Source organism: Roseobacter sp. TSBP12 (assembly GCF_009129705.1).
GTDB lineage: Bacteria > Pseudomonadota > Alphaproteobacteria > Rhodobacterales > Rhodobacteraceae > Celeribacter > Celeribacter baekdonensis_A.
Window position 1 is genome coordinate 57,672 of record NZ_PYIB01000001.1, and the last position, 57,298, is coordinate 114,969.

Here is a 57,298-nt window from a genome sequence, read left to right on the forward strand (position 1 = left end):
TTTTGAAGAGCGCATGGAACAGATGTTTCAGTCATGATAACCTACCACCTTTCAATCTTATTATATGTGGAAGGGGCAATGACTGCCCCCTCCCTTAGCTTTATCAACCTACGAAGCGTAGATTAGTTGGTGGTTGAACCCGAAGTACCGACGATGCCCTGAACAGCAGCATTCACACCGGATGTGATTGTACCGGTGTTGACCGCACCAAGTGCAGTTGTCGACGCGGATGCAAGTACACCGTTCACGTTGTTCATCGAGTTGGTGATCGAACCGTTCACGCCGGTCATGTTGGATGCGATGTTCAGCACAAGCGCGCCGTTATCGATAGTACCACCCAGTTGTTGCATCACAGAGGACACGGCCTGTGTCGACGTGGTTTTTGCGTCATCCACGGTGGAGTTCACACCGAGGGTGATGTCGCCGGTGTTGACCGCACCAAGTGCAGTTGTGGACAGAGCACCAAGATCATAAGTCGGCAAGTTGAATTCATATGCAATCGTAGTGCCCGCTGTCGAAGACTGGGTCGCCTCAGCAATAGCGCTGGTCACGCCTTCGATGGTGTTTGTGATCGAACCGTCGATGCCGCCACCTTGCGTTTGGAACGAGGTGTAATTGTCAGCAATATCGTTCTCAGCAGCAGTTACAGCTTCAGCCATAGTTGAATAGGTGACAGTGCCATATTGGTAGCCGATGATGGTTCCTGTCCCAGCAAGTGCAGCGATCGAATCCAGTGCAGCATTCAAAAGGATATCATACTGACCCTCAGAAATGATGTCACCGTTTGCATCCATATATGCAGTTGTCGTTCCACCGCCGAGGTTTTCAGCGATGTTCGCAAAAGTGCCGTTCAGTTCTGTGGATGTCGCTGCATCCAAAGAAGTCAGCACACGCTCCAGAACGGATTGTGCGGACGCTGCGCCCGACATTGCGATCAGTGCGACGGCGGTAGTAGCAAGAAGCTTTTTCATAGTGATGTCCTCGTTTGTGCCTGTTCTTCCCTCGAGAACAGGCCGTCCTTAAATAGGGCATATTCGAGGGCCCCGTTTGAGTTGTGGTGTATGACCACAAACCTTTCTTTGCGGGTCTCGCAAAGAAAACTGGATGTAGAAGGATGCATCATGCTTTCCCTCCACGTTTGATGGTTTAGCCGGGCTGGATGGGGGCGCCGGATCCGTCGCCGTTTCGGGCGCGATCACAGCCTCTTCCTCATCCTTCGGAGCAATTTTTACAGCGAGCGCAATTTCTGCGGCTGAGCCTGCGCGGATCGCCTGTTCGACAAGCGTCGCGGCGGCATCGCCTACGGGACCAGTCAAACCCACACTGGCCCCAGCGCGCAGATCGCGAATGGCAATGGACAGGTAGATTTTGCCCTTCTCAAAGGCTGTTTGCGCGGCCTGAGCATTTTTCGCCGACACGGCAGTATCAAACATCGAGATGGCGCGTGCCGCCTGTGTCGTAACGTTGTTGGCAAGTTTGCGTGCCTCGGCGGACAGCTCAACCGGAGCGGCTGTCGTCATTTCTGCACGCATCTGAGCGACTTCTTGCTCGGAAGGCGGACGAGCCGCCTCTACCTCTGAGGCGATTGCCCGCAAGGATGCGCGCCCAGCAGGATCTTCCCAGACCAAGTCTTCTGCAATTGTCGCAGTCAGCTTTGCATTGCATTCGCCAGCACTTTCTGCTGCGTCACTTGCTTGTAAAAGGAGCTGATATACACCGTAATACAGCATCTGCCGGAACACAGCATTGGTGGCTTCGCGTTCCATTGCCCCGGCCGAAATATCAACGAGGCTCGTGTCAAAGAACCGACCAATCGCAAAGCCAATTTCTTTGCCAACGAGTTGTTTTTGAATTGCGACATTTGCGACAATTTCCCCGGTCAGCGCATTGGTCATGGCCAGGTCCATTCCCACCAACAAACGGTTCTGCCGCGCTTTCGGCCCAACTCCCGAGACGGTCACAGACGCCCCGGCTCCTGGAATAAAATCGAGACTGTTGATACTTCCCGTGATGAAAAGATCCGCCGGCTTCATCGACGTAATATCTCGGATACCCCAGTTGTGCTCAGTCGCAGCAATGGCCGGATCGCGCCGGTTTACGACCTGCACACCTGCATTAAACAGGGCGGTCTGGATCATATCCCCTGCACCCTGCGTGACCATTTTCCCGCTGCCTGCGTCGGCATAGCTTTCTTTGCCGGTCGCATCATTGATGGCACCGACGGCGAAGGTCAGCGATCTCGGTGCGCGGTTGCCAATGCACGCAAGCGCGTCGTCATATGCAGTCTCGACACGGCGGACGGGTGGCCCATCAACCATGAATACATCCTGATCCATTGGCGCCACAGCCTGTCCAAGGCTGGCACATCCTGAAAGGAGAGCCACAACACTTGCGATGACTGGAAACGGTCTCACGTAGCCCCCAAACACAAGATCAATTACATTTTCCCGCTGCAAAAGCAGCGAGCGCATCGGCAAGATCAAGGACCGAAAGAGACGACACATCCGTTGCGGCGTCGCCTTCAGGAGTCTGCAAGGATGACAAGATAGACGCATCAATACAGCCGCTGTTGTCGGCCGTGTTGTCTGCGGTAATGATGTTGCCATCGCCCTCCACCGACACCTCCGTCGTGCCGGTGTTTAGAGATCCAACAGCATAGGTCTGCTGGCCGATTTCGTCACCAATCTGCAAATCGGTCGTGACATCACCATCCGTTGTCACCTCAACGTAGCCAGTGCGGTTATCGTTTGTAATGTAGTAGTTCGTTTGTGCCGCAGCCGTCGGGTTTTCGGCGTCGTTGATCACCTGCGCTTGCTGCAACACGAGGCTACGGTCTGATGCGCTCGGAAACGCATAGCTTCCCGACCAATTCTGTCCAGACGTACTATAGGTTTGGCCCCATGCGAGACATGGAAGCAGAGAAAGGCCGAGAACGAGTTGTTTCATTTTACGCGCCCAAGATTGGGCGTTGTAACGCTACCATCACGGTGGATCGTGATGCTGCCCGCCGTCACAGCTGCGTCGTCTCCGTCCTTTCCAGTGTCATTGGGCGCATCTTCCATACTCACTTCAGATACAGACACGTTTCCGGTACTTGCACTCTGCGCCACTGTCCCACCAGAAACCACTTCGGACGCCTGTGCGGTTCCTGCTTCTGCGCTCTCAGCAACAATCTCTGGAGTGCCAGCCGGTGCTGGAATATTGTTTGGAACACTTTGCGTAGACCGCACGCTGCCATCGGAAAGGCGCACCGCCGGCACGACGTAGAAATTCGTTACTGGGCATTCGTCCGGATATTGTGTCATTTTGCCATTCGACGCGACATAGGTGTCGCTCAAAACATAGTATTCGCCATCGACGACAAAGAAGGAGTCTTCGACTGATTTCCCTGCCTTATCGGCTATGCAGTACGGATCCTGCATGGTCAGGCTCAAGCTCTGTCCACACGCAGAAAGCGTTGGAATCGCCAAAATTATGGCACTAAGTCGGATGTTCATGATATTCTCCACGCGTTTCCGTCAGGCTACGACACCACGCAGGAAGAGACCGGAACACATTCGCGTAAAGGGATGTTCTTAAGATTAAAAATAGCGCGTTAGATTGTCATCTCTGCCCGAATTAAGTTTTTGTTTAACTTTGAGATTATTTCGGAATCTAAAGTTTCACTCTTATGGAAATTCTAATTTTCCATACGTTTTGACACTGTCTGAATAGGCCCGAGTTTATTCGACGATCAGATAGCGCGTGATCAGGCGAAAGAGGTCCTCGCGCAAGATCACCACGTTTTTCTTGGCATCGTCCCCCTTGAGATGGCCCGCCTTACGCCCCGTGTAGCCATGAAGCAAATTGATGACCTGGCTTTCCATCGTGCTCCACATCCGTTCGACGAAGGGCGTGTCGCCCAAGCGATACGCTCTGACATCGACCACCTGAGCCCCCGCTCCCAAAAGCGCCGTTTTCACCGGACCGTTGCGCAGACCTGCGCGATTATCGCTTACGACACAAGCCAAGCCGAAACCAGCCGTTCCCATCGAGGAACGGAGTATCGAAACGCCGTGCGTCGAACGCGATACCGGTGAGGTCCGCGACATGCGCCACTTCGGCGTCACATTCATTACATATGAGCCTTAAATATCTGAAACTTCCGGTCTCGACGACAACCCGTCCTGCAAGCTCTGCTCTAAAAGCTGGAGAATGTGCAGCGGCATTTCATCAACGCTCCACGCTCTGCGCGGATCGGGCCAGAGTTGATCGAAGATGTCTTCTGTCATGACGACATAGGCAATCCTACCATGGTGACGCAAAAACGTCGGCCCTTTGTCCGCCTGTCGCGCCAATCTCAACGCGTCGTATTGCAGTGTCTCAATATCGAAACGACGGCCTTGGAGGTGGGGAAGCTTAGAACGATCCATAGATTTTCCTTTCATCGGCACACGACACTGGTCACGGAGAAGTCCGTGTTGGCGTGCGAGCGAGATGGAAATCTAAGTCATGGGTCTGCGTACCATGTGTGCCGGGATGTGTCAGCTCTGTTTGACGCCGATCTATATGTTGGACATCGCTTCCCATCGCAGCCTGATTGCCGCACGCCGATGTTCTTGCTACGTTCCCATTATGCGAGTCGATTTTCACACTGTCTTCCCCTTGCGCCGTGCGCGGGTTCATGAGGTCTATGGCCCCGGTTCCATGAGCTTTGCCGCCATGGCCGCTGCGGGGGCATGCCTGTGGATCAGGGAAAGCTGGCTGTCGGACACGCTCACCCCGCAGGGGCTATTGCCGATGTTCGACCCGGCCCTTCTGTTGCTGGCCCGCCCCAAGGATCAGACCGATGCGCTGGCCGTGGCCGAAGAAGCGCTCAAAGACGGCGCGCTGCCCTTTGTCGTCCTCGAGATCACCCGTCCGCTGAACCTGCGCGAGGGACGGCGGTTGCAACTCGCGGCCAAGGCGGGCGGCACCACGGGGCTCTGTATCATTCCCGAAGGCATGGGGTCCAATGCGACCGACACCCGTTGGCGAGCCACGCCGGTCTTCGATGCCGCAGAGGAAGACTCGACTCTGATGCGATGGGAAATTAAAAGGAACAAATCAGGAACATTGGGTGCCTGGAATGTTCGATGGGATCAAAAAGCGCGTCGTGTGCATGTGGTTTCCCCGGTTCGCGAGTGACCGGGTTCTGCGCGCACGTCCTGTCGATGGTCCTTTCGCGATCACGCTTAAGTCGAACAACACCGAACGGATTTATTGTCTCAACGAGACCGCCGAACGGCTCGGCCTGACGCGCGGCATGAGCTTCGCCGATGCCCGCGCCTTTTGCCCCGATCTGATCAGTCAGCCCGCGCGCCCCGATCTCGACGCCCGCTTCCTGGCCACGCTGCGCCGCTGGGCGACGCACTATTGTCCGTGGGTCGGACGCGATGGTGTGGATGGGCTGGTGCTGGATGTCACCGGATCGACCCATCTTTGGGGCGGCGAAGCGGAGATGCTGGCGGATATTCAGAGCCGCGCGATGCGCGCCGGACTGACGCTCCGTTTGGGCTGCGCCGAGACCCGAGGTGCGGCTTGGGCCTATGCGCATTATGGCGCGGGAGAGGAAGCCCTCACCGATCTGCCGGTGGCCGCGCTGCGTCTTGACGAAGCGATGGTGACAGCCCTGCAACGTCTTGGCCTGCGCAGCATTGGCGATCTGGCGGAGGCCGCCCGTGCGCCCTTGGCCCGTCGGTTCGGTCCCGATCTTCTGCTGCGTCTCGATCAGGCCATGGGTCACATCCCCGAACCCGTCATGCCCGAAAGCGAACCGCCAAGCTTTGCGACACGCATAAGCCTGCCCGAGCCCGTCGGTCTGACAGAGGACGTGATGGGCCTCACCGCCCGACTTCTGACCCCGCTCTGCGATAAGCTCAACCGCTATGAAATGGGCGCGCGTCGCCTGACCCTCACCCTGCGCCGGGTCGATCAGGGCAGCCAACAAGTCGAGCTGCGCCTTGCCGCCCCGATGCGCGATCCACACCGGATTTTGCCCCTGTTCGAACGTGGCGTGGAGGACGTGGACGCGGGCTTTGGCATTGACCAGATCCGTCTGCAAGCCACACAGGTCGAACCGCTCCCTGTCCAACAGATCGGCAGCGCGCAAACCTCCCCCGATCAGCTCAACGACCTGATCACCCGCATCGGTACCCGCATCGGATTGGACAACGTACAACGCTTCCTCCCCGCCGACAGCCACATCCCGGAGCGCAGCTTTGCCATCGCCCCCGCCGCCTTCAGCACACCCGACAGCGCATGGCCCTACCTGCGCCCGCGTCCCCTGCACCTGTTTCCACCGGAGCCGATTGCAGGATACAGCGCGGAGCCTCCCACACGGTTCCGCTGGCGCCGTATGTCGCTCACAACCGGGCGCGCCATCGGCCCCGAACGCATCGCACCGGAATGGTGGCTGCCGGATGACGCCTGGCGCTCCGGGGTGCGCGATTACTGGCGGATCGAGACCCGCGAAGGCCGTCGACTTTGGCTTTATCACACGCCGCAAAACCCCGGCTGGTTCGTACAAGGGGAATTCGCATGAGTTTCCTTTGTGCCGAAAATACTCATCCCCAGCCCGCCTCTTATGCCGAGCTTTGCATCACCTCGAACTTTACCTTCCTCACAGGCGCCTCGCATCCCGAGGAGCTGATGCTGCGCGCCGCCGAGCTGGGCCTTGAGGCCATCGCAATCACCGACCGCAACACGCTCGCGGGCGTGGTGCGGGCCTATTCCGCGCTCAAGACACTGCGCGAAGAGGTCGCCGAACAGCTTCGCGTGCGCTCGTCCCATCGGGTCGATCCCTGTTCGCGACAAGAGATTGGGTCGCCGCAAGACCTCCCCACTCCGCTTACTCCAAAGCTGCCGAAGCTCATCGTCGGAAGCCGCCTCGTTCTGCGCGATTGCCCAGTGGAATGGCTTGCGCTGCCCACAGACCGCGCCGCCTATCAGCGGCTGTCCCGGCTGTTAACCTTGGGCAAACGACGGGCGGAAAAGGCCGAGTGCCATCTTGATCTGCGCGATCTGGAGGCCGGATGTCAGGGGATGATCCTCATCGCTCTGCCGCCCAAGAATCTGGCCCGCGCTCAAGCAGCCCTCCAAACCCTCCAACGCCGTTACCCCGGTCAGGTCTTTCTCGGCGCCGCGCCGCGGTATGACGGCTCCGATCAGGCGTGGCTCAAAGCCTGTGCCGCGCTGGCGCTCCGCTGTTCGACGCCGATGGTGGCGGTCGGTGAGGTACTCATGCATCACGGGCGGCGGCGCAGGCTCGCGGATGTGCTGACCTGTCTGCGCGAGGGATTGACCATCGACCGGATCGGCACGCGCGCCCTGCCCAATGCCGAACGCCGTCTTAAAGGCGCCGCCGACATGGCGCGGCTCTATCGCAACCATCCGGCGGCGCTCAAACGCACGTTGGAGATCGCCGCGCGCTGTGGGTTTGACCTCTCGGAGCTGAGTTACGAATACCCCGATGAGATGTCGGAGGGCGAAGCGCCGCAGGACCGGCTGGACCGACTGGCGCGCGAGGGGCTGCGCCGTCGCTATTCCGATGGCGCGTCCGAGCGTGTGCATCAGTTGATGGACAAGGAGCTGTCCCTGATCGGCGAGCTCAAGTACGCGCCCTATTTCCTCACCGTGCATGACATCGTGCAGGAGGCGCGGTCCCGCGGCATTCTCTGTCAAGGACGCGGTTCGGCGGCCAATTCCATCCTCTGTTACCTTCTGGGCATCACAGACGTGTCGCCTGACATGATCGGTATGGTGTTCGAGCGCTTCATCTCCCGCCATCGCGGCGAACCGCCCGACATCGACGTGGATTTCGAACACGAGCGCCGCGAGGAGGTGATCCAGTGGATTTATGAGAAATACGGTCGCCACCGCGCCGGGCTTTGTGCCACCGTGATCCATTTCCGCACCCGCGCCGCGATCCGGGAGGTCGGCAAGGTCATGGGCCTGTCTCAGGACCTCACTGCGCGGCTGTCGGGTGACATCTGGGGCATGTCGAACGCCGGGCCGGATATGGACCGGGTTCGGGCGCTGGGGCTCAATCCGACGGATCGACGGCTGGCGCAGACGCTTGAACTCATCGGCGAGATCATCGGTTTCCCGCGCCACCTTTCACAACATGTTGGCGGTTTCATCATCACGCGCGGGCGTCTGGACGAGCTTTGCCCCATCGAGAACGCGGCGATGGAAAACCGCACGGTGATCGAATGGGACAAGGATGACATTGATGCCTTGGGCATTCTCAAGGTCGACATTCTGAGCCTCGGGATGCTCACCTGTCTGCGCAAAAGCTTCGATCTTTTGGACGCGCATGAGAAGACGCGGCTCACCCTCGACACCGTGCCGCAAGAGGATCGCACGACCTATGAGATGCTGCAACGGGCCGATGCGGTGGGGGTGTTTCAGGTCGAAAGCCGGGCGCAAATGAACTTCCTGCCGCGCATGAAGCCCGCCACGTTTTACGATCTGGTGATCGAGGTCGCGATTGTCCGCCCCGGCCCCATTCAAGGTGGCATGGTCAAACCCTATATCCGACGACGGCAGGGGCTTGAGGCCCCCGAACCCTTTGGCCCTGCGCTCGAAGAGGTCACGCGTAAGACACTTGGCGTGCCGCTGTTTCAAGAACAGGCGATGCAGATCGCCGTCGTCGGCGCAGGCTATTCGGCGGAAGAGGCCGATAAACTCCGCCGCTCGCTGGCCTCTTTCCGGCGCATGGGCACCATTGGCGAGCATCGCGACCGGTTTGTGCGCGGCATGAGGGACAACGGGTATTCCGAAGAGGTCGCCATGGCCTGTTTCGGCCAGATCGAGGCTTCGCCGATTACGGTTTCCCAGAAAGTCACGCAGCGGCCTTTGCCATGCTGACCTATGTGTCGTCTTGGCTCAAATGCCACCACCCGGCGGTGTTCGCCTGTGCTTTGCTCAACTCCCAGCCGATGGGATTTTACGCCCCCGCCCAGATTGTGCGCGACGTGCGCGACCACGGCGTCGAGGTACGGCCCGTTTGCGTCAACCATTCGGAGTGGGACAACCTGCTGGAACGCCGCGCCGACGGGGCATTGGCGCTGCGCCTCGGGTTTCGCCAGATCAAAGGCTTTCGCGAAGAGGATGCGGGTTGGATCACAGCGGCGCGCGGCAATGGCTACCAAGACCCGGAAAGCGTCTGGCTTCGCGCCGGTGTCGCGCCCTCCGTGCTTGAGCGGCTGGCCGAGGCGGATGCCTTCATCGGCATGGGGCTGACCCGTCGCGATGCGCTTTGGCAGGTCCGCGCCATTCGCGCCCCGAAACCGCTACCGCTGTTCTCTGATCCGCTCGATGGTGAGGGCATTCGTGAACCCGATGTGATCCTGCCCAACATGCATCTGGGCGAGGAAGTGGTGGAAGATTACGTTGCCCTGCGCCTGACACTCCGCGCCCATCCGATGGAGCTTTTGCGCCCGACGATCCCAAACCTGACGCCACACGACCGCCTGCCAACGGCGCCCCTCATCCGCACCACGGTCTGCGGCCTCGTCATCACCCGGCAACGTCCCGGCACAGCCTCGGGCGTGATCTTTCTGACGCTTGAAGACGAGACCGGCGTCAGCAATATCGTGGTCTGGCCCAAGGTCTACGAGCGTTTCCGCCGCATCGTCATGGGCGGGCGGCTGTTGCGTGTCACCGGGCGATTGGAGCGCGAAGGCATCGTCGTGCATCTCATCGCGGATCACATCGAAGACCTGTCGCACAAGCTCTCAGACCTGGGCCACCCGCTCGACGACGCCATCGGCATCACCCAACCCCAAGCCGACGACGCCCCCCGACCTCCACGTTATCCGCCCCGTGCCCGTCATCCGAGGGAGCAGGCCAAGCGGTTGTTTCCGAGCCGGGATTTCCATTGAGATTGTGGGATAGGGGAAGCGGCCCAAATCTGACATCATCCAGCATTACTCGGTAGGCCAAGGGCCGCGTCACGGATCTCCCTACCCTTCGCCGTAAGTGCTCGCTCTACGCCGCAGTCGCGAGAACCTCTGAAAGGGGCGGATTGTGTTGAAAAACTCTGCCGCGACACCTGAGCGGATATTCTTCCCCATACATTCCTCTTTGCGCCATCGGTGCTCCATCGGTTCTCGTCATCCAAGGATGAGTCCCGGAAAAATGCCCAGAAGCGCGACCAAAGCGAGGATGCATATGAGAAATGGGAGCACGCCCGCAATCACCGTTCCAACATGGCCGCGTCCACGCACGCTTTGCACGATGTAGAGGTTCATCCCGACGGGCGGCGTGATCAGGGCCAATTCGCACATCATGACGAGGAAAATCCCGAACCAAACAGGCGAATAGCCGAGTTGCTCCATGATCGGCCAGACAATCGGAATGGTCGCGATCATCATCGCCAGAGCATCAAGGAAACAGCCGAGTATCAGGTAGAGACAGACGAGGATTAATAGCATGACCAACGGCTGCACATCCAAGGCGGCGACGAACTCCGACACGACGCGGGGCACGCCCAGCACGCCGAGAATGAAGTTCATGTAAAAGGCGGCGACGAGGATCAGAAGCGTCATGGCTGTGGTGGTCACGGTCGACAGCATGGCCTCTTTCAGCATCGCCCAGTTCAGCCGACCATAGAGGGCAACAAGCAACATTGCGGTGACGACGCCGACACCGGCCGCTTCGGTCGGGGTGGCCCAACCACCATAGATCGAGCCCATCACGACGATGAAAATGACCAGCGGCGGGAGAAGGTCGCTTAACCGTTTGCGACGTTCAGGCCATGGGGCCAGTTTCCCGTGCGGGCCGGCAATACGCGGATCAAGGATGCTCCATACAGCTATCACCCCCATAAACAGTGCTGCCAGAATAAGCCCCGGCACAATCCCGGCGATAAACAACGCGCCGATCGAGGTGTTGGTGATCGCGCCATAGATGATCAGGTTGATCGACGGTGGGATCAGGATGCCCAAGGTGGCGCCGGAGGCCACCGTGCCCGCAACCCAGCGCTCGGAATAGTTCTGCTTGCGAAAGGTCGGGAATGCGACCGTGCCGATGGTTGCCGCTGTTGCGACCGACGAGCCTGAGATCGCGGCGAAAACCGTGGAGGCGATGATATTGGTGTGGAGAAGCCCACCCGGCAAAGGGCGCAGCCAATCCGACAAGGCCCGATACATGCGCTCGGTCACCCCGCCGCGGACTAGCACCTCCCCCATGAAGACAAAGAGCGGGATCGCGACCAAAAGAAAGTTGTTGAGCGTGCCCCACATCATCGTGCCAAAGGGGCGGAACATGGCGTCTCCGAAGAACACCCATGCGCCCAAGACGGCGACGCTGAACAATGCGACGGCGATATGCAGGCCGATCAGCAGAAGAACGAGCAAAAGAGCAAAACCGATAACGGCACCTTCGATCCCGATCATGACCGAGCCTCCCCTTGAGGTGTTTCCATGAAGTCTTCAACTTCTTCCGAGACGGTCATCGGCCCATAGAAGAGCGCGACCCTCTCTGGCGCGCGCACCATGAGCCAGATCGCGTGCAGCGTGGTCGCAATGGTGGTGAGCGCAAACACACCGCAGCCCAGAGCCCAAAGCCCTTGTGGCACCCAAAGCGGGGTTTGCAGCGGTGTGTTCGTCACCGCACCAAAGCGAATGGTCTGCGCTAACTCGCCCACGGCATGATAGGCCATGAAACTCGCCATAGCGGCCAGCGTGCCCTGCGCCAGAACATGCGCCGGGTTTTGCAACACGCGGGGCAAACGGCTCAGGGCGATGTCGATGCGCGGATGACCTTTGTGCAAGAGCGTATAGGCCAAACCGCAAGAGCCGGCGAAGGCCAGGACGTAGCCGCCAAGCTCATCCGTGCCCTGCAACGAAACATTGAGCAGGCTGCGCGCCCCAATGTCGAGACAGATGAGGACTGCCAGCAGAGCCACCGATGCTCCGGCCGCAAGGGCAAACAGGCGAGACAGGGTCTCGATACGTTTCAACACAAACGGTGTTTCTGCTGGCAACCGGCTCATTCGATCACGAGCCCCCGTGCCTTGCCGACTGTGTCGTTCCATATCTCGGTGCAGCCGGATAACCCGCCTCACAGCGCGCCGCCCATTCCGGCAGAATTTTAGTGGCGGCAACCTCAGCGACGGTCGCTTTGTCGGTGTCGCTTACCGGCACCAGCGTCATGTCGTAAGAGGTGTAGAGCCCATCGTCCGGGCAGTCCCCGCCCGTGGAACAGCTTTGCGCCACATCGTTGGTCTCGACGGCAAGCGCCCAAAACCCGGTTTCCATCTCCGCCATGCTGGCTTCGAAAGCGGCGTTCTGTTCCTCGGAAAGGCTGTTCAACCACTCAAGATTGACCAGATGCGCCTGAACAGAGCCGGAGACGGAGAGCGGATAGAGATGGCTGGTCACTTCTGGCCATTTGCCGGTGTTGGACGAGGTCGGCGAGGTGACGCCGCAGGAGGCCACACCGCGCTGAAGCGCCGGGTAGACCTCGGGGAAGCTCAGCGTGACAGGCGTTGCGCCCAGATCTTCGAGCAAGGTCGACATGGAAGCGGTGAAAGAGCGTACTTTCAGACCCTGAAGGTCGTCGAGCGTCTCAACCGGCTGGTTGCAGAGGAACACCTGCGGCCCGAAGGGCCAAATCGCCACGGCTTTGACGCCGAATTTCTCACCCAGACGGGCGTTGAACGCCTCGCGATAGGCGTCCACGGCCTGTTTCAGCTCATCCATGTTGGTGGACACGCCGATCAGGTCGATGCCTTCGAGGAAAGGATCGTCTTTCGCGGCGGAGCGACCTGTGTGGTGCCAAGCTGAAACGCGCCGGAGCCGACGAGACGCAGGGAGTCCGCGAGGTTCAGGCCCAGAATCTGAAATTCGTTGCGCTCGACAGTGACGCCCGTAGCGCCAATGGCCTCAATCGCGGCCATTTCAACCGGGTATTGGGCGTTGTGCGACTGGGTCTGGGTCAGCCAGCGCAGGGTTTCGGCCTGCGACGGAAGCGCTGTTGCAAGCAGCAGAAGAGATGCCGCAGAAATGCGGTGGAAGGATGTGAACATCGTTTTACTCTTTGGTTGGGGCGGGAAAATTAAGAAAGCGACATGGATGATCGTCTTTCAGGGAATGAAAACGTCAGGCCCAAAGTGTTCAGGGCGTAACGCAGGCCAGCGGACACTGGCTCGATGATCGGCAAGGGGATCGCATCCGCGACCGCTGTGGCGGCGCGGGCCAAGGGACCGCCTCCCAGCAACAGGGCCTCGGCCCCATCTGTTTCGCATTGCCGCGCGATGGCGATGAGCGCGGCCTTCATGCGGGCCTCGTCTGCCATCACGGCAAAGGCATCACCCTCGGAAATGCGCAGAGAGGCAAGTTGCTCCTGATAGCCATAGAGCGTGACTTTTTCGAGAATTGAGGCCTCAAGGTCTGGCGTTGTGGTGATGATCGAAAACTTCCGCCCATCCTTGGCGGCTTCTGCCATTCCCGCTTCGGCAATCCCCGCGACGGGAATGTCGACACGGTCGCGCAGATCCAAAAGCCCCGGATCGCCAAAGGCCGATACGATCAGCGCGTCCACACCGGCGGAGGCAAGCCCGACACCGACCGTCACCACCTGTTTCGCCGCGGCTTCAAGTGCGGCTTCGTTGGTGATGATGCTCGGGCCAAGCATCATCGTGTGGCCCTGCACCTCGACATTCGGCGGGCAAAGCGCCTGCGCGATGCCGGTCATCAAAGCCGTCGTGGCCGTATTGGTGTTCGGGTTGAGCAAAGCGATACGATAAGGGGGGCGGGTCATGCGATCTCCTCCAGTCTGACGCAGGCGACGCGGCGTTCCCCGCCTTGCGCCCGCAAGTCCGGCACCGCAGCCTGACAGGCCGACGTGGCCAGGGGGCAGCGGGGGGCAAAGGCGCAGCCTGGCGGCATCTGCGCCAGATCGGGTGGCATGCCGGGAATGGCCTTGATCGGGGTGCCGGGTACAGCGCCTTGAACGGTCGAGGACAAAAGCCCCTGCGTGTAGGGATGTTTCGGGTTTTTCAGAACTTCGGCGGCGGTGCCCGTTTCCACGATCCGCCCGGCATACATCACCGCGATCCGGTCAGAGATTTCGGCGGCCACGCCCACGTCATGCGTGACGAAAATCGTTGCCATGCCCATCTCCCTTTGCAGCTCCCTGAGCAGCAGGATCACCTGGATCTGCACCGTTGCATCGAGCGCGGTTGTCGGCTCATCGGCGAGCAAAAGCTTTGGCCCTGCGGCCAGCGTCAGCGCGATCATTGCGCGTTGGCGCATACCGCCGGACATCTCGTGCGGATAATTGCCCAAACGCGAAGCTGGCGAGGGGATGCGCACGAGCTCGAGCATTTCGAGCGCCCGCGCTTGGGCGTCTTTGCGGCTCACCTTGCGGTGCCGACGAACGGTCTCGGAAATCTGGGTGCCGATGGTGAAGACCGGGTCGAGCGCCGTCGCCGGTTCCTGAAACACCATGGAGACATCGCCACCGCGATAAGCCGCAAGATCGTGGCCCTTGAGGCTCAGCACATCTTTGCCATCGAGTTTCAGATCGCCGGCAATTTCCGTCTTGGCCTCCGGGAGAATGCGCAAGAGCGCCCGCATGGTGACGCTTTTGCCGCTGCCGCTTTCCCCGATGATGCCGAGCACTTCACCGCGCTCAAGCGTCAGGTCGATGCCATCGACGGCCGTGATCGGCCCTTTCGGAGTGCGAAACTGCACGGTCAGATCCTTGGCGGACAAAAGGGGCGTGTTCATTGCATCACCTCGGCCTTGGAATGACCCAATTTCGGATCGGCCATGTGGCACCGCACGCGCGTCTCGCCGTGGCGCAGCTCGTAGGGCATGGTGTCGCAGATGCTTTCCGCAAAGGCACAACGCGGGGCAAAGCGGCAGCCGGGCGGCAGATCAATCGGGCTCGGCGGATCGCCGGTGATCGGCGCGGCCATGGTGCGTTGTTCCGGGTCCGGGCTTGGCATCGAGGCCAGAAGGGCGCGCGTGTAGGGATGACGCGGGGTGGCGTAAACCTGGTCGACCGGCCCCTGTTCCACGACCTGCCCGAGATACATCACCAGAACATGGTCGGAAATGTAGCGCACCACGTTGAGATCGTGACTGATAAAGATATAGCTCAGGCCAAACTCGGCTTTCAGCTCGTTCAAGAGGTTCAGAACCTGGGCTTCGACCGATTTGTCGAGCGCTGATACCGCCTCGTCGAAAATCACCACTCTCGGGTTGAGCGCAAGAGCGCGGGCGATGTTGACACGCTGGCGCTGACCGCCAGACAGCTCATGTGGATAGCGCCCGGTAAAGCGCGCGGGATCGAGTCCCACACGGTCCAGCAAGCGCCACGCGGTCTCGCGCGCCTCTCTCAAAGACACACCATGCACCATGGGCGCGAAGGTGATGGATTGCTCGATGGTCAGGCGGGGATTGAGCGAGGCGGAGCTATCTTGAAAGACCATCTGCACCTTGCGGCGGAACTGTTTCAGATCGCGCTTGGCCCTGCTCACCGGCTCGCCGGAAAGGCGGATTTGCCCGCTGTCGGGTTTGACAAGATGCATCAACAACCGCGCGGTGGTCGACTTGCCACAGCCGGACTCGCCAACGATGCCAAGGGTGGAGCCTACGGGCAGATCGAAGCTGAAATCCGATACCGCATGGACATATCGTGCAGGCTTTCCAAGTCCGTTTTTACGCACGGTGAAGGTCTTGTTCAGGCTTGTCGCGCTGAGCGCGGGGACCGTTTGGGGAGGTGTAAGGCCTTGATCGGTCATGACATATCCATGGCGGAGCGAAGCCCGTCCGAAAGCAGGTTGAAAGACAGGGAAACGGCGAAGATGAAAACACCGGGAAGTGCTGCGATCAGAGGCTGGCTGTAGATGGCGGAGCGCAGCGTGTTGAGCATCAGCCCCCATTCGGGTGTCGGCGGTTTCGTCCCAAGGCCGATGAACGACAGCCCCGCCGACATGATGATCGCGACCGACAGGAGGCTCGTGGCATAGACGACGATAGGCGCGAGGATGTTGCCGAGAATATGCACCCGGATGATAGTCAGCCCGCCTGCGCCGCTGGCGCGTGCCGCTTCGACGAAATCGAGGCTGCGGACCTGTGTCGTCGCACTTTCCGTGACCCGCACCATGGGTGGGATCAGCACGACGGTCAGCGCGATCAGCGCATTCAAAAGACCCGATCCCAAGGCGCCCGCGATGGCGACGGCCAGAAGGATTGAGGGGAAGGCAAAGACCACATCCGTGGCGCGCATGATGATGGTGTTTGTCCAGCCGCCGACAAAGCCCGCAACCGTGCCAAGCGTGCCACCGATCAAAAGCGCCAGAAGCACTGGCAGAATGCCCATGATCAGGGACATGCGCCCACCGTAAAGCAATCGCGTCAGCATATCGCGACCCAACTCGTCGGTGCCGAGGATGTAGCCGTCGGTCAAGGGCGGTTTCAGGCGTTGCACCACGCTGCCGATGGCCGGGTCGTAGGAGGTCAGAAGCGGGGCAAATATGGCCGACAGGATGATGACGGCCAGCACGATCATGCAGGCAACCGACACCCGGTCTCGCAACAGTTTGCGCCAGACATTGGACCAATAGCCTTGCGAGCGCATCGGCTGGGTCGGGAGGGTGATCTCGGAAACAGTCATGCGCGTTGAATCCTCGGATCGAACAGGGGTTGAAGGATGTCGACAATCAGATTGAGCGCGACGAAGATCAGGGCAAGGACCAGAATGGTGCCCTGCAACAGCGGGATGTCCCGCGTCAGGATGGCGTTGTTGAGCAAAAGCCCCGTGCCGGGCCAGGCAAAGACGGTCTCGACAAGGATAGACCCAGCCATGAGATAGCCCATCTGCACCCCGATCACGGCTAGTGCTGTGGGGGCGGCGTTCTTGACGACATGGGCAAAGATGTGCGGGCTGGTCATGCCCTTGGCGCGCAGTGCCGTGACGAATTCTTGCCCGAGCTTTTCCGCCACCAGCGCCCGTACAGACCGGGTGATGATGCCCGCGGGCATGGCGGCCATGGTCAGAACCGGCAGGATCATGAAGCTCAAGGCGTCACCAAGGCTTTGTCCCGACCGCCCCGCACCCATGGCCGGAAACCAGCCGAGTTTGACGGAGAAAAACACCACCAACACGATGCCAAGCCAGTAATGCGGCACGGAGACGCCCGAGATTGCAGTGGCCGAGGCGATTTTGTCCATCGGTGAGCCCATAGTGTAGCCCGCCACAAGCCCTAGGGCGAGACCGGCCACCAGCGCCAGAAGACAGGCCAGAACTGCCACGGACAGGGTGTAGCCGATGGCATGGCCGATCTCGCTTGAAACCGACCGGCCAGAGGCGATCGAGGTGCCCAGATCACCCTGTAGAACATTGCTGAGCCACAAAAGATATTGCGTCGGCAAGGGTTTATCGAGGCCGTAGCGTGCCCGGGTCTGGTCGACAATCTCTTGCGAGGCGTCGGCGGGGAGCACGACCGTGAGCGGATCCCCCGGAGCAAGCTGAACCAGAGAGAAACAGATGATGCTGACCGCCAGCGTGACGGGCACGGCATAGAGCAGTCGTTTCAGTATGTATCCCAACATGGGCCAGTCCTCCGGGGCTGTCGCGTTACTCTTCGATGGTCACAGGGGTGAGGTCCTGGAACCAGTTCTGAGCCTGAACAAAGCCTTGGACCTCGGGCGCCATGGCGCGCGGCGCGACATCATGGGCCACGAACAGGAACAGCGCGTCGTTCACATAAAGCTCATGCAGCGCCTGAATGGCCTCAAGCTGTTCTGCCGGGTCGAAGGTGGTGCGGATCTGGTCGATCAGCGCATCGGCTTCCGGGTTGCTGTAATAGCCCCAGTTCGTGCCCTTCGGCGCAACCAAACGGCTGTCGATGTGCCGCATCAGAGAGGTGAACGGATCTTGGCTAAAGTAGGAGCTGTTCGTGGACTGCGCGCCGTCGGTCGAGGCATCTTTCGCCCCGGCCCGCCAGTTCGCCAGAAGCGCGTTCCAGTCGCGCACATCGAATTCCACGTCGATACCGATGGCGGCGAGGTTCTGTTGGATCAGCTCGTTCATCAACATGGGCTGCATCTGGCCGGAGCCCGCAGGCGAGATGATCGCTTTGACCTTGAGCCGGTTGTCCGGGCCGTAGCCTGCCTCCATCATCAGGGCGATGGCCGCCTCGGGATCGTATTTGACCTCGAACTCAGGCGTGCCGAACCAGTCGCTGGTTTCCGGCACCATGCCTTTCGCAGGCACCATCATGCCGCCCAAAAGCACCTTCATCCCTTCGCGGTCGATGGCGAGGTTCGCGGCCTTGCGGATACGTTCATCGGCCCAGGGCGAGCCATCGAGCATGGAGAAATGCCACGGCCAGACATGCGGGTAGACGTTCGAGGAGATAGTAAAACCTGCGGCTTTGAGGCTATCGAGCGCATCCGGCGGCGGAGCTTCGATCCAGTCGACCTGACCCGAGCGCAGCGCGGCGACGCGCGCGGAGGGATCGGGCGCCGGCATCAAAACCAATTCGTCGAGATCGGATTTGCGATCTTCGTTCCAGTAGCCATCATATGGCACCAACACGGCGCGTTCGCGGGGCACATATTCCGACACCTTGAACGGCCCAGTGCCGGCGGGCGATTGCAGGAAAGCATCCCAGCTTCCGGCAGCCTCATAGGCGGCAGGAGAGGACATCACGATCCACGCAATCTGATAGGGGATCAGCGCATCCGGCGCGGTTGTAGTGATCTCGAAGGTCATATCATCCACCGCACGGTAGCTCGCGACGGTCGGGATGCGGCCCCTGCCCTGTGCCGATTGCTTTTCGTCATATTGCGCCGCATCGGGGTTCAGGATTTTGTCAAAGTTCCAGACGACGGCATGGGCGTCGAAGGCAGATCCGTCATGGAAGGTGACACCTTCGCGGAGTGTGAAAGTCCATTTGGTTTGATCTTCGGGATCGACCGACCACTCGGACGCGAGGCCGGGGATCAACGTCACAGGTTTGTCGGCCGAGGACAGGTCATAGGCAACGAGCGCCTCGAACACCTGATAGCCCATAAAGCGCATGCCTTCCGCGCCCTGATCTGTCTGGCCGTTCGGAAGCGGCACATCGGAGGAGGTCATCGCGATGCGCAGCGAGCCTTCGGCCAGTGCTGCGCCGGACAGCCCGATAGAAAGTGCGGCCGCAGCCAGTGAGAGCCTCAGCATGGATTTCAGAGAAGGCAGAGGTCCTGACGCGCGGGGGATAGGATTTTTCATGGTCTTCCTCGTGTTCGGGGTGTGAGTTCTGTCTGATTGAAGCTTTTCATCAACGTATTTTCTGAAAAAATTTGGTCAATAATTTTCTTACGCAAAGATTATGAAAATTATTTTTCAACCCAGCACAGCAGGAAACACCCCGCTTGGCGCATGAAATTTGGGCGAAACGCTTAGAGGATGGGCGCTTTAAAGCTCGTTGAGCGAATCGTGGAGGGCTTCGATGTAGGACAGGCGCTTGCGGGCCGGTGTGCCTGCGCGCTCGATCACACGAGTCGCCAAGAGATGGCACAGCCCAATGACGCTCACATGATTGAACAACTGCCCCGGCGCCGCGATCCGGCAGCGCAGATGCCATGTGACCCCGGAATGCGGGGGCATTTTGTCATCTGTAATATAAAGCAGTTTCGCTCCGGACTTGCGAATGTGTTCGAGGATCAGGTCATTGTCGCGAATGCGCCGGGGCAGCGCGAAAAACAGAACGCAGTCCTCTTCGGTGAAACTCGCGATTTCCTCGGCAAGCGTTTGGCCCGGTTGTGGTAACAAGCGGCTGCTGTCGACGACCTGCAACATTTGCCAATGCAAATAGCTGGCGAAAGCCTGACTGCTCCGAAACCCGAAAAGAGCGACGCGACGCGCGGCCAGAATAGCATCTGCGATCTCATCTATCTCTGTACTGGACATGGTCTTGCCCGTGTCCGTCAAATTTCGCGCTCCTTGAGCGAAATGTAGATCGACCAGGTCAGAAGCTGTATCCTCTTTCGTTCCAGAAAGATAAATCGCAGCCCCGGTGCTCTGCTCGTTCCGCACATGATGGCGCGCATCTTCATAACTCGTGTAACCGAGCCTTTGAACAAAACGGGACACAGTTGCGTTCGACACATTCGCCAGCTTTGCCAACTCTGACGCATTATAGCTCGCCAGTTCCCCGGGAAAATTCAGGAGGAATTCTGCGAGGCGGCGTTCCGTCGGCGGCATTCGAGAAAGATTTTCCCGCACCGCTCCAAGAAAAGATGATTTGCCCGTTTCATTCATATGGAGATTGAAAATCTTTTTCCACTTAGATGCAATCAGATTTCCGGACTTCTCAGATTGGCCTTAAACTGATCTGAAAAATTCCTGCACTTCACCATTCTCGTATCCCCTTGAAGGTTCAGGTGGCACCCCAACTCACTCTCCGATTTCCTGATACAATTTCAAAATCCTTGCGATTGTTAATGCCAACTGTTTAGCTAACAGTTGAACAATTTGAGATAAAATTTATAAAATGCATCCGTGGGGAAAAACCGACCTTCCACTTGAAGCGTTTCATCATCTTGCACACCATAGTGCGGATGTCGCGGCCACTGTCATGGCGCTGCTCGATCTTCCCACATTCAGAACCAAAGCGAATCGCGCAACTGCGCAGGCCTTGACGCAGGAGCAGATCTCCTGCCTCGGCGCGCTCGCCTTTCTGCACGACATCGGAAAACTCGCCCCGGCGTTTCAGATCAAATCGCTCTCCCCTCCTCCGCCACGCAAGGCCCGCGATCACCTCCGCTGTGGCTGGAAATGGTTGATGCAAGACGATGATCCGTCCCGGATCCTTGACGGAAACGCGCCTTGTCCGTCTATCTATACACGTGTCCGGCGTGATTTCTATCAACCACACTGTCCAAAAGAAAAATGGGGGACCAATTGGCCCCCCTGAGGTTCGCTGATCAGGCTCACTATTGATACCGCCCGGTAGATTATTTGCCTGCGGCCTGACCCGCGTCGGGAGCGAACGCATCCGCTCCAGAAAACTGTTATCCACGTCCCTTAATGCAGCACCCGCCCTTCGGAGCTGTTGACAGAAAACGTTGCGCGACACCCACCGTGCCCATCGGACCGATAGTCCTGCACCGAATAGGTGACCCTGAGAGATGGCATGCTGAGCACGGACACTTTATGCGAACGGTCAAAAGCATCCGCCAAAGCGCCCAATACGTTTTGCTCAAACTCCGCTTCGATCGTATTTCCGCGCATACGCACGTGATCTGCCGCGCAGAGATGTCCCGCGATATCGAAAACAAAGCTCATTTCATCTCCAAGTCAAAGCAAGGCATTGATACTTTTGACACTTTCATAAACTCAGCCCGCATTCAGTTTTCGACGTATTTCGAAATTTCGTAAGAAATTTTGAAATCTGACAATATCCATCTGTCTCATGCCCCTCAGCTACAGCCCGACGTGCCGCCGCAGGTGTTGCATTTCATGCAGGTGCCGTTGCGCACCAGGGTGTAGTTGCCGCATTCGCCACAGGGATCGCCCTCGTAGCCCTGCATTTTCGCCTTGGTGCGCGCGTCCATCGACACCGAGCCAGAAGACAGCGCCGTCTCCACCTTGACAGAGGTTTGTTTGACCTCAGACACCAGCGTTTGCAGAGCGACATCGGCGTCAATCGAGCTGTCAAGCGCCACAACCCCGCTTTGCATCCCGCCCTGAAGCACGATCAATTCCTGCGGCATCCGTTTGCGCAGATAGCCGGTCGAAGAGATTTGTTTCAGCACTTCGATGGATTTGGCAGAGGCGGCCTCAGACGGCTTTTGCACATTGGCCACGCCCTCTTCTTCGCCGCGCCCCAGATCGTCAAAGGCATGACCCGCCGGTTTCACATGGGCCAAATCGGTACGGTCCAGATAGGACACGGCCAATTCGCGGAAGATGTAATCCAGGATCGACGTGGCGTTTTTGATCGAGTCATTGCCCTGCACCATGCCCGAGGGCTCGAATTTGGTGAAGGTGAAGGCATCGACAAACTCTTCGAGCGGCACACCGTATTGCAGACCGACCGAGATTGCGATGGCGAAATTGTTCATCATCGCCCGGAAGCCAGCACCCTCTTTGTGCATGTCGATGAAAATCTCACCCAGGGTGCCATCCTCATATTCGCCAGTGCGCAAATAGACCTTGTGCCCGCCGACGACCGATTTCTGGGTGTAGCCTTTGCGACGGCTGGGAAGTTTTTCACGGCCCCGCGCCACTTCTTTGATGATCACCTTTTCAACGATCTTCTCGGCCAGAACGGCGGCTTTTTCCTGCGGCGTGCCAGTGGCGAGGATTTCCTCGGCCTCGTCATCATCGTCGATCAAAGCGCTCGCCAGAGGCTGCGACAGTTTCGAGCCATCGCGGTAAAGCGCATTGGCTTTCACCCCCAAAGACCAGGACAGCTCATAGGAGGCCAGGCAATCCTCGATGGTGGCGTCGTTCGGCATGTTGATGGTTTTGGAAATCGCGCCGGAGATAAACGACTGTGCCGCGGCCATCATGGTGATATGGCTGTTGACCGACAGATAACGCTTGCCCTTTTTGCCACAGGCATTGGCGCAATCGAACACCGAATAGTGCTCTTCTTTGAGGAAAGGCGCGCCTTCGAGCGTCATCGTGCCGCAAACGTGATCATTGGCGGCGTCGATGTCGGCCTTGGTAAAGCCCAGGGAACGCAGCAAATCAAAGGACGGATCGTTGAGCTTGGCCTTCGGAATGCCCAAAGTGCCGGTGCAGAAATCTTCGCCCAGCGTCCATTGGTTGAACACAAAGCGAATGTCGAAAGCGGAGGGCAGCGCGGCTTCGATTTTCTCGATCTGAGCCGCGCCAAAGCCGTGGCCGATCAGCGCGGTGTGGTTGATCCCCGGCGCATTGCCGATGGACCCATGGCCGACCGCATAGGAGATAATCTCTTCGATCTCGTTTGAGGGGTAGCCGAGTTTTTCCAATGCTGCAGGCACCGAGCGATTGATGATTTTGAAATAGCCGCCGCCCGCGAGTTTCTTGAATTTCACCAGCGCGAAATCCGGCTCGATCCCGGTGGTGTCGCAATCCATCACCAAACCGATGGTGCCGGTCGGCGCGATCACGGAAACCTGTGCATTGCGAAAGCCGTTTTTCTCGCCAAGGCTCAGCGCCTCATCCCATGCGGTTTTGGCCAGTTCGACCAAATGCGCATCCGGGCAATGGGCATGATCCAATGCCACCGGTTTGACCTCAAGGGCTTCGTAGCCGGTGGATTTGCCATAGGCGGCGGTGCGGTGGTTGCGAATGACGCGCAGCATGTGGTCGCGGTTGGCCTCATAGCGCGAGAACGCGCCCAATTCGCCGGCGATTTCGGCGGATGTGGCATAGGACACGCCAGTCATGATCGCGGTCAAAGCGCCCGCCAATGCCCGGCCCTCGTCCGAGTCATAACCAAAGCCCATGTTCATCAACAACCCGCCGATGTTGGCATAGCCAAGACCCAGCGTGCGGAAGTCATAGGAGCGCTGCGCGATTTCTTTTGACGGGAACTGCGCCATCATCACCGAAATCTCAAGCGTCAGCGTCCAGATCCGAGTCGCATGCATATAGGCTTCGGCGTCAAAACGACCGTCTTTGAGGAAGGTCAGAAGGTTCATCGAGGCCAAGTTACACGCCGTGTCATCGAGGAACATATATTCGGAACAGGGGTTCGAGCCGCGGATTTGACCGTCTTCCGGGCAGGTGTGCCAGGCGTTGATCGTGTCGTGGAACTGAATGCCCGGATCGGCACAGGCCCATGCGGCGTGACCGACGTCTTGCCACAGATCGCGAGCGTTGACGGTCTTGGCGACCTTGCCATCGGTGCGGCGCAACAGCTCCCATTCGGCGTCGTCTTTGACGGCCTTGAGGAACGCATCGGTGACGCGCACGGAGTTGTTGGAGTTTTGGCCCGACACAGAGGCGTAGGCCTCGGAGTCCCAATCGGTGTCATAGGTCGGGAATTCGATCGAGGCATAACCCTGTTTCGCGTAATCCAACACCCGCTTGACGTAGGTTTCCGGGATGCAGACCTGTTTGGCGGATTTGATCGCCGCTTTCAGGGCTGCGTTTATGGACGGATCGAACGCGTCGTCCTCTTTGCCATCCCATGTGCCAATGGCGTCAAAAATCTGGTTCAACTGACGTTCGTGCATCTTGGAGCCTGCGACGATGGACGCCACTTTTTGCTCTTCGATCACCTTCCAGTTGATGAATTCTTCGATATCCGGGTGATCCATGTCACAGATCACCATTTTCGCGGCACGGCGCGTGGTGCCGCCCGATTTGATCGCACCGGCGGCCCGGTCACCGATTTTGAGGAACCCCATCAAGCCGGAGGATTTGCCACCGCCCGACAGCGCTTCGTTGGCGGCGCGCAGGGACGAGAAATTGGTGCCCGTGCCGGAGCCGTATTTGAACAGCCGCGCCTCGCGGACCCAAAGGTCCATGATGCCGCCATCAGACACCAAATCGTCTTTCACCGATTGGATGAAACAGGCATGGGGCTGCGGGTGCTCATAGGCGGAACTCGAACGGGTCAGCTCCCCGGATTTGTAATCGACATAATAGTGCCCCTGCCCCGGACCGTCGATGCCGTAAGCCCAATGCAGACCGGTGTTGAACCACTGCGGGCTGTTCGGCGCGCCCATTTGCGCCGCCAAGGTAAAGCGCATGTCATCGTAATAGGCGCGGGCGTCGTCCTCAGAGGTGAAATAACCACCCTTCCAGCCCCAATAGGCCCAAGCCCCCGCCAGACGGTCGAACACTTGTTTTGCCGAGGTCTCGCCGCCAAAGCGCGCGTCCTCAGGCAGTTTCGCCAACGCCTCTTCGTCGGGAACGGAGCGCCACAAAAACGACGGAACGCCCTTTTCACGGACTTTTTTCAACGCGGCCGGGACACCGGCCTTGCGGAAATATTTTTGAGCGATGACATCGGATGCCACCTGCGACCACCGCGCCGGGATTTCACAATCATCAAGTTTAAACACCACGGTGCCGTCCGGATTGCGAATCTCGGAGGTGGTGGTGGTGAATTCCAACTCCGCATATGCGTCTTGGCCTACTTTGGTGAATTTACGTTCGATTTTCATCTTATGCCCGCCTCATTTTATCAGGCCTCAACCTGATTCAGCCCGTCAAAGCCCGTTGCTTTTCAGATCCGCGGTGGCTTCGAACACAGATTCAAATCCGCCGCATGTCTCAACTCATCGCCCGCCGCATGCCCATCTACATCTTGTGTTTAAGCCAGTGAGCGACATCGCGACCGCAGAGCAAAATTCTCCTCACTCCGAAGCCGCGCATCGCGTTCGGTCTGTCAGGTGAGTCTCTCATGTCTTCGGTCTGGTCTTGGTGGTCGATCAAACGAAATAATCCGCAATTCCCTACCTAAAACGCCGGTTTCAGATCGGTTCCCCGGCGGTCACTCGTTGGATCTCTTCCCCGCGACTCTTGTCCCTCACCGCCTGACAACAACTAAATGTAGTGTTCCGTCAACCAGCTCACACAATGTGCAGCGTGTTTGCCCCTCAGGTCAATGTCATTTTAAGGCTTCGTAAACCAAAAAATCGGTTGACGAAAATTGCCCACAGGCGGGCGCGATTCGAATATTCCGGCGTTAATAAATTTTCCTTTGTTTCCCATAGGTTTCGCCAAATACGTTAACCAATTGCGCGAGCAATTGTGGATAAGTGACCGGTGCAAAAAAAATAGTCAGGCGCACTCAGCCTGAGCAATTTCCCCAAACGGTCGGCACACAACATATTGTGCTCACCCGACCTCTTCGCAGGCGCAGAAAGAGGTCATTCATGAGAATTTCAAGGGAAATATACAGCTTTAACGGGTCACTTCCCATCTCAAATCATCGTTAGGTTGAAACTTCGCCGCCAGACAGCATTCGAATCAAATTTCTCGGCACATCATGCAAAGGTGGAGAGATCGACCACAACCGTTGCAGAGGCGCGGCGCATGAACAAAGGGCGCCTAAAGCATCATGCTTTCCAGTCTCAGATTAAAGGCGTGACGCTTTAACGAAAAAGGAGCGCAGATGCGCCCCAAACTCTCACCAAAACCGTTCATGCCGCAATAGCGCCGCAATGAGCGATGTCTCTCTGAGAAAAATGGTCGGGGCGAGAAGATTCGAACTTCCGACCCCCTGTACCCAAAACAGGTGCGCTACCAGGCTGCGCCACGCCCCGACCGTGCTGCGGTTCCTACCCTGCTCTGCGCCCGATGAAAAGACGTTTTCTGCGCAAAGTGAAACCTTTATTCATTCCGCACTCAGTCACAGGGATCTGCGGCCTCTGGCCCAAAGGCCGGATGACGCAAAACATCCCCCACCGAGATCCCCATCGCGCCAGCCAGCCCGCCATTGATCTCAAGCACAGCAAAGACCGCGTTTCCACCTGAGATCGGTGTGCGATCCAACGGCACGGCGCGCTCATGCACCTTTGTGATCACGCCCCGACGATCAACAAAGATCATATCCAGAGGGATCAGCGTATTGGCCATCCAAAACGCCACGGGACCCGATGTGTCATACACAAAGAGCATGCCGTGAGACTGCGCCATCTCAGGCCGGTTCATCAAGCCCAGCGCACGCTCGCCAGCATCATCGGCCAGCTCGACGCTAAAGCGCGCCGAAACCGAGGGACCGGATAAAACCACCTCATCCATACGACAGGCCTGAGAGGAAGAAGCAGGTGTCGCCTGCGCCTGTGCCGCACCCGAAAGCGCCATCACACAAAGGCACACCGCAACCTTAGATAAGGTCGCACATTGATTAGGAATCACTGTCCAATGTCTCTGCATGCGCCTCTTCCACTGCATGATCCCAGGCCGTCACATGCGCCGCCATGCGGCCCCGCCGCCCCTCGATCACCCGAAGGCCAATGGCCTCACCGGGCATCAGATCGGCAAGACCGGAGCGGCGCAGCACCTCGATATGCACGAACACATCTTCGGGGCGACCAAACACATTGGCAAAGCCAAAGCCCTTGCCCTTATCGAACCACTTCACCCGCGCCGGTTCCAACGGCAGATCAAGTCCGCCCCCGTCCACCTGTTCGAGATCTTCAAGCATCGGGCCATCGGACTGAACCGGGGGTTCAATCCCCAAAACCTCAATCGCCTGAACCCCACGATCGGTTTCTTGCACCGACAAGCGGATCAAGGCGGCATCTGCAACTGAACTTTGGCCGAAATTGCGCAATACATTTGCGTGCAACAAAATATCAGGGCCACCTTCGTCGGAGACCACAAAACCAAAACCACGCGTTGGATCGAACCATTTGACATGGCCCGATACAACCTTTTCCAAGCCTGTATCGTTCATATTTCCACACTCAAAAGGGGCGGCGCCTACGCACCAACCCGCAATTAGCGGGGCTTTCGCCCCTCATCCCTGCGGCAGACCCTGCGTCAAAGAAGACAAAGGTTCAAGACCTGCTTGACCTGTCTTTTTGATCAATTGCATGATTGCCGTTAGGTCAACCCGCCGTCTTATCAGGGATTTAGACGCTCAATCGTCCAAGCCTCCGTCACAGTCGCACGGGTCCATTTAAATCGGTCGTGAAGGCGAAACTCGCCATCGGCCCAAAACTCGATTTCAAGCGGGGTGATCCGGTAACCGCCCCAAAATGGGGGACGTTTCGGATTTGGCCCGTGTTTCAGCCCCGCTTTGGCCACCGCTTCCATCAGCGCCGTTTTGGACGCCAGAGGCCGCGACTGTTTTGACGCCCAAGCCCCGATCCGCGACCCCAAGGCCCGCGATGAATAATAGGCGTCAGAGGCGGCGTCACTTTCGCGTGTCACCAGGCCGCGCACACGAACTTGTCGACGCAAACTTTTCCAATGCATGACAAAAGCGGCCTTGCCAGAACTCTCGATTTCCTGGCCCTTGGCGCTTTCATAATTGGTGAAAAACACGAACGCATCATCCGCGATATCTTTGAGCAACACCATGCGCGCATTCGGCAACCCATCGGAATCGACCGTGGCCAAGGCGATGGCATTGGGGTCATTGACCTCTGTTGCCTCAGCCGATTTGAGCCATTGGCGGGCAATCTCGAACGGATCGTCCCCTGCAAAAATACCTTTACGCGACACCATGGCTCACCTCCTGTTTGCCTCGTGGATAGCCCTTTGTGAGCGGCACAACAAGGCGCACCAAAACATACCCTGAATCATCTTGGGCAGATTTTGACGCCGCGTCACGAATTTACTCCCCCCAGACTTGCTAGGTTTGCGCAAAAGCCCTAAAGCACTTTCCAACATGAATTCTATACAGGTGAGGGCCAAATATGACCAAACTGATGGATGGAAAGCGGGGCCTGATCATGGGGCTTGCCAATGACAAGTCGATCGCCTGGGGCATCGCACAAGCCTTGGCGGACCATGGCGCCGAGCTGTGCTTTTCCTATCAAGGCGAACAGTTGAAAAAGCGAGTCGACCCGCTGGCTGAACGGTTGGGCTCGGATTTCGTCGTCGAATGCGATGTTTCGGACGAAGCCTCGGTTGATGCGTTGTTTGCCGCCATCGAGGCGAAATGGGGCAAGATGGATTTCATCGTCCACGCCATTGGCTTTTCCGACAAAGCCGAATTGCGCGGCCGCTACGTCGACACCACCCGCGCCAATTTCAACCTGACCATGGACATTTCCGTCTATTCCTTCACCGCCGTGGCCCAACGCGCCGCGAAACTGATGGTGGATGGCGGGTCGATGTTGACCATGACCTATTACGGCGCCGAGCGCGTGATGCCGCATTACAATGTCATGGGTGTGGCCAAGGCCGCGCTTGAGGCCTCCGTGCGCTATCTGGCCGAAGATTTGGGCAAAGACGGCATCCGGGTCAATTCGATCTCCGCCGGGCCGATCAAAACGCTGGCCGCCTCGGGCATTGGCGATTTCCGCTACATTATGAAGTGGAACGAATACAATTCGCCGCTGCGCCGCAATGTGACCATTGATGATGTCGGCGGCTCCGCGCTTTACCTCTTGTCGGACCTGTCTTCGGGCGTCACCGGCGAAACCCACCACGTTGATGCCGGCTATCATGTGGTTGGGATGAAGGCGGTGGACGCGCCGGACATCACCAAAGGCTAAACCGCCGACATAAAGACAAATGGTAAAACGAGGGCTTCGGCCTCCGTTTCGCATTGCACCCGGGTATATGACGACAGGATTCCCCGATCTTTTTCGCAGTTTTTTAAGAAACCCCGCTGTAAGAGATTGTGGTGGCGCGATTTTCGCGGCAAAAAAGGCGCCAACTTGAACACGACCCCATCAACACCGTCCTCATCAAAGGATTTTGAAATGTCCGATCGCTTGCCGCATGAAAAAGGGTTTCACATCAGCTGGGACCAGATCCATCGCGACAGCCGGGCGCTGGCGTGGCGGTTGGATGGCAAGGGGCCGGACGATGGTGCATGGCGTGCCGTTGTGGCAATCACCCGTGGCGGCATGGCTCCGGCGATGATCATCGCACGCGAATTGGACATTCGCACGGTCGACACGATCTCGGTCAAATCCTACGATCACCAAGACCAATCCGAAGCAGTGGTGTTGAAAGCCCCCGACAAGGATATCATGGGCGATGGCACCGGGATTTTGATCATCGACGATCTGGTGGACAGTGGCAAAACCCTAAAGCTGGTGCGCGAACTCTATCCGAACGCACAGTTCGCCACCGTTTACGCCAAACCCGCAGGGCGGCCACAGGTTGACACGTTCATCACCGAAGTGTCGCAAGACACCTGGATTTTCTTCCCATGGGATATGGCCCTGCAATATGTTCAGCCTTACCGCGGCCGAGACTAAGGCTTAGCCCAAACTCACGCGGGCCAAACTCACGCCGCGTAGGGTTGAGGGGAAAGCTGGCGCACCACGCGCTCCAGCTTTTCGATCTCATGCACAGCGAATGCCACGCTGTTGTCAAAGTCCATGCTGCGCAAGACCCCATCAATCGCGCCGCAGGCGGACCGGATCATATACCCCGCCAACCGCAGTTCGACCTCGTAGGACCGCTCGCGGATGTGATCCGTCATCGCCTCCGCCTGCACCGCTTCGCCTTCTTGGGCGGTCAAAAGCGCCGCCTTTAAATCCGCAATCAGCGCCTGATTTTTCATCTGCTCCATAGGGCAAACCTCACCTTTTCGACATTGACCTCATTCGGCCCTTGGCGTTGCCGCCTTATTCACATGCTTTTTCACATGGGGCTCTCTGCCTCCATTGAAACAATCAAAAGGGCGATTTGATTAATGGCGGATGAATCCCCCCTATTCTTTGCATCACGCCTTGGTGAAAGCCTTTTTTTTCAGCGCCTTGTCGCATTTGGGGTCATAAAGATAACACGCCATGCCCGCGCCCCGATCACGCTCACTCAGCTGTGAGCGTTTCTGCAATTGCAGTGCGTTTGGAACCTGCCTAGCTTTGACCTGCTCACAGCCCTCGCTCAGGAGACCCCGCGATGCCTCTACCCCTGCCCCTCGCCGCCCCAATGTCCCGCACCTTTCGTTCGCCGATCATTGCAGCCAAAGAGTGGGTCGAGGGCGTCAGCTTTCCCGCAGATCGCCCGCTGATCAACGTCTCGCAAGCCGCCCCCATCGCCGCCCCCCCGTTGGCGCTGCGCAAGGAGATCGCGAGGATGGCGGTTGAGGATATTGAGGCGCATATTTACGGGCCCGTGTTGGGCCTGCCGGCGCTGCGCTCCGAAATTGCCAACCAATGGTCCGCCGCCTATCACGCCAAAATCGAGGCTTCAGAGGTCGCCATCACCTCCGGCTGCAATCAGGCCTTCACCGCCGTCATGTCGACCATCGCGGCGCCGGGCGATGAGGTCATTCTGCCAACGCCATGGTATTTCAATCATAAAATGTGGTGCGATATGTCGGGGGTCCATGCCGTGCCCCTGGCCACAGGCGACGACCTTTTGCCGGATTTGGAGGCTGCTGCCCGGCTGATCACCCCGCGCACCCGCGCCATCGTGTTGATCACCCCCAACAATCCCGGCGGCGTCGAATACCCGGCCGAGTTGCTGACCAAATTCTACGCCCTCGCCCGCGAACATCGCATATCTTTGGTGCTCGATGAGACCTATCGCGATTTTGACAGCCGCTCAGAGGTGCCGCATCACCTGTTCCGCCAACCCGATTGGCACGACACTTTGGTGCATCTCTATTCTTTCTCCAAAGCCTTTCGCCTGACCGGCCACCGCGTTGGCGCGCTGATTGCCTCACCAGACCGCCTGACTCAGGTCGAAAAATACCTCGACACCGTCGCGATTTGCCCCAATCAAATCGGCCAGCGTGCAGCGCTTTGGGGCATGCAGAACCTCAGCCAATGGGTCGCGGGTGAACGCGCCGAGATTCTCGACCGCCGCGCCGCGATTTACGAAGGCTTCCCGACGCTTGCGGCGAAGGGCTGGAACCTCTTGGGATGTGGCGCCTTCTTCGCCTATGTCGAACACCCGTTTGCGATGCCCTCCTCTGAGCTTGCGCCTTGGCTGGTCAAACACGCGTCGATCCTGTTGCTGCCCGGTGCCAGCTTCATGCCCGAAGGCGACGCGCGCGCCGAACGCCAATTGCGCATCGCCTTTGCCAATATCGACCGTGACGGCATTCACGACCTTTTCACAAGACTGGCCCAAATTGCGCCCTAAATGACGGTAAATTTCATTGTGATCCGGCTTGCGAAGCCTGTCGCGAGCGCCTAGACACTTTGCCAACCTTTAAGGGAGAAAAAGGCATATGGCGCACGGCAAGGGCACCGGTAAGCAATCTGGCACGAAAATGGTGGTTTGGGGGATTTTGGGCCTCCTGATCATCGGCCTGGGTGGATTTGGCACCGCAAATTTCGGCGGCGGCGTCACCCGTGTGGCCCGTGTTGGCGATGAAGACATCACGCCCACCGCCTATGCCAATGCGCTGCAAAGCCAAATTCGCGCAATCGAAAGCCAGACCGGCCAAGACATCACTGTGCAGCAAGCCCTGTCTTTTGGTTTGTCGCAACAAGTGTTGGGCCAATTGTTGGATCAGGCCGCGCTTGACAATGAAACCGCGAAAATCGGCATTTCGGTCGGAGATGATGCGGTGCGCCGGGAGCTTTTGGCGATGGATGCGTTCAAAGGGTTTGACGGCACATTCAGCACCGAAACCTACAAAGACATGCTGGCGCGCAACAATCTCGATGGCAAAACCTTCGAGGCAGGCCTGCGCAAAGATGCGGCGCGCGCCATTCTCACCGGCGCTTTGGCCACTGGCATCACCATGCCGCCCTCCTATGGGCAGGTCGTGGTCGATTGGCTTGGCGAACGGCGCACCATTTCGGTCGCGACCCTCACAGTTGCTGACCTTGAGACCGGCACACCGATTGCCTCTGATGCCGACATCCAGGCCTGGTATGACGCCCACCCGGACGCCTATACCGCGCCCGAGGCCCGCAAAGTCACCTATGCGTGGTTGACGCCTGCGATGCTGACCGATGAGGTTGAGCTGGATGAAACCGCCCTGCGCAAGCTCTATAACGACAATATCGCCTCCTATGTCCAACCCGAACGCCGCCTTGTCGAGCGTCTGGTCTATGGCACGGAAGAGGATGCCAAAGCCGCGGCTGAACGCATCACTGCAGGTGAAACCTCCTTTGAGGATGAAGTCACCACCCGCGGCCTTGATTTGATCGACGTCGATATGGGCGATGTTTCCGCCGATGATCTGTCCTCGGCTGCCGCCACCCTTGTGTTTGCCCTTGAGGGCACCGGCGTTGTCGGCCCCGTGATGTCCGATCTGGGTCCGGCATTGTACCGGGTCAACGGCACATTGGCCGGGACCGAGATTTCCTTTGAAGAGGCGCGCGATGATTTGGCGGTGGAAATGGCCGCAGACGCGGCGGCGCGCCTGATTGCCGATCAGATCGAAACCTTTGACAATGATCTGGCCGGGGGCATGACGCTTGAAGATCTGGCCGAGGCCACGCAGATGGAGCTGGGCACGATGGATTGGACCCCCGAAAGCGAAGGCGGGATTGCCGCCTATACCGCCTTCAAAGACGCGGTTGCAACGCTGAGCCCCGACGACTACCCGGCGATCATGGAACTGGGCGATGGTGGCGTGTTTGCCATGCGTCTGGACGCGATTGTCCCCTCCGCTGTGCGTCCGCTCGACGAGGTCCGTGATCAGGTCTCTGCCGATTGGGAGCGCGATGCCATCTCGACGCTTTTGACCACCCGCGCCGAAGCGCTTGAAACCGATGTGGCGGCGGGCACCCCGATCACCGAACTGGGTCTGGAGTCCGAGAGCTTTGAAGCGATCACCCGTCAGGGCAACATCGCCTCCATGCCCACAGGCTTTATCGACGCAGTGTTTGCCCCCGGTCTGACACTTGGCGGCACCACCTTGATCCCCGGCCAAGGCCGTGTTGTCATTGCCAAAATCGACAAGGTCGATGCCCCCGCCAAAACCGACGAAAACAGTGCCATTGCCGATGGCTACATCACCTCCGCCGCCCAAGGCGCGGCGCAAGACGTGATTGCCGCCTTCTCCAATGCGCTGCGCCTGCGCGACGGCGTAACTGTCAATGAACCCGCCCTGACCGCAGTGCACAGCCAAATCCAATAAGCGCCGTTTGATCCTAAGACGGCGGGCAGACAGACGAGAAAGACGACAGACATGGCCACGCTTATCCCCGCCTTCTCCACCTTCGAGGCCGCCTATGACGCCGGGCTCAATCAGGTGGTGTACGCCAAAGTGGCCGCCGATCTCGACACGCCCGTGTCGATCATGCTCAAACTCGCGGGCGCGCGCACCGACAGTTTCATCCTTGAATCAGTCACCGGCGGCGAGGTGCGCGGGCGCTATTCCATCATCGGCTTGAAACCCGATCTGATCTGGAAATGCGATGGCACGACTGCCGCGCTCAACCGCAATGCGCGCTTCGACCCCGACAGCTACACCACGTCGGACCTCGATCCTCTGGCCTCGCTACGGGCGCTGATCGCGGAGAGCAAAATCGACATGCCCGCCGAATTGCCAGCTTCCGCAGCCGGTCTTTTCGGCTATCTCGGCTATGACATGATCCGTCTGGTCGAACATCTGCCCAATGTGAACCCCGACCCGATCGGCCTGCCCGATGCGGTGTTGATGCGCCCCTCTGTGGTGGCCGTGCTGGACGGGGTCAAAGGCGAGGTCACCGTGGTGTCGCCCGCTTGGGTCGGCACAGGCCAATCCGCCAAAGCCGCCTATGCGCAGGCCGCCGAACGGGTGATGGATGCGCTGCGCGATCTCGAACGCGCGCCGTCTGAGACCAGCCACGATCTGGGCGAAAGCTTTGCAGCCCCCGCTCCGGTGTCGAATTTCACCCATGAGGGCTACAAACAAGCCGTTGAAAAGGCGAAAGACTACATCACTGCCGGTGACATTTTTCAAGTCGTGCCCGCGCAGCGCTGGACCCAGGATTTCCCGCTGCCGCCCTTCTCGCTTTACCGTTCGTTGCGCCGCACCAACCCCTCGCCTTTCATGTTCTTTTTCAACTTCGGCGGCTTTCAAATCATCGGCGCCTCGCCCGAGATTCTGGTCCGCGTCTTTGACGGCGAGGTCACAATCCGACCGATCGCGGGCACCCGCAAACGCGGCGCGACACCCGAAGAAGACAAGGCGCTGGAGCTTGATTTGCTCTCGGATCAAAAAGAACTGGCCGAGCATTTGATGCTGCTGGATTTGGGGCGTAATGACACCGGCAAAGTGTCGAAAATCGGCACGGTGCGTCCGACCGAAGAGTTCATCATCGAACGCTATTCCCACGTCATGCACATTGTCTCCAACGTCGTGGGCGAGTTGCGCGAGGACGAAGATGCGCTCTCCGCCCTCTTGGCAGGCCTGCCCGCAGGCACCGTCTCCGGCGCGCCCAAAGTGCGCGCCATGGAGATCATCGACGAGTTGGAACCGGAAAAACGCGGCGTCTATGGCGGCGGCGTGGGATACTTTTCCGCAGGTGGCGACATGGACATGTGCATCGCGCTGCGCACGGCCGTCTTGAAGGACGAAAAGCTTTATATCCAAGCGGGCGGTGGCGTGGTCTACGACTCTGATCCCGAGGGCGAGTATCAGGAAACCGTCAACAAATCCAATGCCCTGCGCAAAGCGGCCGAGGATGCCGGGATGTTCACAAGCTCTGGCAATCGCTGAACGTCTTTACCGTGGCTTAAATACTCATACCGGGAACGTGTGAGTATTTGTCACTGCAATGAAAACTGCAATGACACTAGAGCGGCAGTTCGGTCGTCGATTTGATCTCTTCCATCGATAAGAGCGCCGTGACGTTGTAGATTGAGACCTCTTGGATCAGCGCCTGATAGAACTCATCATAGGCCTTGGCGTTTTTCACCCGGACCTTGAGGATGTAATCAATCTCCCCTGCCAAACGATGCGCCTCCAAGACTTCGGGGCGCCGTTTGAGCACCTGTAAAAACGTTTCCTGCCACCCGGCTTCATGGGCGTTGGTTTTGACCAGCACAAAGAAACAGGCCTCAAGCCCAAGACTCTCCGGATCAAGGATCACGGTCTGTTGACCGATGACGCCGCCTTCGCGCATTTTGCGGATGCGATTCCACACCGGCGTCTTCGACGAGCCGACTTTTCGGGCAATTTCGTCCAAAGATTGGCTGGCATCCTGTTGCAGTTCGCTCAGGATTTTCCGATCCATCGCGTCGAGTTGGACTGGCATTTCGGTTTTCCTCTCAATCTTGGAATGACGACCCGGCGCGGGTCTCATATTGGAACAAACATCCTTATTGACGTCGCACCATAGCATAAACTTAGGACAATGTTCTAAATATAGAGACAGAAATCGCAAGCCGAAACCAATGCCCTCGCCACCCGTCTCGCAAGGAATGTCCCATGTCGCGCCCGTTCACGCCCAAAGTCATCACCGCCAACGCACTCTTGCAAGGGGATGTGATTTACCTCTCTGAGAGCAGCACCTGGGTGCGCGACCTCCATGAGGCGGCATTGATCTTTGACGCTGCGCGTGCGGAGGCGCTTTTGGCCGTGGCGCAAAAGGACGGGATGGTCGTGGGGGCCTATCTGACGGATGCGGCAGAGGGCAAACATGGCCCGGAGCCGACCCATTTCCGCGAAGAGTTCCGCCGCACAGGCCCCTCGAACTACCCCCACGGCAAGCAAGAAACAGGAGCGCCGGCAAATGTATAAGTACAACGATTTTGACGAAAGCTTCGTGCGCAACCGTGTGGCGCAATTCTCCGCCCAGGTCGCCCGGCGGATTGACGGAAGCCTCTCTGAGGAGGAATTCCGCCCGCTGCGCTTGATGAACGGGCTCTACCTGCAACTTCACGCCTATATGCTGCGCGTGGCGATCCCCTACGGGACGTTGAACCCGGATCAAATGGATCAGCTCGCCCATATCGCGGAAAAATATGATCGCGGCTACGGACATTTCACCACGCGTCAAAACATCCAATACAACTGGCCGAAATTGCCCGATGTGCCTGCGATCCTTTCCGATCTCGCGGATGTTGAAATGCACGCGATCCAGACCTCCGGCAACACCATCCGCAATGTCACCGCCGATCATTTCGCCGGTGCAGCCGCCGATGAGGTCGCCGATCCGCGCCCTGTGGCGGAACTCATTCGCCAATGGTCGTCCGATCACCCGGAATTCCAATTCCTGCCACGCAAATTCAAAGTCGCGGTCACCGGGGCCGCGGCGGATCGCGCCGTGGTGCGCGCCCATGACATCGGGCTGGTGCTCAAACGTCAGGACGGCGTGTTGGGCGCGGAGATCATCGTCGGTGGCGGGCTTGGGCGTACGCCGATGGTCGGCAAGACCTTGAAAGAGTTTGTGACCTTTGACGATCTTCTGCCCTATTTGGAAGCGACCGTGTCGGTTTGGAATCTTTTGGGGCGGCGCGACAACAAATATAAAGCCCGGATTAAAATCACCGTGCATGAACACGGGATCGACGACATCCGCGCCCGCGTTGAAGACCGTTTTGCCGCGATCAAGCCGAGCTTTGGTGGGATCGACATGGAGATGCTGCGCGAGATTGAGGGGCATTTTTTGCCGCCGATCTTTGCCGACAAACCCGTCGATGCCTATACCCGCGCCTATGAGGCCGACCCGGTGTTCCGCGCCTGGGCCGACACCAATTTGGCGGCGCATAAAGCCGAAGGTTACGCCATCGTCACTGTCTCATTGAAAAAACCGGGCCAAACGCCGGGGGATGCCACAGCAGAGCAAATGCGCGCCTTGGCGCAGATTGCCCGTGATTACGCCCATGACGAGCTGCGCATTTCGCATGAGCAAAACGTCATCCTGCCGCATGTGCATAAATCCAATCTGCCCGCGCTGCACGCAGCCCTCAAAGCCTTTGATCTGGCCTCGGCCAATGTCGGGCTGGTCAGCGACATCATCGCCTGCCCCGGCATGGATTATTGCGCGCTGGCAACCGCCCGTTCAATCCCCGTCGCCCAAGGCATCGCGACCCGGTTTGAAGAGCTGAAACTCGAACATGACATCGGTGCGCTCAAAATCAAAATCTCCGGCTGCATCAACGCCTGTGGCCACCACCACGTCGGCCATATCGGCATCCTTGGGTTGGACCGCGCCGGTGTTGAAAACTATCAGATCACCCTGGGCGGCGACGGCACCGAAGACTTGGTGATCGGGGATCGCACGGGGCCGGGTTTTGCCTATGATGAAATCGTACCGGCGATTGAGCGCATTTTGCTGTGCTATCTCGATCTGCGCGATGGGCCTGAGGAAACCTTCCTTGCCGCCTACCGTCGTCTCGGGCTGGCCCCGTTCAAAGCAGCGCTCTATCCGGCCAAAGAGGAAAAAGCCAATGCCGCATGAGGCCACGCTTTTGAAACAGGAATTCGGCACGGTGGACACCCGTGTCGAGCGCCTGAACGCACGCTACAAACACCATTCGGCGACCTCGGTGTTGGAGCTGGCGCTGCGGGATCGTGAGCTGGGGCGGATCGCACTTGTGTCATCTTTTGGTGCCGAGTCGGTGGTGTTGTTACACATGATTTCGGTGATGAAACCGGACACGCCGGTGGTGTTCATCGACACGGAGATGTTGTTTCAGGAAACCATCGACTACCAACTCGACCTGATCGAGCGGCTCGATCTGCGCGATGTGCGGCGCATTCGGCCGTCGCGGGCCAAATTGGACGCCCATGATCCCGAAGGCCTCCTGCATCAAAGCGACAAGGACGCCTGCTGTGATCTGCGCAAAACTCAACCGCTGCAAGAGGCGTTGGGGGGATTTGACGCGTGGATCACTGGCCGCAAACGCTTTCAGGGCGCCACGCGCGCGAGCCTCGATTTCTTTGAAAACGAGTTGGACACGCGGATCAAAATCAATCCTCTGGCCTATTGGGCGCCAAGCGATTTGCAGGATTACATGATCAACAACCGCCTGCCGCGTCACCCCTTGGTGGCAAAAGGCTATCCTTCGATTGGCTGTGCGCCCTGCACATCACCAGTCAAAGAGGGCGAAGATCCGCGCGCCGGGCGCTGGCGCGATGAAGAGAAAACAGAATGCGGGATCCATTTCGTGGACGGAAAATTCGTGCGCGTGCCGCTTAAAGGAGATGCAGCATGACGCAACTCATCCAAGACAGCGGCTTTGTCGCCGAGGATTTCACCGGGGACTGGCTTGATCTGGCTTCCGACACAGCCCCTGAGACCCTCGCGCAATATGCCGGGGCGGAGGCGATCCGCATTGATTTTCCGAGCTTCTCAGATGGGCGCGGCTTTACGCTTGCCCGGCTGTTGCGGCTCAAAGGCTTTACCGGACGGTTGCGTGCAGCGGGCCATGTGATTGCCGATCAATACGCCATGGCACGGCGCGCGGGCTTTGACGAGGTGGCGATTTCCGACGATCTGGCCGCCCGCCAAGACGAGGCGCAATGGCTGGCCCGCGCCGATTGGCAGGCGGGCGATTACCAGTCGCGCTTGCGTGGGCGGGCGTAAAGGGCCAAAAGGGGGCTGAGTTTCGCCCCGTTCATCTGATGTGGATCAAAGAGACATCCGCGATATCCGTTAAGACGGTGCGAGAGACAGACATGACCGAGCAAATGCAAGTGGCAGACACAACAGTGACAGACACATCCGCGACCCATACCGCAGCGCCCCAAGCCGCGGCCGACGTAAAAACCAAAGCCGTTCCCACCCTGCCCGACGCCGCCAAGGTGACCGAGGTCAAACATTGGAACGACCGCCTGTTCTCCTTTAAGGTCGAGCGGCCTCAAACGCTGCGGTTCCGCTCCGGCGAATTCGTGATGATCGGGCTGATGAACGATCCCGACCCAAAGACTGGCAAACAAAAGCCGCTGCTGCGCGCCTATTCCATCGCCTCACCGTCTTGGGATGAGGAATTGGAATTCTATTCGATCAAGGTGCAAGACGGCCCGCTGACCTCGCGCTTACAACATATCCAGCCCGGCGATGAGATCATCCTGCGACCGAAACCCGTTGGCACCCTCGTTGTGGACGCGCTTTTGCCCGGAAAACGGTTGTGGATGTTCGCCACAGGCACCGGGATTGCGCCCTTTGCGTCCTTGATGCGCGAACCGGAAGTCTATGAAAAGTTTGAAGAAGTCATCTTGATGCACACTTGCCGTGAAGTGTCTGAGTTGGAATATGGTCGCCAGCTTGTCGAACATATCAAATCTGACGAAATCCTCTCCGAGATTGAAGACGGCAAGCTGCGCTACTACCCGACGACGACCCGCGAAGCGTTTCATCACATGGGCCGCGTCACCGACAATCTGGCCTCTGGCAAAGTGTTCGAAGACCTCGGCATCCCACCGCTCTGCCCGGAAAATGACCGTGGCATGGTCTGTGGCAACCTGGCGTTCAACAAAGACATCATGAAAATCCTTGATGGCTTTGGCCTGCGCGAAGGTGCCAATTCCGAGCCGAAGGAATATGTGGTCGAAAAGGCTTTTGTCGACTGATCCACGCCATAACGTTCCAAATGCAAAAGCCCGCCTCAGAGATGAGCGCGGGCTTTTTCATGGGCATGAACCCAGAAAGCGGACATTAAAAAGCCGCGCAAGGTCTCCCCTGCGCGGCCCTGTGATCAGATCACCTCTGGCTTACATGCCAAGCAGCGTGCGCGCTTTTTCCAAAATTGCGCCAAGCAATTCCGGGTTGTTTTGCGCCTGGGCCATCGCCGTGGTGATGGTGGCTTTGGCTGTTGCGTCAAGCGACGATTCGTTGACCAGAGCTTTGGCTTTTTCAAGATCGAAGCCCTCAACGGTCAGCGCCTCAGGGGTCGCCATGTCGTCGGTCGCGGTTTCAACAGCATCGCCAGCGGCCTCTGCTGTGTCTGCGGCGGATTCAACCGCGTCGGCGGCCGCCTCATTTGCCGTGTCAACGGCATCTGCGGCAGTGTCTGCGGCATCTGCGGCGGCCTCAGCGGCTTCGTCCGTGCCACCGGCAACCATATCTTTCGCGCCTTCAACAGCATCCGTTGCCATATCTTTGGCACCTTCTGCGGCTTCGATCGCCATGTCTTTTGCATTTTGAGCCGCATCCATCGCAGCGGTTGCGGCTTCGGAGGCTGCGTCTGCCGCGCCTTCGCCCGCTGCTTCGGCTGCGTCAGTGGCCGCATCAACGGCGTCCGTGGCCGCGTCGACAGCGGCATCAGCCGCATCGGACACCGCATCAGCCGCGTCAGAGGCGGCTTCGGTGGTTGCATCGGCTGCGTCAGAGACCTGTTCAACAACGGAGCTGGTGCTCTCGGTCGTGGTTTCTGCCGCTTTCTCTTCTTCTTTACAAGCTGCAAGAGACAGGGCCAAGCCAGTGATCAGCGCGCCGGTTACAAAACGATTGGTCATAGAGTAGTCCTCACCATTAACGGGGAATTATGGTTTCCCGGATAATGGGCGTATGACATGACACAGGTGCAAAGAAAAGGGGCCAGATCCCCGGTTTTTCCCCATGGGTGCCCCATGTCGCCTTCTGTGCAAGAAGACGCCGATATTGGCTTGAATATGGCAAGGTTTCGCCTTATTTTCACGCGACATGAATTGCAACGACTTATAGGAGCTTACCATAGCCCGCAGACCGCATAACGCCCCGCCGACCCGTGACACCGGACCTCGTATCAACGAACGCATCCGGTCGCCGGAAATCCGCCTGATCGGCGCTGAGGGTGAAAACGTTGGTGTCGTCACACCGTCCCGTGCACTTGAAATGGCGATCGAGGCTGGTCTTGACCTCGTGGAAATTTCGCCGAACGCGGAACCGCCGGTTTGTAAGATCATGGATTTCGGCAAGTTCAAATATGAACAGCAGAAACGTGAATCTGAAGCGCGCAAAAAGCAAAAGATCATCGAGATCAAGGAAGTCAAATTCCGTCCCGGCACCGATGTGCATGACTACGAAGTCAAAATGCGCAATGTCGTCAAGTTCCTTGAAAATGGCGACAAGGTCAAAGTGACGTTGCGCTTCCGGGGCCGCGAGATGGCGCACCAGGATTTGGGGCGTGTGCTTTTGGAACGCGTGGCAGAAGACACCAAAGCCATCGGCAAAATCGAAAGCATGCCAAAGCTTGAAGGTCGCCAAATGGTCATGATGATCGGCCCGCTGCCGAAGTGAGGCGTTGCGTCTGACGTGAATGATGAAGCCCCCGCTGTGAAAACATCGGGGGATTTTTTATGGAGATTGAGAAGTATCATGAGCTTTTGGGATCAGCGTTACGACCGACCGGATTATGTATTTGGCACCGAACCCGCCGCGTTTTTGCCGCGTCATCTGGCGGAGTTGCCCCAAAAGGCCCGCGTGCTCTGCGTCGCGGATGGCGAGGGCCGCAATTCGGTCTGGTTGGCCGAACAGGGTTTGGATGTCACGGCATTTGATCCCTCCGCGCCCGCTTTGGCCAAAGCGCGCGCTCTGGCCAAAGCGCGCGGGGTTGCGGTGGACTATCATCAAGCCGGGATCGAGGATTGGGATTGGGACCGCCCTTTTGATCTGATTGTGGCGATCTACATTCAATTCATCGGACCAGAAGCGCGCGCCGGGTTGTTTCAACAATTCGATCACGCCCTAGCCCCCGGTGGCCGGGTGATGATCCACGGCTATACGCCCAAACAGGTCGACTACGGCACGGGTGGCCCCGGCAAGGTGGAGAATATGTACACCGAGGCGATGTTGGCGACAGCTTTTGACGGCTATGACATCATTGAAAATCGTGCCTTTGAGATGCATGTGAATGAGGGCCATGGCCATGTCGGCCACTCCGCCCTCATTGATTTTATTGCGCAAAAACCAAAGGCTGCGGGTTAAAACGTCCCCGCGCCTGCCCCCGCCAAGATCAAGATCAGGATCTGCGGTGCCAAAATGCGCAGGAACATCACCAACGGGTAGACCGACACATAGGCCACTGACGCCGCCCCGGTTTTGCTCATCGACACGGCAAAGGCCAAGGCGGGCGGATCGGTCATCGACCCGGCCAAGACGCCACAGAGGCTGAGGTAATTGAACCTGCCAAAGACCCGCGCGATGACGCCAACGATCAGCAGCGGCAGGAGCGTGATGAGGATGCCATAGCCCATCCACACGATGCCGTCGCCATGCAACAGCGTGTCAAAGAACCGATCCCCCGCGACGATGCCGACCACGGCCAGAAACAACACGATGCCAAATTCGCGCAGCGCATGGTTGGCGGCGGGCGGCATGTACCATGTGAACGGTCCCCAATGGCCCAACCGCCCCAACACAATCGCCGCCATCAATGGCCCGCCCGCAAGCCCGAGTTTCAGCGGTGCCGACAGGCCCGGTACAGCAAGCGGGATGGACCCCAAAATCACCCCCAAAGCGATGCCGAAAAACAGCGCCGGGAATTGCACCTCTTGCAGCCGCGCATGTTCATTGCCCAGCTCCAAAGCCACCGCATCAATGTCGGGTTTGGACCCGACAACGGTGACAATATCGCCAAAGGCCAGCGAGGACGAGGCCTGCGCCGGAAGTTCGACGCCTGCGCGGTTGATCCGTGACACGGTCACGCCACGCGCTTCGACAAGGGCCAGTTCGCGCAAGGATTTGCCGAGGATTTTGTCCTTGGTCACGACGATGCGCGCCCAGGTCAGCTTGGTGCCCTTGGTGGTCAACGGCGTGTCGATCTCACGCCCCATGATCAGCTTCATCGCCGCCAATTTCTCGGCAGGGCCGACCATATGCAGCTGTCGCCCAGATGCAGCACGGTGTCGCGCGTCGGCACGATCAATTCACCGCCTGATTTCATCCGCGACGCGACAACCCCATGGTCAAACAGGTCAGGCACATCCCCCAGCCGGACACCGTCAAGGTTCTGATTGGTCACCTCAAGATTGAGCGCGGGCAAGGCCGCCTCACCACTTTTGGTTTCCAGCTTATAGGCCTCTTCTTCGCGTTCGATCGTGATGCCAAACAGGAAACGCACCGCAAACATCGAAATCAAAATTCCAATAATTCCAAAAGGATATGCCATCGCATAGCCCATACCGGCAAAGCCAACCTCAGAGGCGGGCAGGCCCAATTCGCCAAGCGCCTGTTGCGCCGCACCCAGGCCCGGCGTGTTGGTCACAGCCCCCGACATCACCCCCATCAGGACCGGAAGCGGCAGATCGGTGAGCGCATAAATCGCCAAGGTCACCGCCACCCCGCCTAAAACGATGCCAATGGCGGCAAGGTTAAAGCGCAGGCCGGATTTGGCGAAAGAGGCAAAAAAGCTTGGACCGACCTGAATGCCGATGGTGTAAACAAACAGGATCAGCCCCAATTCGCGCACGAAATGCATGACATCACTGTCAAAGGTGATCCCGGCTTTCGCGGCGAAATGACCGACCAGAATGCCAGAAAACAACACCCCACCGATGCCCAACCCGATCTTGCGGACCTGAAGTTTGCCAAAGAGCAAACCCAACGCCCCGGCCACGGCCAGAGCAAGGGTGGTGAGGGCGACATCTGAGAGCGGGAAGGTCATGTGCCTACTTTCTGGATCAAACGGTGTGGACGCGGCTTGGCCGTGACACTGCGCCGCGCAGGGTCACTTGTAAGTGATATGTATCAATTTTCTGCAAACGCATAACGGCCTTGTGCGCCGCGCCACGCCTGCGCTCTCAGTGGGTGTTTTTAAGGCGCATTCAACCGCGACCTGCCGTTTTCTGCGCTTTTATCTCTCCAGTTTTGCCCTTTAAACCTCTGGCGACAACAGTCCGCCAACCCCCATCTGCGCGATGTCATCATCGGTGATGCTCACGCCACACAGCAACCGATCCACCAGCCAATCCACCCCGGTCGGAGCAGACCCGCGCGCGCATTCCGGCAAGCCCAAGATCGGCACCGCCCCAAGCCCGCCCGCGAAAAACCGCGTGCCGGGGTCCAGGGGCAGACCAAAACGGGTGATCACCCCGCCCGCCCGGCGCACCGCCTCAGGGGCCACATCGCCGCGATCCATCGTCTCCACGGCCGTCAAGACAAACACAACCTCGCCACGCGCGCTCAACAACGCCTCAGCCAGCGCCTCTTCTCGGTGCGGCACCACCAAGGTTTCGACCAAGCGCACGCCCAATCGATCCAATCGCGCCCGCAAAAAAGCCTCGCCTTTGGCTGTCCCCCCATCGCCACCAATCACGGTTTGAATGAGGCTCGCGGTTTCGGCCAAGACCGCGCGCACCCGGATCGTGTCATGCGCGTCCTCAATCACCCTTGAGAGCGCAGAGCGTTTGACGCCGTAGGGAATGACCCGAACCGTGGCCACGACATCGCCTTTGGCAACCCGGTGAAACTGCGGGCGGGTGGCGATGGCCATCCCCTCATCGACCCGGTTCATCCGGGTGAGTCCGGCGGTATCAAGTCCGACAACCCCGGCGCAGGTCGCCGTAATATGCGCTGCCCCCGCCATGACCCGCCCGACGTCCAGATTGGCATCGCTGGGCACGGGCACCATCGCCGCGCTGATCCGGCGCGCTGCCTCGTCTTGCGCCACGTCATGCGGGTCTAGCTCCGCCACGCGGACCTCGCCCACTCCGGCCATGACCAGTGCCGCAATCTCTGACGGGCCAAGCGTGCACCCCGCCTCCAATCGTCCCCCTGCCTTAAACGCCACAGAGTGGGTCAAAATCGTGCCCTTGGCCTCGCGCACCGGGCGGCGTCCATACATCATGGCCGCCTCATCACCTGGATCACCTGCGCGAGGATCGAGACGGCGATTTCGGCCGGGCTTTGGGCGCGGATATCAAGGCCGACAGGGGCATGCAGACGGGCGATCTGATCGGAACTCAGCCCCGCTTCCTGCAACCGCGCCACGCGTTTGGCATGGGTCCGGGTCGATCCCAAAGCGCCGATATAAAACGCGTCCGAGCGCAGAGCGGTGATCAGCGCCGGATCATCGAGTTTGGCATCATGGGTGAGCGTGATCACCCCGGTGCGCCCATCCAGCCCATGCGCCAAAAGCGCGGCGTCCGGCCAATCGTCCCCGATGATTTCGCCCGGAAAGCGGGTGTCGCTGGCAAAGGCGCCGCGCGGGTCAATCAATGTCACGTTAAACCCCGCCAGCCGTGCCATCGGCAAAAACGCCTGTGCGATATGCACTGCGCCAATCACGAGCAAACGCGCCGGCGGCATGTGGACCGACACAAACCGCTGCCCGTCCGCCTCGATGCCCGATCGGTCGGCCGCGAAGCGGTCGGGGAAGGCCGAAGGGCCAACAAGATCATGTGTGCCGTGCACCAGATCGGTGACAACGCCAGTGGGCCTGCGTGCCGCGCGTGCTGTGATCACCTCAGCCAAAATCTCCACGGGGAACACCGCGCCTACGGGTTCAAGCAACACCCGGATCGTCCCACCGCAGGCCAATCCAACGGCAAAGGCCGTATCGTCACTGACACCAAACTCAAGGATTTTAAAAGCGGGCGCTTCGAGCAACTCCAAGGCCTCGGTCACCACCGCCCCTTCGACACAACCGCCCGACACCGAGCCGATGATCTCACCTTTGCCCGAGACGACAAGTTGACTGCCAACCGGACGCGGCGCACTGCCCCAGGTGTCAATCACCGTGACCAAAACTGCGCCAACCCCGCCCCGGTGCCACGAAAGCGCCCACTCACCGACCGCGTCAAAGGCGGGATCTGCGGCGACGGCGGGATCAAAGGGCATGCTCAAACCTGGCTCCTCAGCGCGGTGGTAAAAAACGCGGCGGTAAAAACGGGGATCACAGAGACGACTCTAACGCCGTCAGGGCCAGTGTCCAGACGGGTGTTGCCAAATGCCTAACGGCGCGCTGATCCGGGCGATTTGAAAGAAAAAGAGGCGTCGCAGGAGAAACGCATCCCTGCGACGCCAGTAAAGTATTCTGCCCACGCACAAAAGGCAGGATACAGCGCGGACGATCGGAAGGAGAGTCCGCGGGAGGAATGCAGAGGCCCAACTGTCTGACTGCGGACGTGAACCTCTGCGCTCAAAAATGTGATAGGACAGCGGGATCGCGAAAACTTTGATCTGCATCAAGTGCGATTTTCGGCCCGATATTGACCTCGCGCAGATCGGCGCAAACACGATCACAGCGGCCCAAAAAACCATAAAATTCCCTAGAAAATAGACGTTCAAGTCTCAGATTCGGTTTAATTTTTCGAAACAAGCGCCATTTTTAAACAATGCGCGCCAGAGTGTCGCAGGCTCCCAAATGTCAGGCGCCGCCTTGGCAAAGGCCAAAAGCCGTTTTTCCGCCGCCACGATGCCCATCGCATCTGCCGATTCCATCGGCCCGCCGCGCCAGCGCGGATAGCCTTTCGCGATCATCATCACCACGTCAATGTCCAGCGGGCGGGACACCACGCCGCGCTCCAACAGCCGCGCACCGGCATTGGCTTCGGCCAAAATGAGCCGCTCGACAATATCCGTGTCGCTCAAGGCCAAGGCCGCGATGCCGCCGTCCGCTCTCAGTTCGGCCAAAAGCGCCTCTGCCGCGCTGTCATCCGGCCCTGCCCCGTCAACATAATCGTAAAACCCGGCTCCCTTGGCTTTGCCTGCGCGCCCTTTTCCGGCCAAATATTGTGCTACAGCCCCGGTCATGTAGCCCAGTCCAAGCGCGTCCATGGCCTCGCAGGGCCCGGCGGGAAAACCGTACTCCCGCATTGCCTGATCAATCTGTGCCGGACGCGCGCCCATCAGCAACAGCACATCGACGGCGGCCCATCCGGCCTCTTGCACCACATTGGCAATCAAACCATCCGTGGCCGACACCGTCACCGGGATTTTGCCGAGGCGGCACAAAAACGCATGGGCCGTCACCAAAGCCTTGGGAGACACATCATCGGAATGGGCCAATTCGACCACGCGGATCATCTGGGCCGGGGCAAAGAAATGCAGACCCAAAAACCGTTCGGGATGGGCCAAATCACGGGCCATCTCGTCAAACCCGCGATCCGCGACCGTGGCCAAAACCACCTCTTCGGGTAAAAATTCTTCGACCCGTGCCAAAAGACTCCCGCGCGCCGCCGCATTGCCTTGGGTCGCTTCGATCACCAGATCGGCGGCGGCAAGGCTATCGACGCGGGCGCTGGTGGTGAAGGCGGCCACTCTGGCATCGCGCAGATCGGGGCTGATCTGGCCCTGTTGCGCGGCGCGGGTGTAGGCGGCTTCAATCCGGTTTTGAACAACAACCAATTGATCGGCACCATTGCCCAAAAGACGAACATGAAACCCATGATCCAGCGCCGCAACGGCAATCCCAAGCGCCAATGTGCCGGTGCCGACAATCCCAAGGGTGATGACCTCGGCAGGCTCAACGCCGTCCACCCCGGTCAGTCGCGCCGCCTGTCTTTCGGCCGCATAAGCGTGTCGGAGGGCCTTGGATTGCGCCGAGGCAAAACAGTCCTCGCGCGCCGTCTGTTCGCGCCAGACACCCGCGTCAAAGGGCATCATCAATGCCGCCTCGACGCAGTCGATGATATGTTTTGGCGCCTCAATGCGTGCCCCGCGAATTTCCATCCGTCGCGCCGCGACCTCCGACATGTAGCGCGCGCCATCGGCCAGACCACGGGTGGTATCGCGGCTGGGACGTGGCCCCTTTTTGCTCTCAATCAAGTGGCGGGCAAAGGCCAAAGCTTCATCACCAACCTTTTTTTGCACCAATTGATCGATGAGGCCGAGTTTTTGCGCTTGGGCACCATCTATCGGGCGGCCCGGCAGCAGCAGCGCAAGCGCTGCATCCGCGCCGATCAATCGGGGCAAACGCTGGGTCACCCCGCCGCCAGGGACAAGGCCAAAGGACACCTCGGGCGCGCCCAATCGCGCCGCCCGTCCCATTACCCGGTAATGCGCCGCCAAAGCCAAGGCCAATCCGGCCTCAAGCGTCGCGCCATGAAGGGCGGCCACCACCGGTTTGCCACAGGCCTCGATCCGGTCACACAGGGTGTTTAACGTCGGCGCAGCTCGGTGAGCGACAGAGCGTCAGGGGCATAGCCGGTACAAAAAGACGCGCCTTCGCCCGCGACAACAATGGCGCGCACACCGGAGTCATTGTCCGCGTCCTCGATGGCTTTGAACAGCGCCAGGCGCAATGCATCGGTGAGGGTGTTGACGGGCGGGCGCGACAGGCGCAGCACGGCCAGCGCGCCTTCGCGACTGGACTGTACCAAATCTTGCTCAGGGGTTTCGCCCTGTGCCGCTGTCACATTTTGCCCCACTCGCATCACACGCCCCCTTACGCCTCACATCGAACGCCCAAAGCCGCCAAGTCCTGCGAAAGAAACGGCGACAAAAGCCCCTGTTTAACCCCTGCGGATCATTTATCCACAGCTTATCCACAGTTTGGGATCATAATGGCGGAGAGCGGGGTGAGAAAGCAAGAACCCTTTTGTTTCGGGCTCTTGCGGGGCATGACGCGGGTCACGGTGGAGGCTGTTCCTGCGCGCGCCGGCCTGCGCACAGGCTTTAGATGTCTGCGGTTTCGTCACGCGTGGGATAAAAATCGTCGGCAGAGCTGTCCTCAAGCTCGGCCTCCAACCGCACCAAATCGTCGGGCAAAGGCAGGCCAAGCGCCGACAGTTCCGAAAGCGTTTCACGCAACCGCTCCTGCAGCACATGACGATCCTCAGGCTGGGCCGAAATTTCGTTCAAAATCATATAGGCTTGGGCTTTGAGGGCTTCGAATGCCATCGGCGTGTCCTTTCTCGACAGGGCGAACCCCGATCTCTTAGACCGGCAAATTGTCCCATATATCGTCATCGTCCTCAGCACTCACCTCCGTGCGCGCGTAGACTGTCGCGGCAGGCTCGGAAAAGGATTTATGCAACTTGTCTTTCAACACGGCTGCGGTGTCTTCGTCTTTGACCAGATCGTCCACGATACGATCAATTTCGGTGTCATATTTTGGTGAATTGGGCATAGGCTGTCCTCCTCATATAGGCGTGCTTGTAGGCGTGTTTGCTAAAATTCACACCTCGCGCCCTCCTCAGGCACGCGCGATGCGGCGGATCATTTGTGTTCGGCGTTGCGTGCGGCGCAGTCTTTACACACTGGTGTATAGGGTAGCACATCCAAACGTTTTGCGCTGATTTCTTCGCCGCAGGCGGCGCAAAATCCGTATTCCCCGGCAGAAATGCGCTGAAGTGCCGCTTCTATCATCGCCAGTTCGAGTTTTCCCGCCACCCCCATGCCCTCAAGCACCTCATCGCTCTCGCGTTCGGTGGCCAGTTCGGCCCAGTCTTTTGACTGATGCGCGTCCAGTTCGGTTTCGATGTTGCGCAGTCTCAGCGTCAATTCCGCTTTGCGTTGCTGCAATTGTGTTTGTCTTTGAACAAGGTCTAGCATGAACATTCCTCCTTGGAAAAACAGCATCCGCTCAAACCGCATCCCCTGCATTGATGTACATCAACAGAATATTAAAGCGTGACGCTTTGGCTATGCCCTATTCAAGCGATGGGAGATCTCCCATCGCCGGGAAATGCCCCAAATCAGGCAGATCACCCATATCTCCTCCCATATCCCCCAAGGCCGGAAACGCCCCAAGGGGAGGCAGATCGCCCATATCTCCCATGGCGGGATAATCCCCCATCGGGGGCACATCACCCATCCCATTTGAGAGTGCCGGAACAGCAGAGCTCCCCGAGGGCGCCCCCATATCGCCAAACCCGCCCTCGTCCGGTCCATAAGAGGCATCCAAAGGATCGTCATCCCCGGTCATAAAGATCAGGCGCACGGCGCGTTTGCCATTGATCTGGCCCAATTGCGCCCGGCTGACGAGGCGATCATCGGCACGCAATTCCACCTTGGACACCGCAGAGCGCGGGATCGACAAGACCATCCCCACCTCAAGCGACATCACATCGGCCAAGGGCAGGCGAATGCGGTGCAAAACCGTGTCAAGCCGGGCTTCCGATGTCATGACAACCGCCTGAAAATCACGGCCAAAATTGTTGGGCGCGCCGGGGACGGGTTTGGGCGTGGCGCGGGCATAGGGAAAAACCAACAGGATTTCGCCCTCGCGCACACCGCGCCCAAGCGATACGGAGATGCGGTACACCCGGTACGGCACATCCTCGAAAGCAATCGAAATGGACCGCGCCTCGCGCAATTGCGCGGCGACACGAAAACCCTCGACATGGGGCGGGTCAGCGACCTCGGCCACGTTGGTTTCGAACAGAGACAGAATATGATCGGTGATTTCCGTACACATCACCGCATCCGTTGCGGTGGGGGCGCGCTCTTCGGGCGGCAGTTTCAACACCTTGCCTGTGGTTTGCTGTTCGACCACGGCGGAAACCACATTGCGATCAAACACCGCCAAACCATAGGCGTTGTCCGGCCCCTCCAGGAGCGACAAAAGCGCATCGTCGGGCAATTGCTCCGGCAGGCGCAAAATCGAACTGCGCTCCTCGGCCACATGTGTCACCTGCATCACCAGACCGATCGAATCCTCCGCAGCCTTCGCCGCAGCAAGGCGCAGCGCCTTTGCGGGCGACATCGGTTGAACGTCCGGCGGCGGGCGGCCAACGCCCGCTTTGCGGCGCATCGCGGAAATGATGTCTGCGTCAGACATGGTGGTGCATCAAATGTCCCGGTTTCAATCCGCATCAGTTGTGCATGGGCACGGTAAACAAAGGGTTTATTCCGTTAATCTTTTCGCCCCAAATCGCGTTTTCACCCCGCGGAGGGCAGATTTCACCCCGAGGGTCGCCCTGACCGTGCCCGCACGCGCGCCAGGTCAAGCCGAAATGCCGCCCCGCCCTGCCCCGGCAGATAGGAAATCGTGCCGCCCAGATTGACCATGATTTCACGGCAAATCGCCAATCCAAGCCCCGCTCCACCCGCTTTTGCGTGATCGGTCAGGCGCGAAAATTTCTCAAAAATCACCGCCTGTTTGTCCTTGGCAATGCCCGAACCATTGTCGATGAAATCAATCTGAATCGCGTCATCTCCGATCCTGCGGGCGTAGATTTTCAACTCCGGCTGAGGCGCATCACAGTACTTGCGGGCATTGGTGATCAGGTTGATAAACACCTGCGCCAACCGGTCCGGGTCGGTTTCAATCGCGATATGTTCGGACAGGACCTGCCGCCGAATGGTGATCGCGCCCGCCGCCCCGCCGGAACTGGCCTGAACCGCGCGTTCGATCACGTCATGCAAATTGGTGCGGGTCCAGTTGAGCGTCACCGAGCCGTTTTCCAACACCGAGAGGTCCAAAAGATCGTCCAAAAGCCGGGTCAGCCGCTGGGCCTCGTCATGGATGATGCCGGAGAACCGTGTCAGGCTTTCGCCATCCATCTCACCCGTCTGCCCGGCCTCGCGCAGGATTTCGGAAAAGGCCCGGATCGAGGTCATCGGCGTGCGCAATTCATGCGAGATTTGTGACAGAAACGCATCCTTTTGGATCGACAAGGCGGTCAGTTTGGCATTGGCCTCGCGCAATTGCCGCGCGGTGCGGGCAAGCTCTTCGGATTTATGCTCAAGCTGGGTCGAATATTCCAACATCTGTGCGGTTTCATCGGCCACGGCCATCAAATCCTCGACCGAAACCAACACGCCACCGGCGATTTGTCCCAACATCGCATGGGCCGTCGCCGCCCCCACCGACCCCGCCAATTCACGTTCCAGACGTTCGATAAATTCCGATGTGGCATCCGGTAGATAGCCCTGTTTGCCCTGCGCCTCCGCTTCGGCTTGAAACAGGTTTTGCGCCTCCGCTGGCCCCAAAATCCTCTGCGCCATGACCAAAAGGTCTTCGGCCTCGGCAAAACCATGCGACCAGCCGCGCGTCGATCCGGTGTGTTCGAACACGCTGACAAATTGCGCCCCCTGAAGCCGTTCAACGGGGCGCGGAAAGGACATCAAAGAACCCAAGATAAACACCAATGTGTTGAGCGCGATGGACCAGACCACGGCATGCACCACCGGATCGACGCCTTCGACGCCAAACAACGCCTGGGGCCGCAACAGGGCGATGCCAAAGGGACCATTGTCGAGAAATGTCTGCGTATATCCCGCCGCCGCGCCAAAGGAGGGCAAGAACATCGAATAGGCCCAGATGCAAAAGCCCAGCACAACCCCGGCGATGGCCCCGACCCGCGTGGCTCCGCGCCAGAATATCCCGCCCAACAGCGCCGGTAGCACCTGTGCGACGCCGGAAAACGAAATCATGCCGATGGAGGCCAAGGCCTCTGAGCCGCCGGAAAAATGGAAATAGAGATAGCCCAGAGCCAAGACGCCAAAAATCGACAGGCGGCGGGCAGACAGCACGACACTGCGCACATCGCCCGACATGGTGGCGCCGCCCGTACGCGAACTCAGCCAGATCGGCATGACGATGTGGTTGGACACCATGGTGGAGAGCGCAATCGAGGCGACGATGACCATCGACGTGGCCGAAGAAAACCCGCCCAAAAACGACAGGGTCGCGAGGACGCGTTGATCATAATGTAGCGGCAAAGTCAGGACGAACATGTCCGGGTTTGACCCACTGGGCAACACATCCAGCCCGACAACGGCGATGGGGATGACAAACAATGACATGCCAAACAGGTAGAGCGGAAAGGCCCAACCTGCCGTAAACAAATGATTTTCGTCGACGTTCTCAACCACGATGACCTGAAACATCCGCGGCAGGGTGATCAGCGCCGCGCCCGACAACAGCGTCAGTGTGATCCAGCGCGTGCCGTGAATGGAATGCTGGGCGACAGGTGAGGCATCAAGGCGTGTCATCATATCGCCCATCCCATCGGACAGGCCCCAGACGACGAACATGCCGACCCCCACAAGCGCGACGAATTTGACCACCGCCTCCAAGGCAATCGCGGTCACAACCCCGTGGTGGCGCTCATTGGCATCGAGATTGCGCGTGCCAAAGAGAATGGTGAACAACGCCAATCCAGCGGCGACCCAAAGCGCGGTTTTGTCCAGATCGGGCACCACCATGCCGGAGGGATCATTGAGGCCAAAGACTGCGAAAGACAGCGCCACGGATTGCAATTGCAGCGCAATATAGGGCGTGGTGCCAATCACCGCCAAAAGCGTCACCAAAACCCCCAAAGTGGTCGATTTGCCGTAGCGCGAAGAGATCAAATCGGCAACCGAGGTGATCCGCTGGGTCCGGCCAATGCGCACCAGTTTGCGTAAAATCCACCACCAGCCGATCATCACCAAGGACGGTCCAAGATAGATCGTCAGATACTCAAGGCCCGAGCGCGCGGCATAGCCGACCGCGCCGTAAAACGTCCATGCGGTACAGTATATAGAGAGTGAGAGCGTGTAGACCCAAGGCGAGCGCAGCCAGCCCAGCCGTCCGGCCTCTGCCCGCTTTTCCGCCCAAAACGCCACCACGAACAGGAATGTGGCATAGCTCAGACAGGCCAGAACAAGGATGTTGAAATGGAACATTCAGCGGCGGTCCCCGGTCCGGTCTTCGGTCTGGTTTTCGGCCCGATTTTCGGCAGCGTGATCCTCGCTCCAACCTTCGGAGGCTGGCAGATCGCCCAACGCGCCCTCAGATCGGCTTTGCGAGGTCAAAAGCTCTTCGGTGCGCGCCGCGCCATGGGCCAGTAAAAACGCCAACCACCCGGCCGCCAAAATCCCAAGCGCCCAGACCACAAACACATGCACGAAAGACCGTGATCCCGCGCCCAGGGGTTGATCCGTACCCTCCCCACCCCACAAAAGTGGCAAAAGCCAGAGGCAAAGCAGCAAAAAGGGCAGGAGCCGTTGCGCATCAATCAAGCGCCTGCGCCGATAAGACGCGCGCGCCAGATAGACCGGGGAACGCCCCTCAGCCATCGCTGTGCGCCTGCGCCCGATCCGGCCCGGCCAAGCTGCGCACGGCCTCTAACATTTCGGAATTGGAGAAGGGTTTGGTCATGAAATGCGACACGCCCGCCGCTTCGGCCATATCGCGGTCTTTTTTCTGACCTCGCGCGGTCAGCATCAAAATCGGCCGTGCCGCATGCTCTGCCATGCCGCGCAGATCGCGCAGGATGTCAAAACCGGATTTGTTCGGCAACATCACGTCCAAAATCACAATATCCGGCCGTTTGGCCGCCACCGCTGCCACCGCCGTCGCCCCGTCCGAATGCGTTTCCACGGTCCAGCCGTCCCGCGACAGAATAAACCGGATCGCTTCAATTATGTTTGGTTCGTCTTCGATCAGCAACACACGCTTGCCCATCTGACAGACCCTCTCTCCCAAAGGCGTTTTTTCCAATCCCTCATCCGAAGATACCGAAAAATCGCATACATCCGCGCGCACCCGTTCCATGGCCGGTGCATTTTGAATCCAGCCTCCTCCCAAAGATAGAATTCAGAACGCGTTAACTGTCTCATCTTATGGCGTTTCAAAGTACTCATGTCAAAACTTCTCACGCCTGACGGGGATTTCTCCAACGTCATGCCTCCGGCAAAAATGGCCGGTAACCGCCCACCCGCCATGCGTCTTATGGCGCGCTCCTACCCCTCTTCCACATCCTCCAAGACCATCGACGGTTCGCGGCGGGCGACGCAATTCTTTCGGGCGCAGACGCGGCAGCTTGTGCCGACGCCCAGCACTTCGGCATCGCGCGGCACATGGCCCAGACCGTCGAGCCGGTCGAGCGGCAAAAACAGCATCGTCACCTCCACCACCTCAGGGGCGTCGAAACTTTTGGGCGGGCGCGGCTGACAGATCGCATAGGCCAGATAGCGCCGCGCCGGTTGGCCCTGTTGTTCGACCACACGCCGGATCGGCACCATCGGTCTGAGCAAGGCCTGATACAGCGGCCAGAGCGCGCAGGCGGCACCAAAGCGCGGCGGAGCAAAACCGTCGAGCGGCTTGCGAAAGGTCAGCGCGCCGGAGCCATCACAGATCACAAGGCCCATCGGCGGACGGCCTTCTTTCGGAGGCAAGGCGGCCAGACGGCGCATCGCAGCCGCCAGATCCACACCAGCTTCCTGCGCCAAAGCCGCCGGGTCGGGCCCATGGGCGGCGATCACGTCCTCGACCAAGGACACCGGCATTTTTTCCGCCTCGGCCCGCGCCCGCAACACCCATTTGCGCGCCAAACTTTGTGCGGCGGGCGAACGCAGCCCCTCATCTCCGACCAAATCCGGCATCATCCCGCACTCAAGCTCGGGGATGGTAAAGTCGCGCTGCGCCAACCACGCTTCGACCTCATCCAAGGGCGCGGACAGCGTGTCCTCGGATTTGCCCACCGTATCAAGATAACTCACCAACGCCTGCGAGCCGTCGGCCAGACGTTGACTGTCCTCATAAAGGTTGCGGTGAAACCGGGCCTGCCAGTCGCGGTCAATGTCGCCTGCGTTGTTCAAAATTCCCGCCGTCGAACGGATCGCGGTCACGGTCGAAAGGACTTCGTGCAGACTGTCAGAAAGGAACGGGTCATGGGCCAAACGATCGTTGAGCGCTTCTACTCTACGTTCAAGCGCGGTGATCCGATCACGCTGCGCCACCACCAAAGCGGCCCAGCCCGGAAAACGTCCGGCAAATTCTTCGGCCCGCGCGGTTTCCGGGTCTGTTGTGCCTTTGGCCCCGCCACGACGCGGCCCCGGCGCAGCGTTGCTGGCCGCGTCTTGCAGCCCTTCCATCAAAGGCACCTGCGCGCCTTCGGTCAGCGCGGAGGGTTCAACCCCCAAGGCGCGCGCCAGATCGACCAGTAATTTCCCGCCGATTCTGCGGCGATTGTGTTCGATCAAATTCAAATAAGACGGCGAAATGCCCACATCTCGGGCCAAATCAGCCTGTTTGAGCCCCTCCAAAGAGCGCCGTTCACGGATTCGTGTGCCTGTCAGGGCGGATCTGGGCATCGTCTTTCCTCAGTTGCAACATCGAAACGCGAATGATTTCAGGCTCTTTCTGCAGACGCGAAGCGACTTGCGCTGCACCTGCGCGAAAATAGATTTACACTGCATACCATCGCATTGTGTATTTATTAACAAAAAAATCCTTAACTATAAAGCACTTGTTGATGAATTTTCTTCACACACCCAGTATTACCCCATCTCGTTTACAAATCCGACATTTCGGAGACGGGATCTGCGCGCCGCCTGGACTTCGGGGAGGAAGTCCGGGCGAGCCTGACAAATTCTAGGGAGGAATATACATGTCCAAAACCGATCTGACACGGCGCGTTTCGCGTCGCGGCGTGATCAAAACCGGGGCCATTGCTGGCGCTGGTCTCGCGCTGCCGACGATCTTTACCTCGGGCGCTCGCGCCTTTACCAACGAACCGATGGGCGGCACGGTCACCCTCGGCTTTAACGTGCCTCAATCAGGTGCCTATGCCGATGAGGGCGCGGATGAGTTGCGCGCCTATCAACTGGCGGTCGAGCATCTGAACGGCGAAGGCGACGGCGGCATGCTGAACACCTTCAGCTCCAAGGTTCTTGAAGGCAACGGCATCCTTGGCAAGAAGGTTGGTTTTGTCACCGGCGACACCCAAACCAAATCGGATGCGGCCCGCGCCTCCGCCAAATCCATGATCGAAAAAGACGGTGCGGTGATGATCACCGGCGGCTCGTCTTCGGGCGTGGCCGTGGCTGTTCAGGGCCTGTGCCAGGAAGCGGGCGTGATCTTCATGGCCGGTCTGACCCATTCCAACGACACCACGGGCAAAGACAAAAAAGCCAACGGGTTCCGTCACTTCTTTAACGCCTATATGTCCGGTGCGGCACTCGCTCCGGTGTTGGCCGCCCGCTATGGTGCGGATCGCAAGGCCTATCACCTGACGGCGGATTACACTTGGGGCTGGACTCAGGAGGAA

55 protein-coding genes, 1 tRNA gene and 1 pseudogene (1 of these 57 running past the window's edge) are annotated in these 57,298 nt (G+C 58.9%); 17 read left to right on the top strand and 40 right to left on the bottom strand.

What is annotated here, in order from left to right:
- Window positions 1–122: 122 nt before the first annotated feature.
- From C8029_RS00270 to C8029_RS00290, 6 genes are all read right to left on the bottom strand, one after another.
- Window positions 123–971, bottom strand: coding sequence for a hypothetical protein (locus tag C8029_RS00270; protein ID WP_152001996.1), 849 nt, complete (start codon window positions 969–971; stop codon window positions 123–125).
- A gap of 48 nt (window positions 972–1,019) precedes the next feature.
- Entirely contained in the window at window positions 1,020–2,336 is a 1,317-nt protein-coding gene (locus C8029_RS00275; RefSeq protein WP_193217549.1) for a CsgG/HfaB family protein, read from the bottom strand.
- A 97-nt stretch (window positions 2,337–2,433) separates the two neighbouring features.
- Window positions 2,434–2,946 (bottom strand): hypothetical protein, encoded by a 513-nt coding sequence (locus C8029_RS21895; protein WP_157789833.1) that lies wholly within the window; start codon window positions 2,944–2,946, stop codon window positions 2,434–2,436.
- Window positions 2,943–3,497 carry a hypothetical protein gene (locus C8029_RS00280; RefSeq protein ID WP_009573487.1) on the bottom strand — a complete coding sequence of 185 codons (555 nt, stop codon included), beginning with the start codon at window positions 3,495–3,497 and terminating at the stop codon, window positions 2,943–2,945. The genes C8029_RS21895 and C8029_RS00280 overlap by 4 nt, the downstream gene beginning before the upstream one ends.
- Before the next feature lie 225 nt (window positions 3,498–3,722).
- Window positions 3,723–4,091, bottom strand: a complete 369-nt coding sequence (locus tag C8029_RS00285) for a hypothetical protein (protein ID WP_152001998.1) — start codon at window positions 4,089–4,091, stop codon at window positions 3,723–3,725.
- Between the two features lie 36 nt (window positions 4,092–4,127).
- Window positions 4,128–4,412 carry a hypothetical protein gene (locus C8029_RS00290; RefSeq protein WP_009573485.1) on the bottom strand — a complete coding sequence of 95 codons (285 nt, stop codon included), beginning with the start codon at window positions 4,410–4,412 and terminating at the stop codon, window positions 4,128–4,130.
- Between the two features lie 202 nt (window positions 4,413–4,614).
- On the opposite strand from C8029_RS00290, the gene C8029_RS00295 reads away from it, so the two are divergent.
- From C8029_RS00295 to C8029_RS00305, 3 genes and pseudogenes are all read left to right on the top strand, one after another.
- Window positions 4,615–5,166, top strand: a complete 552-nt coding sequence (locus C8029_RS00295) for an ImuA family protein (protein WP_040402879.1) — start codon at window positions 4,615–4,617, stop codon at window positions 5,164–5,166.
- Window positions 5,108–6,562: a Y-family DNA polymerase gene (locus C8029_RS00300; protein ID WP_193217550.1), complete on the top strand. Its 1,455-nt coding sequence runs from the start codon at window positions 5,108–5,110 to the stop codon at window positions 6,560–6,562. Before C8029_RS00295 ends, C8029_RS00300 begins: the two co-directional genes overlap by 59 nt.
- Window positions 6,559–9,905, top strand: a pseudogene (locus C8029_RS00305) (error-prone DNA polymerase). The gene C8029_RS00300 and the pseudogene C8029_RS00305 overlap by 4 nt, the downstream one beginning before the upstream one ends.
- A 231-nt stretch (window positions 9,906–10,136) precedes the next feature.
- Here the strand turns inward: C8029_RS00305 and C8029_RS00310 are convergent.
- The 11 genes from C8029_RS00310 to C8029_RS00355 all read right to left on the bottom strand — a co-directional run bounded on the left by C8029_RS00310 (window position 10,137) and on the right by C8029_RS00355 (window position 20,289).
- On the bottom strand, window positions 10,137–11,420 hold the full coding sequence (locus tag C8029_RS00310; RefSeq protein ID WP_009573481.1) for a TRAP transporter large permease: 1,284 nt from the start codon (window positions 11,418–11,420) through the stop codon (window positions 10,137–10,139).
- Window positions 11,417–12,019: a TRAP transporter small permease subunit gene (locus tag C8029_RS00315; protein WP_009573480.1), complete on the bottom strand. Its 603-nt coding sequence runs from the start codon at window positions 12,017–12,019 to the stop codon at window positions 11,417–11,419. Before C8029_RS00315 ends, C8029_RS00310 begins: the two co-directional genes overlap by 4 nt.
- Before the next feature lie 4 nt (window positions 12,020–12,023).
- Window positions 12,024–12,728 (bottom strand): TRAP transporter substrate-binding protein DctP, encoded by a 705-nt coding sequence (dctP, locus tag C8029_RS00320; RefSeq protein ID WP_226946191.1) that lies wholly within the window; start codon window positions 12,726–12,728, stop codon window positions 12,024–12,026.
- 17 nt (window positions 12,729–12,745) lie between these two features.
- Window positions 12,746–13,054 (bottom strand): hypothetical protein, encoded by a 309-nt coding sequence (locus C8029_RS22185; RefSeq protein WP_226946192.1) that lies wholly within the window; start codon window positions 13,052–13,054, stop codon window positions 12,746–12,748.
- A 29-nt stretch (window positions 13,055–13,083) separates the two neighbouring features.
- A complete protein-coding gene (locus C8029_RS00325; protein ID WP_009573478.1) occupies window positions 13,084–13,788 on the bottom strand; it encodes an aspartate/glutamate racemase family protein in 705 nt (234 codons plus the stop codon).
- On the bottom strand, window positions 13,785–14,759 hold the full coding sequence (locus tag C8029_RS00330; RefSeq protein ID WP_152001999.1) for an ABC transporter ATP-binding protein: 975 nt from the start codon (window positions 14,757–14,759) through the stop codon (window positions 13,785–13,787). Before C8029_RS00330 ends, C8029_RS00325 begins: the two co-directional genes overlap by 4 nt.
- Window positions 14,756–15,778, bottom strand: a complete 1,023-nt coding sequence (locus tag C8029_RS00335; RefSeq protein WP_152002000.1) for an ABC transporter ATP-binding protein — start codon at window positions 15,776–15,778, stop codon at window positions 14,756–14,758. The genes C8029_RS00330 and C8029_RS00335 overlap by 4 nt, the downstream gene beginning before the upstream one ends.
- Entirely contained in the window at window positions 15,775–16,653 is an 879-nt protein-coding gene (locus C8029_RS00340) for an ABC transporter permease (protein WP_152002001.1), read from the bottom strand. The genes C8029_RS00335 and C8029_RS00340 overlap by 4 nt, the downstream gene beginning before the upstream one ends.
- Window positions 16,650–17,591, bottom strand: a complete 942-nt coding sequence (locus C8029_RS00345; protein WP_009573474.1) for an ABC transporter permease — start codon at window positions 17,589–17,591, stop codon at window positions 16,650–16,652. The genes C8029_RS00340 and C8029_RS00345 overlap by 4 nt, the downstream gene beginning before the upstream one ends.
- Before the next feature lie 25 nt (window positions 17,592–17,616).
- Entirely contained in the window at window positions 17,617–19,257 is a 1,641-nt protein-coding gene (locus tag C8029_RS00350; RefSeq protein WP_226946193.1) for an ABC transporter substrate-binding protein, read from the bottom strand.
- A 186-nt stretch (window positions 19,258–19,443) separates the two neighbouring features.
- Entirely contained in the window at window positions 19,444–20,289 is an 846-nt protein-coding gene (locus tag C8029_RS00355) for a MurR/RpiR family transcriptional regulator (RefSeq protein WP_009573472.1), read from the bottom strand.
- Between the two features lie 232 nt (window positions 20,290–20,521).
- Between C8029_RS00355 and C8029_RS22860 the strand changes: the two genes are divergently transcribed.
- Window positions 20,522–20,944, top strand: coding sequence for an HD domain-containing protein (locus C8029_RS22860; protein ID WP_009573471.1), 423 nt, complete (start codon window positions 20,522–20,524; stop codon window positions 20,942–20,944).
- Window positions 20,945–21,054: 110 nt separating this feature from the next.
- On the opposite strand, the gene C8029_RS00365 is transcribed toward C8029_RS22860, so the two are convergent.
- The 6 genes from C8029_RS00365 to pdxH form a co-directional block, all read right to left on the bottom strand.
- Complete coding sequence (locus C8029_RS00365; RefSeq protein ID WP_009573470.1) at window positions 21,055–21,315, bottom strand: hypothetical protein; 261 nt, start codon at window positions 21,313–21,315, stop codon at window positions 21,055–21,057.
- A 134-nt stretch (window positions 21,316–21,449) separates the two neighbouring features.
- The gene (locus C8029_RS00370) at window positions 21,450–25,139 is read right to left on the bottom strand and encodes a vitamin B12-dependent ribonucleotide reductase (RefSeq protein ID WP_009573469.1); all 3,690 of its coding nucleotides are present in this window, start codon (window positions 25,137–25,139) and stop codon (window positions 21,450–21,452) included.
- Window positions 25,140–26,166: 1,027 nt separating this feature from the next.
- Window positions 26,167–26,243 (bottom strand) — tRNA-Pro (locus C8029_RS00375).
- 82 nt (window positions 26,244–26,325) lie between these two features.
- Window positions 26,326–26,784, bottom strand: coding sequence for a DUF192 domain-containing protein (locus C8029_RS00380; protein WP_009573468.1), 459 nt, complete (start codon window positions 26,782–26,784; stop codon window positions 26,326–26,328).
- Window positions 26,785–26,827: 43 nt separating this feature from the next.
- The gene (locus C8029_RS00385; RefSeq protein ID WP_009573467.1) at window positions 26,828–27,379 is read right to left on the bottom strand and encodes a cold-shock protein; all 552 of its coding nucleotides are present in this window, start codon (window positions 27,377–27,379) and stop codon (window positions 26,828–26,830) included.
- A 170-nt stretch (window positions 27,380–27,549) separates the two neighbouring features.
- Window positions 27,550–28,155: a pyridoxamine 5'-phosphate oxidase gene (pdxH, locus tag C8029_RS00390; protein WP_009573466.1), complete on the bottom strand. Its 606-nt coding sequence runs from the start codon at window positions 28,153–28,155 to the stop codon at window positions 27,550–27,552.
- Between the two features lie 191 nt (window positions 28,156–28,346).
- Between pdxH and fabI the strand changes: the two genes are divergently transcribed.
- Window positions 28,347–29,150: an enoyl-ACP reductase FabI gene (fabI, locus tag C8029_RS00395; protein ID WP_009573465.1), complete on the top strand. Its 804-nt coding sequence runs from the start codon at window positions 28,347–28,349 to the stop codon at window positions 29,148–29,150.
- Window positions 29,151–29,360: 210 nt separating this feature from the next.
- The gene (gene gpt / locus C8029_RS00400; RefSeq protein WP_009573464.1) at window positions 29,361–29,864 is read left to right on the top strand and encodes a xanthine phosphoribosyltransferase; all 504 of its coding nucleotides are present in this window, start codon (window positions 29,361–29,363) and stop codon (window positions 29,862–29,864) included.
- A 29-nt stretch (window positions 29,865–29,893) separates the two neighbouring features.
- Here the strand turns inward: gpt and C8029_RS00405 are convergent, their stop codons facing one another.
- Complete coding sequence (locus tag C8029_RS00405) at window positions 29,894–30,181, bottom strand: hypothetical protein (protein ID WP_009573463.1); 288 nt, start codon at window positions 30,179–30,181, stop codon at window positions 29,894–29,896.
- A 332-nt stretch (window positions 30,182–30,513) separates the two neighbouring features.
- Here C8029_RS00405 and C8029_RS00410 point away from each other — a divergent pair, with 332 nt between their 5' ends.
- From C8029_RS00410 to trpE, 3 genes are all read left to right on the top strand, one after another.
- Window positions 30,514–31,704, top strand: a complete 1,191-nt coding sequence (locus C8029_RS00410; protein WP_152002003.1) for an aminotransferase — start codon at window positions 30,514–30,516, stop codon at window positions 31,702–31,704.
- A gap of 88 nt (window positions 31,705–31,792) precedes the next feature.
- Window positions 31,793–33,658 (top strand): SurA N-terminal domain-containing protein, encoded by a 1,866-nt coding sequence (locus tag C8029_RS00415; RefSeq protein ID WP_152002004.1) that lies wholly within the window; start codon window positions 31,793–31,795, stop codon window positions 33,656–33,658.
- 51 nt (window positions 33,659–33,709) lie between these two features.
- Window positions 33,710–35,224 (top strand): anthranilate synthase component I, encoded by a 1,515-nt coding sequence (gene trpE / locus C8029_RS00420; protein WP_009573460.1) that lies wholly within the window; start codon window positions 33,710–33,712, stop codon window positions 35,222–35,224.
- A gap of 76 nt (window positions 35,225–35,300) precedes the next feature.
- Here the strand turns inward: trpE and C8029_RS00425 are convergent, their stop codons facing one another.
- Complete coding sequence (locus tag C8029_RS00425) at window positions 35,301–35,762, bottom strand: Lrp/AsnC family transcriptional regulator (protein ID WP_009573459.1); 462 nt, start codon at window positions 35,760–35,762, stop codon at window positions 35,301–35,303.
- Between the two features lie 173 nt (window positions 35,763–35,935).
- Between C8029_RS00425 and C8029_RS00430 the strand changes: the two genes are divergently transcribed.
- The 5 genes from C8029_RS00430 (at window position 35,936) to C8029_RS00450 (ending at window position 40,024) form a co-directional block, all read left to right on the top strand.
- On the top strand, window positions 35,936–36,247 hold the full coding sequence (locus C8029_RS00430) for a DUF2849 domain-containing protein (RefSeq protein ID WP_152002005.1): 312 nt from the start codon (window positions 35,936–35,938) through the stop codon (window positions 36,245–36,247).
- Window positions 36,240–37,910: a nitrite/sulfite reductase gene (locus C8029_RS00435; RefSeq protein ID WP_152002006.1), complete on the top strand. Its 1,671-nt coding sequence runs from the start codon at window positions 36,240–36,242 to the stop codon at window positions 37,908–37,910. The genes C8029_RS00430 and C8029_RS00435 overlap by 8 nt, the downstream gene beginning before the upstream one ends.
- A complete protein-coding gene (locus C8029_RS00440) occupies window positions 37,900–38,667 on the top strand; it encodes a phosphoadenylyl-sulfate reductase (protein WP_152002007.1) in 768 nt (255 codons plus the stop codon). Before C8029_RS00435 ends, C8029_RS00440 begins: the two co-directional genes overlap by 11 nt.
- Window positions 38,664–39,038 carry a DUF934 domain-containing protein gene (locus C8029_RS00445; protein ID WP_009573455.1) on the top strand — a complete coding sequence of 125 codons (375 nt, stop codon included), beginning with the start codon at window positions 38,664–38,666 and terminating at the stop codon, window positions 39,036–39,038. Before C8029_RS00440 ends, C8029_RS00445 begins: the two co-directional genes overlap by 4 nt.
- Window positions 39,039–39,130: 92 nt before the next feature.
- Window positions 39,131–40,024 (top strand): ferredoxin--NADP reductase, encoded by an 894-nt coding sequence (locus tag C8029_RS00450; protein WP_226946194.1) that lies wholly within the window; start codon window positions 39,131–39,133, stop codon window positions 40,022–40,024.
- A gap of 141 nt (window positions 40,025–40,165) precedes the next feature.
- On the opposite strand, the gene C8029_RS00455 is transcribed toward C8029_RS00450, so the two are convergent.
- On the bottom strand, window positions 40,166–40,909 hold the full coding sequence (locus C8029_RS00455) for a translation initiation factor 3 (protein ID WP_152002008.1): 744 nt from the start codon (window positions 40,907–40,909) through the stop codon (window positions 40,166–40,168).
- 268 nt (window positions 40,910–41,177) lie between these two features.
- Here C8029_RS00455 and infC point away from each other — a divergent pair, with 268 nt between their 5' ends.
- Both infC and C8029_RS00465 read left to right on the top strand, forming a co-directional pair.
- Window positions 41,178–41,672 (top strand): translation initiation factor IF-3, encoded by a 495-nt coding sequence (gene infC / locus C8029_RS00460; protein WP_226946198.1) that lies wholly within the window; start codon window positions 41,178–41,180, stop codon window positions 41,670–41,672.
- Window positions 41,673–41,750: 78 nt separating this feature from the next.
- Entirely contained in the window at window positions 41,751–42,359 is a 609-nt protein-coding gene (locus C8029_RS00465) for an SAM-dependent methyltransferase (protein ID WP_152002009.1), read from the top strand.
- Here the strand turns inward: C8029_RS00465 and C8029_RS22190 are convergent.
- From C8029_RS22190 to C8029_RS00530, 14 genes are all read right to left on the bottom strand, one after another.
- Entirely contained in the window at window positions 42,356–43,249 is an 894-nt protein-coding gene (locus C8029_RS22190) for an aspartate-alanine antiporter-like transporter (protein ID WP_226946195.1), read from the bottom strand. The genes C8029_RS00465 and C8029_RS22190 overlap by 4 nt on opposite strands.
- Window positions 43,216–44,037, bottom strand: coding sequence for an aspartate-alanine antiporter-like transporter (locus C8029_RS22195; protein ID WP_226946196.1), 822 nt, complete (start codon window positions 44,035–44,037; stop codon window positions 43,216–43,218). The genes C8029_RS22190 and C8029_RS22195 overlap by 34 nt, the downstream gene beginning before the upstream one ends.
- Before the next feature lie 210 nt (window positions 44,038–44,247).
- Window positions 44,248–45,219 (bottom strand): molybdopterin-binding domain-containing protein, encoded by a 972-nt coding sequence (locus C8029_RS00475; RefSeq protein WP_040402855.1) that lies wholly within the window; start codon window positions 45,217–45,219, stop codon window positions 44,248–44,250.
- The gene (locus C8029_RS00480) at window positions 45,216–46,211 is read right to left on the bottom strand and encodes an XdhC family protein (protein WP_009573448.1); all 996 of its coding nucleotides are present in this window, start codon (window positions 46,209–46,211) and stop codon (window positions 45,216–45,218) included. Before C8029_RS00480 ends, C8029_RS00475 begins: the two co-directional genes overlap by 4 nt.
- Window positions 46,212–46,664: 453 nt before the next feature.
- Window positions 46,665–48,467: a 3-hydroxyacyl-CoA dehydrogenase NAD-binding domain-containing protein gene (locus tag C8029_RS00485; RefSeq protein WP_353617577.1), complete on the bottom strand. Its 1,803-nt coding sequence runs from the start codon at window positions 48,465–48,467 to the stop codon at window positions 46,665–46,667.
- A 5-nt stretch (window positions 48,468–48,472) separates the two neighbouring features.
- Complete coding sequence (locus C8029_RS22630; RefSeq protein ID WP_152002011.1) at window positions 48,473–48,748, bottom strand: enoyl-CoA hydratase-related protein; 276 nt, start codon at window positions 48,746–48,748, stop codon at window positions 48,473–48,475.
- Window positions 48,749–48,989: 241 nt separating this feature from the next.
- A complete protein-coding gene (locus C8029_RS00495; RefSeq protein ID WP_009573444.1) occupies window positions 48,990–49,214 on the bottom strand; it encodes a hypothetical protein in 225 nt (74 codons plus the stop codon).
- Window positions 49,215–49,251: 37 nt separating this feature from the next.
- The gene (locus tag C8029_RS00500; RefSeq protein ID WP_009573442.1) at window positions 49,252–49,443 is read right to left on the bottom strand and encodes a hypothetical protein; all 192 of its coding nucleotides are present in this window, start codon (window positions 49,441–49,443) and stop codon (window positions 49,252–49,254) included.
- Window positions 49,444–49,532: 89 nt separating this feature from the next.
- Window positions 49,533–49,868, bottom strand: a complete 336-nt coding sequence (locus C8029_RS00505; protein ID WP_040402871.1) for a TraR/DksA family transcriptional regulator — start codon at window positions 49,866–49,868, stop codon at window positions 49,533–49,535.
- Window positions 49,869–49,965: 97 nt separating this feature from the next.
- On the bottom strand, window positions 49,966–51,096 hold the full coding sequence (locus tag C8029_RS00510) for a FliM/FliN family flagellar motor switch protein (RefSeq protein WP_009573439.1): 1,131 nt from the start codon (window positions 51,094–51,096) through the stop codon (window positions 49,966–49,968).
- Window positions 51,097–51,218: 122 nt separating this feature from the next.
- Window positions 51,219–53,930, bottom strand: coding sequence for an ATP-binding protein (locus C8029_RS00515; protein WP_152002013.1), 2,712 nt, complete (start codon window positions 53,928–53,930; stop codon window positions 51,219–51,221).
- Entirely contained in the window at window positions 53,931–54,323 is a 393-nt protein-coding gene (locus C8029_RS21905; protein WP_193217551.1) for a hypothetical protein, read from the bottom strand.
- Complete coding sequence (locus C8029_RS00525) at window positions 54,316–54,711, bottom strand: response regulator transcription factor (RefSeq protein ID WP_009573433.1); 396 nt, start codon at window positions 54,709–54,711, stop codon at window positions 54,316–54,318. The genes C8029_RS21905 and C8029_RS00525 overlap by 8 nt, the downstream gene beginning before the upstream one ends.
- A gap of 278 nt (window positions 54,712–54,989) precedes the next feature.
- Window positions 54,990–56,342, bottom strand: coding sequence for a helix-turn-helix domain-containing protein (locus C8029_RS00530; protein WP_009573431.1), 1,353 nt, complete (start codon window positions 56,340–56,342; stop codon window positions 54,990–54,992).
- A 296-nt stretch (window positions 56,343–56,638) separates the two neighbouring features.
- Here C8029_RS00530 and C8029_RS00535 point away from each other — a divergent pair, with 296 nt between their 5' ends.
- Window positions 56,639–57,298 carry the beginning of a substrate-binding protein gene (locus C8029_RS00535; RefSeq protein ID WP_009573429.1) on the top strand. The gene runs 693 nt beyond the window's last position, so only the first 660 of its 1,353 coding nucleotides appear in the window; the start codon lies at window positions 56,639–56,641; its stop codon lies beyond the right edge, outside the window.

Coding starts and splice junctions, on each gene's coding strand:
- C8029_RS00335 (WP_152002000.1), bottom strand. CDS start 15,778: ATGACCGATCAAGGCCTTACACCTCCCCAAACGGTCCCCGCGCTCAGC.
- C8029_RS00505 (WP_040402871.1), bottom strand. CDS start 49,868: ATGCTAGACCTTGTTCAAAGACAAACACAATTGCAGCAACGCAAAGCG.
- C8029_RS00275 (WP_193217549.1), bottom strand. CDS start 2,336: ATGGATCAGGATGTATTCATGGTTGATGGGCCACCCGTCCGCCGTGTC.
- C8029_RS00285 (WP_152001998.1), bottom strand. CDS start 4,091: ATGTCGCGGACCTCACCGGTATCGCGTTCGACGCACGGCGTTTCGATA.
- C8029_RS00435 (WP_152002006.1), top strand. CDS start 36,240: ATGTATAAGTACAACGATTTTGACGAAAGCTTCGTGCGCAACCGTGTG.
- C8029_RS00445 (WP_009573455.1), top strand. CDS start 38,664: ATGACGCAACTCATCCAAGACAGCGGCTTTGTCGCCGAGGATTTCACC.
- C8029_RS00355 (WP_009573472.1), bottom strand. CDS start 20,289: ATGAATGAAACGGGCAAATCATCTTTTCTTGGAGCGGTGCGGGAAAAT.
- pdxH (WP_009573466.1), bottom strand. CDS start 28,155: ATGGTGTCGCGTAAAGGTATTTTTGCAGGGGACGATCCGTTCGAGATT.
- C8029_RS00475 (WP_040402855.1), bottom strand. CDS start 45,219: ATGATGTATGGACGCCGCCCGGTGCGCGAGGCCAAGGGCACGATTTTG.
- C8029_RS00300 (WP_193217550.1), top strand. CDS start 5,108: ATGTTCGATGGGATCAAAAAGCGCGTCGTGTGCATGTGGTTTCCCCGG.
- trpE (WP_009573460.1), top strand. CDS start 33,710: ATGGCCACGCTTATCCCCGCCTTCTCCACCTTCGAGGCCGCCTATGAC.
- C8029_RS00270 (WP_152001996.1), bottom strand. CDS start 971: ATGAAAAAGCTTCTTGCTACTACCGCCGTCGCACTGATCGCAATGTCG.
- C8029_RS00510 (WP_009573439.1), bottom strand. CDS start 51,096: ATGTCTGACGCAGACATCATTTCCGCGATGCGCCGCAAAGCGGGCGTT.
- C8029_RS22195 (WP_226946196.1), bottom strand. CDS start 44,037: ATGACCTTCCCGCTCTCAGATGTCGCCCTCACCACCCTTGCTCTGGCC.
- gpt (WP_009573464.1), top strand. CDS start 29,361: ATGTCCGATCGCTTGCCGCATGAAAAAGGGTTTCACATCAGCTGGGAC.
- C8029_RS00330 (WP_152001999.1), bottom strand. CDS start 14,759: ATGAACACGCCCCTTTTGTCCGCCAAGGATCTGACCGTGCAGTTTCGC.
- C8029_RS00325 (WP_009573478.1), bottom strand. CDS start 13,788: ATGACCCGCCCCCCTTATCGTATCGCTTTGCTCAACCCGAACACCAAT.
- C8029_RS00430 (WP_152002005.1), top strand. CDS start 35,936: ATGTCGCGCCCGTTCACGCCCAAAGTCATCACCGCCAACGCACTCTTG.
- C8029_RS00455 (WP_152002008.1), bottom strand. CDS start 40,909: ATGACCAATCGTTTTGTAACCGGCGCGCTGATCACTGGCTTGGCCCTG.
- C8029_RS21895 (WP_157789833.1), bottom strand. CDS start 2,946: ATGAAACAACTCGTTCTCGGCCTTTCTCTGCTTCCATGTCTCGCATGG.
- fabI (WP_009573465.1), top strand. CDS start 28,347: ATGACCAAACTGATGGATGGAAAGCGGGGCCTGATCATGGGGCTTGCC.
- dctP (WP_226946191.1), bottom strand. CDS start 12,728: ATGGATGAGCTGAAACAGGCCGTGGACGCCTATCGCGAGGCGTTCAAC.
- C8029_RS00310 (WP_009573481.1), bottom strand. CDS start 11,420: ATGATCGGGATCGAAGGTGCCGTTATCGGTTTTGCTCTTTTGCTCGTT.
- C8029_RS00415 (WP_152002004.1), top strand. CDS start 31,793: ATGGCGCACGGCAAGGGCACCGGTAAGCAATCTGGCACGAAAATGGTG.
- C8029_RS00450 (WP_226946194.1), top strand. CDS start 39,131: ATGACCGAGCAAATGCAAGTGGCAGACACAACAGTGACAGACACATCC.
- C8029_RS00440 (WP_152002007.1), top strand. CDS start 37,900: ATGCCGCATGAGGCCACGCTTTTGAAACAGGAATTCGGCACGGTGGAC.
- C8029_RS00525 (WP_009573433.1), bottom strand. CDS start 54,711: ATGGGCAAGCGTGTGTTGCTGATCGAAGACGAACCAAACATAATTGAA.
- C8029_RS00370 (WP_009573469.1), bottom strand. CDS start 25,139: ATGAAAATCGAACGTAAATTCACCAAAGTAGGCCAAGACGCATATGCG.
- C8029_RS00480 (WP_009573448.1), bottom strand. CDS start 46,211: ATGCCCTTTGATCCCGCCGTCGCCGCAGATCCCGCCTTTGACGCGGTC.
- C8029_RS00495 (WP_009573444.1), bottom strand. CDS start 49,214: ATGGCATTCGAAGCCCTCAAAGCCCAAGCCTATATGATTTTGAACGAA.
- C8029_RS00410 (WP_152002003.1), top strand. CDS start 30,514: ATGCCTCTACCCCTGCCCCTCGCCGCCCCAATGTCCCGCACCTTTCGT.
- C8029_RS00530 (WP_009573431.1), bottom strand. CDS start 56,342: ATGCCCAGATCCGCCCTGACAGGCACACGAATCCGTGAACGGCGCTCT.
- C8029_RS00380 (WP_009573468.1), bottom strand. CDS start 26,784: ATGGCGCTTTCGGGTGCGGCACAGGCGCAGGCGACACCTGCTTCTTCC.
- C8029_RS00340 (WP_152002001.1), bottom strand. CDS start 16,653: ATGACTGTTTCCGAGATCACCCTCCCGACCCAGCCGATGCGCTCGCAA.
- C8029_RS00405 (WP_009573463.1), bottom strand. CDS start 30,181: ATGGAGCAGATGAAAAATCAGGCGCTGATTGCGGATTTAAAGGCGGCG.
- C8029_RS00385 (WP_009573467.1), bottom strand. CDS start 27,379: ATGAACGATACAGGCTTGGAAAAGGTTGTATCGGGCCATGTCAAATGG.
- C8029_RS00290 (WP_009573485.1), bottom strand. CDS start 4,412: ATGGATCGTTCTAAGCTTCCCCACCTCCAAGGCCGTCGTTTCGATATT.
- C8029_RS00465 (WP_152002009.1), top strand. CDS start 41,751: ATGAGCTTTTGGGATCAGCGTTACGACCGACCGGATTATGTATTTGGC.
- C8029_RS22190 (WP_226946195.1), bottom strand. CDS start 43,249: ATGGTCGGCCCTGCCGAGAAATTGGCGGCGATGAAGCTGATCATGGGG.
- C8029_RS22630 (WP_152002011.1), bottom strand. CDS start 48,748: ATGCGAGTGGGGCAAAATGTGACAGCGGCACAGGGCGAAACCCCTGAG.
- C8029_RS00425 (WP_009573459.1), bottom strand. CDS start 35,762: ATGCCAGTCCAACTCGACGCGATGGATCGGAAAATCCTGAGCGAACTG.
- C8029_RS21905 (WP_193217551.1), bottom strand. CDS start 54,323: ATGGCTGAGGGGCGTTCCCCGGTCTATCTGGCGCGCGCGTCTTATCGG.
- C8029_RS00350 (WP_226946193.1), bottom strand. CDS start 19,257: ATGAAAAATCCTATCCCCCGCGCGTCAGGACCTCTGCCTTCTCTGAAA.
- C8029_RS00295 (WP_040402879.1), top strand. CDS start 4,615: ATGCGAGTCGATTTTCACACTGTCTTCCCCTTGCGCCGTGCGCGGGTT.
- C8029_RS00315 (WP_009573480.1), bottom strand. CDS start 12,019: ATGAGCCGGTTGCCAGCAGAAACACCGTTTGTGTTGAAACGTATCGAG.
- C8029_RS22185 (WP_226946192.1), bottom strand. CDS start 13,054: ATGTTCACATCCTTCCACCGCATTTCTGCGGCATCTCTTCTGCTGCTT.
- C8029_RS00515 (WP_152002013.1), bottom strand. CDS start 53,930: ATGTTCCATTTCAACATCCTTGTTCTGGCCTGTCTGAGCTATGCCACA.
- C8029_RS00345 (WP_009573474.1), bottom strand. CDS start 17,591: ATGTTGGGATACATACTGAAACGACTGCTCTATGCCGTGCCCGTCACG.
- C8029_RS22860 (WP_009573471.1), top strand. CDS start 20,522: ATGCATCCGTGGGGAAAAACCGACCTTCCACTTGAAGCGTTTCATCAT.
- C8029_RS00280 (WP_009573487.1), bottom strand. CDS start 3,497: ATGAACATCCGACTTAGTGCCATAATTTTGGCGATTCCAACGCTTTCT.
- C8029_RS00500 (WP_009573442.1), bottom strand. CDS start 49,443: ATGCCCAATTCACCAAAATATGACACCGAAATTGATCGTATCGTGGAC.
- C8029_RS00365 (WP_009573470.1), bottom strand. CDS start 21,315: ATGAGCTTTGTTTTCGATATCGCGGGACATCTCTGCGCGGCAGATCAC.